Annotated in this window: 39 protein-coding genes; 21 read left to right on the top strand and 18 right to left on the bottom strand. The window is 55.0% G+C overall.

Features of this window, described 5'->3' with window-relative positions; all coding sequences use genetic code 11:
• Positions 1-219: 219 nt before the first annotated feature.
• Positions 220-660 (bottom strand): hypothetical protein, encoded by a 441-nt coding sequence (locus AC16KF_RS12245; RefSeq protein ID WP_484037608.1) that lies wholly within the window; start codon positions 658-660, stop codon positions 220-222.
• Between the two features lie 89 nt (positions 661-749).
• On the opposite strand from AC16KF_RS12245, the gene AC16KF_RS12240 reads away from it, so the two are divergent.
• Positions 750-1,211, top strand: a complete 462-nt coding sequence (locus AC16KF_RS12240; RefSeq protein WP_484037607.1) for a MarR family winged helix-turn-helix transcriptional regulator — start codon at positions 750-752, stop codon at positions 1,209-1,211.
• A gap of 64 nt (positions 1,212-1,275) precedes the next feature.
• Here AC16KF_RS12240 and AC16KF_RS12235 read toward each other — a convergent pair whose 3' ends face one another.
• The 4 genes from AC16KF_RS12235 to AC16KF_RS12220 all read right to left on the bottom strand — a co-directional run bounded on the left by AC16KF_RS12235 (position 1,276) and on the right by AC16KF_RS12220 (position 4,743).
• Positions 1,276-1,959, bottom strand: coding sequence for a lysophospholipid acyltransferase family protein (locus AC16KF_RS12235; RefSeq protein WP_484037606.1), 684 nt, complete (start codon positions 1,957-1,959; stop codon positions 1,276-1,278).
• Positions 1,940-2,620, bottom strand: coding sequence for a lysophospholipid acyltransferase family protein (locus AC16KF_RS12230; RefSeq protein ID WP_484037605.1), 681 nt, complete (start codon positions 2,618-2,620; stop codon positions 1,940-1,942). Before AC16KF_RS12230 ends, AC16KF_RS12235 begins: the two co-directional genes overlap by 20 nt.
• 454 nt (positions 2,621-3,074) lie before the next feature.
• Positions 3,075-3,461 (bottom strand): PilZ domain-containing protein, encoded by a 387-nt coding sequence (locus AC16KF_RS12225; protein ID WP_484037604.1) that lies wholly within the window; start codon positions 3,459-3,461, stop codon positions 3,075-3,077.
• A 124-nt stretch (positions 3,462-3,585) separates the two neighbouring features.
• Positions 3,586-4,743: a thiolase domain-containing protein gene (locus AC16KF_RS12220; RefSeq protein WP_484037603.1), complete on the bottom strand. Its 1,158-nt coding sequence runs from the start codon at positions 4,741-4,743 to the stop codon at positions 3,586-3,588.
• 149 nt (positions 4,744-4,892) lie between these two features.
• Here AC16KF_RS12220 and AC16KF_RS12215 point away from each other — a divergent pair, with 149 nt between their 5' ends.
• From AC16KF_RS12215 to AC16KF_RS12120, 20 genes are all read left to right on the top strand, one after another.
• The gene (locus tag AC16KF_RS12215) at positions 4,893-5,423 is read left to right on the top strand and encodes a hypothetical protein (RefSeq protein ID WP_484037602.1); all 531 of its coding nucleotides are present in this window, start codon (positions 4,893-4,895) and stop codon (positions 5,421-5,423) included.
• Positions 5,420-6,430: a uroporphyrinogen decarboxylase family protein gene (locus AC16KF_RS12210; protein ID WP_484037601.1), complete on the top strand. Its 1,011-nt coding sequence runs from the start codon at positions 5,420-5,422 to the stop codon at positions 6,428-6,430. Before AC16KF_RS12215 ends, AC16KF_RS12210 begins: the two co-directional genes overlap by 4 nt.
• A 132-nt stretch (positions 6,431-6,562) precedes the next feature.
• Complete coding sequence (locus AC16KF_RS12205) at positions 6,563-13,159, top strand: GAF domain-containing protein (RefSeq protein WP_484037600.1); 6,597 nt, start codon at positions 6,563-6,565, stop codon at positions 13,157-13,159.
• A 312-nt stretch (positions 13,160-13,471) separates the two neighbouring features.
• Positions 13,472-14,521 (top strand): hypothetical protein, encoded by a 1,050-nt coding sequence (locus AC16KF_RS12200; protein WP_484037599.1) that lies wholly within the window; start codon positions 13,472-13,474, stop codon positions 14,519-14,521.
• Positions 14,522-14,577: 56 nt separating this feature from the next.
• Positions 14,578-21,063, top strand: a complete 6,486-nt coding sequence (locus AC16KF_RS12195; RefSeq protein WP_484037598.1) for a response regulator — start codon at positions 14,578-14,580, stop codon at positions 21,061-21,063.
• A 246-nt stretch (positions 21,064-21,309) separates the two neighbouring features.
• Complete coding sequence (locus AC16KF_RS12190) at positions 21,310-21,648, top strand: Hpt domain-containing protein (RefSeq protein WP_484037597.1); 339 nt, start codon at positions 21,310-21,312, stop codon at positions 21,646-21,648.
• Positions 21,645-22,682 carry an adenylate/guanylate cyclase domain-containing protein gene (locus AC16KF_RS12185; protein ID WP_484037596.1) on the top strand — a complete coding sequence of 346 codons (1,038 nt, stop codon included), beginning with the start codon at positions 21,645-21,647 and terminating at the stop codon, positions 22,680-22,682. Before AC16KF_RS12190 ends, AC16KF_RS12185 begins: the two co-directional genes overlap by 4 nt.
• Before the next feature lie 116 nt (positions 22,683-22,798).
• Positions 22,799-23,533 carry a LysM peptidoglycan-binding domain-containing protein gene (locus tag AC16KF_RS12180; protein WP_484037595.1) on the top strand — a complete coding sequence of 245 codons (735 nt, stop codon included), beginning with the start codon at positions 22,799-22,801 and terminating at the stop codon, positions 23,531-23,533.
• 259 nt (positions 23,534-23,792) lie between these two features.
• Positions 23,793-24,323 (top strand): NUDIX hydrolase, encoded by a 531-nt coding sequence (locus AC16KF_RS12175; protein WP_484037594.1) that lies wholly within the window; start codon positions 23,793-23,795, stop codon positions 24,321-24,323.
• A 26-nt stretch (positions 24,324-24,349) separates the two neighbouring features.
• Positions 24,350-25,324: a magnetosome magnetite crystal formation protein family gene (locus AC16KF_RS12170; protein WP_484037593.1), complete on the top strand. Its 975-nt coding sequence runs from the start codon at positions 24,350-24,352 to the stop codon at positions 25,322-25,324.
• A 16-nt stretch (positions 25,325-25,340) separates the two neighbouring features.
• A complete protein-coding gene (locus tag AC16KF_RS12165) occupies positions 25,341-26,165 on the top strand; it encodes a M55 family metallopeptidase (protein ID WP_484037592.1) in 825 nt (274 codons plus the stop codon).
• Positions 26,166-26,798: 633 nt separating this feature from the next.
• Positions 26,799-27,956, top strand: coding sequence for an ABC transporter substrate-binding protein (locus tag AC16KF_RS12160; RefSeq protein WP_484037591.1), 1,158 nt, complete (start codon positions 26,799-26,801; stop codon positions 27,954-27,956).
• Positions 27,957-28,030: 74 nt separating this feature from the next.
• On the top strand, positions 28,031-29,062 hold the full coding sequence (locus tag AC16KF_RS12155; RefSeq protein WP_484037590.1) for an ABC transporter ATP-binding protein: 1,032 nt from the start codon (positions 28,031-28,033) through the stop codon (positions 29,060-29,062).
• A 1-nt stretch (position 29,063) separates the two neighbouring features.
• Complete coding sequence (locus AC16KF_RS12150; RefSeq protein ID WP_484037609.1) at positions 29,064-29,969, top strand: ABC transporter permease; 906 nt, start codon at positions 29,064-29,066, stop codon at positions 29,967-29,969.
• On the top strand, positions 29,959-30,783 hold the full coding sequence (locus tag AC16KF_RS12145; RefSeq protein WP_484037589.1) for an ABC transporter permease: 825 nt from the start codon (positions 29,959-29,961) through the stop codon (positions 30,781-30,783). The genes AC16KF_RS12150 and AC16KF_RS12145 overlap by 11 nt, the downstream gene beginning before the upstream one ends.
• A gap of 510 nt (positions 30,784-31,293) precedes the next feature.
• Positions 31,294-31,824, top strand: a complete 531-nt coding sequence (locus AC16KF_RS12140) for an SET domain-containing protein (protein ID WP_484037588.1) — start codon at positions 31,294-31,296, stop codon at positions 31,822-31,824.
• A 122-nt stretch (positions 31,825-31,946) separates the two neighbouring features.
• The gene (locus tag AC16KF_RS12135; RefSeq protein WP_484037587.1) at positions 31,947-33,422 is read left to right on the top strand and encodes a glycosyltransferase family 39 protein; all 1,476 of its coding nucleotides are present in this window, start codon (positions 31,947-31,949) and stop codon (positions 33,420-33,422) included.
• Between the two features lie 47 nt (positions 33,423-33,469).
• The gene (locus AC16KF_RS12130) at positions 33,470-34,093 is read left to right on the top strand and encodes a CPBP family glutamic-type intramembrane protease (protein ID WP_484037586.1); all 624 of its coding nucleotides are present in this window, start codon (positions 33,470-33,472) and stop codon (positions 34,091-34,093) included.
• Positions 34,094-34,113: 20 nt separating this feature from the next.
• Complete coding sequence (locus tag AC16KF_RS12125; protein WP_484037585.1) at positions 34,114-34,557, top strand: GNAT family N-acetyltransferase; 444 nt, start codon at positions 34,114-34,116, stop codon at positions 34,555-34,557.
• Between the two features lie 10 nt (positions 34,558-34,567).
• Positions 34,568-35,140, top strand: a complete 573-nt coding sequence (locus AC16KF_RS12120) for a helix-hairpin-helix domain-containing protein (protein ID WP_484037584.1) — start codon at positions 34,568-34,570, stop codon at positions 35,138-35,140.
• Positions 35,141-35,164: 24 nt separating this feature from the next.
• On the opposite strand, the gene rdgB is transcribed toward AC16KF_RS12120, so the two are convergent.
• The 13 genes from rdgB to trmD all read right to left on the bottom strand — a co-directional run bounded on the left by rdgB (position 35,165) and on the right by trmD (position 49,353).
• On the bottom strand, positions 35,165-35,773 hold the full coding sequence (gene rdgB / locus AC16KF_RS12115; protein ID WP_484037583.1) for an RdgB/HAM1 family non-canonical purine NTP pyrophosphatase: 609 nt from the start codon (positions 35,771-35,773) through the stop codon (positions 35,165-35,167).
• Positions 35,774-35,920: 147 nt separating this feature from the next.
• The gene (queG, locus tag AC16KF_RS12110) at positions 35,921-36,961 is read right to left on the bottom strand and encodes a tRNA epoxyqueuosine(34) reductase QueG (RefSeq protein ID WP_484037582.1); all 1,041 of its coding nucleotides are present in this window, start codon (positions 36,959-36,961) and stop codon (positions 35,921-35,923) included.
• Positions 36,962-36,975: 14 nt separating this feature from the next.
• On the bottom strand, positions 36,976-37,596 hold the full coding sequence (locus AC16KF_RS12105) for an NBR1-Ig-like domain-containing protein (RefSeq protein ID WP_484037581.1): 621 nt from the start codon (positions 37,594-37,596) through the stop codon (positions 36,976-36,978).
• 28 nt (positions 37,597-37,624) lie between these two features.
• Positions 37,625-38,344: an NBR1-Ig-like domain-containing protein gene (locus AC16KF_RS12100; RefSeq protein WP_484037580.1), complete on the bottom strand. Its 720-nt coding sequence runs from the start codon at positions 38,342-38,344 to the stop codon at positions 37,625-37,627.
• Between the two features lie 98 nt (positions 38,345-38,442).
• Positions 38,443-39,744, bottom strand: coding sequence for an NBR1-Ig-like domain-containing protein (locus AC16KF_RS12095; RefSeq protein WP_484037579.1), 1,302 nt, complete (start codon positions 39,742-39,744; stop codon positions 38,443-38,445).
• 102 nt (positions 39,745-39,846) lie between these two features.
• The gene (locus AC16KF_RS12090; protein WP_484037578.1) at positions 39,847-40,788 is read right to left on the bottom strand and encodes an NBR1-Ig-like domain-containing protein; all 942 of its coding nucleotides are present in this window, start codon (positions 40,786-40,788) and stop codon (positions 39,847-39,849) included.
• Between the two features lie 101 nt (positions 40,789-40,889).
• Positions 40,890-41,816, bottom strand: coding sequence for an NBR1-Ig-like domain-containing protein (locus AC16KF_RS12085; RefSeq protein ID WP_484037577.1), 927 nt, complete (start codon positions 41,814-41,816; stop codon positions 40,890-40,892).
• Positions 41,817-41,963: 147 nt separating this feature from the next.
• A complete protein-coding gene (locus AC16KF_RS12080) occupies positions 41,964-43,514 on the bottom strand; it encodes an ABC transporter ATP-binding protein (RefSeq protein WP_484037576.1) in 1,551 nt (516 codons plus the stop codon).
• Between the two features lie 11 nt (positions 43,515-43,525).
• Positions 43,526-44,641 (bottom strand): ABC transporter permease, encoded by a 1,116-nt coding sequence (locus AC16KF_RS12075; RefSeq protein WP_484037575.1) that lies wholly within the window; start codon positions 44,639-44,641, stop codon positions 43,526-43,528.
• Between the two features lie 9 nt (positions 44,642-44,650).
• A complete protein-coding gene (locus AC16KF_RS12070; protein WP_484037574.1) occupies positions 44,651-45,817 on the bottom strand; it encodes an ABC transporter permease in 1,167 nt (388 codons plus the stop codon).
• 107 nt (positions 45,818-45,924) lie between these two features.
• On the bottom strand, positions 45,925-47,058 hold the full coding sequence (locus AC16KF_RS12065; protein ID WP_484037573.1) for a BMP family ABC transporter substrate-binding protein: 1,134 nt from the start codon (positions 47,056-47,058) through the stop codon (positions 45,925-45,927).
• Positions 47,059-47,269: 211 nt separating this feature from the next.
• The gene (locus AC16KF_RS12060; protein ID WP_484037572.1) at positions 47,270-48,544 is read right to left on the bottom strand and encodes an MFS transporter; all 1,275 of its coding nucleotides are present in this window, start codon (positions 48,542-48,544) and stop codon (positions 47,270-47,272) included.
• A 38-nt stretch (positions 48,545-48,582) separates the two neighbouring features.
• A complete protein-coding gene (gene trmD / locus AC16KF_RS12055; protein ID WP_484037571.1) occupies positions 48,583-49,353 on the bottom strand; it encodes a tRNA (guanosine(37)-N1)-methyltransferase TrmD in 771 nt (256 codons plus the stop codon).
• Between the last annotated feature and the right edge of the window lie 174 nt (positions 49,354-49,527).

Genomic DNA, 49,527 nt, shown 5'->3' with positions numbered 1-49,527 from the left:
ATGCGCTTCCATAATTCATCGGGAACCTCCCAGATAGTGGGTAGTGGCGTCTTTTTCTTCATCGTTGGGTTTCCTTTGTTGGCACTGAAATTATATGCCCTCAAAGAGTTTTGAGATAGTTACTAAGTGGGTTTCGGGATCAACAAAACGCTCTGGTTACAAATAAGCCTTTTACGAAAAGAGGCAAACCTCCGGCTCGGAGCGTCCGCCCAACTGGTATTAGTTGACTGCTCTTTTCACGAGCGCGGCAATCTTCGCTTCCTCCGCAGGGGATATCTTCACCAACGCAAAACCAGCCGCCCACATATTGCCATCGTCGAGGCGCGCCGAATCGGTGAGTCCGAACGTGCAATACCGCGAGCCGAACTTACTCCCTGCCTGAAAGAAACACACCACCTTGCCCTCCGCGTTGGCATAGGCGGGCATCCCGTACCAGGTCTTTGGCGTGAGCCCGGGCGCGGCGGCTTTGACGATCTCGTGAATCTTTTTCGCCATCGAACGCTCCGCGTCGTTCATCTTGGCGAACGCCGCAAAGACAGCCTTCTCCATCTCTTCCTTGTTCGCCGCCATCTTCCGCTCTTTGAGAGTCTCCTTCATCGCCGCTATTTCTTCTGCCGATAACCCTGTGGTGGATTTTTTTACAACTTTCTTGGCGCTCATCATGATCTCCTTGTTTAACCTTGCGTCAAAACGAATTTAGTTATATAATAAAGATACTTTATAACAAAGATAATGTCAAGGGTAGCGCTATGGCAAACTCCAAAACAGAATTAAAAAAACGAGCCTTTATGGCAGTCAGGGATTATGGCGTCAACTTAAAGTTATTCCAAAATGCTGTGGATGAAAAGGCGGGTCTCAACACAACCGACACGGAATGTCTTAGGTTGCTGTTTCAAAAAGGCACTGCCACGCCCACTGAAATTGCCAAACATACAGGTCTCACCTCTGGCGCAACCACCGCCATGCTGGACAGACTTGAAAATGCAAAATTAATTGAGCGAAAACCAAACCTCGCTGACAGACGTGGAACTTTAATCACGCCTGCAAAATCAGCCGCAGAAAAAGTGGCGGCATGGTTTCAACCAGCCCGAAACGCCCTGGACGAATTAATTGCGAGTTATTCAGCAGAGGAATTAGAAATCATCTCTGGCATTTTTGAACGATTCGCAAAACTATGGGATGATGAACGCGGGAAGTTGAAAAGAGGATAACCCCCGCACCCCGTATCGCAAAGGTCACTTTGCGCTTCCTGAACCCGAAAGAATCCTCATGCGTTTATTTCTCCTCTAACATTGAACCATGAAGGATCTCCTGCGCGCGCGGATGCTTCGCGTACACGCCGCGATAGGATTCGGGCAGGAGCGCGGCGATCTGGCACATGATCTCATCTGTGGCGTTTTGTAGCGCGGCATCGCGCTCTTTGTTGGGGAGCGGGGAGATGGTGAACGGCTTGCCCCCGGTTAACGTGATGAGCGATTTTCGCAGGCGTTTGAGGTTGCCGACGACAAGTTTGTCCTCCGTGCCTGTGATTCCCACAGGCACGACTGGGAAGCCCGAACGCGCCGCCAGGTAAGCGACGCCCGGCTTGCCTGCGATCAGCGCGCCGGTAGGCGAACGCGTCCCCTCGGGGGCGATGATCAGACACTTGCCTTGCTCCATGAGGGCGATCATTTTCCGAATCGCTTTCAAGTCCGGATTGAAGCGATCTACGAAGATCATGTTCAATGGACCGCTGAGCGCGCGAATCCACCCAACCTTTTCCCATTTTTCCGCCACAGGGATGAACAAGTCCGTGCGGTTGATGGCGAAGTAGACCAATATCAGGTCGAGGAAGCCGATGTGATTCGCCGCAAGGATCATCCCGCCGGTGAGCGGAACATATTGTTTGCCGCGAATTTCAAAACGGCAGATCAGGTTGAGCGCCAGGCGGATAAGCGCTCTAAGTAGACGCAGGATCATGATGGTTCACAAGTTCAAGCAAGCGCGGATGGTTCGCATAAAAGCCGCGGTACGACTCAGGGAGCATCGCGCCGATCTGGCACATGATTTCATCGGTGGCCGCGCGCAGGGCTTGTTCGCGTCCCTTCCCTTTAGGGATTTCAATGCGGATCGGGTCGCCCACTCTGACTACGATCTTCGCGCGCCGGAAGCGCTTCAAGTTTTCCAGAACGACGCGGTCTTCTGTCCCGGTCGCCGCAACTGGCAACACAGGGAATCCGCTTTTGCTGGCGAGAAACGCCACGCCGAGTTTTGCCTCTTGCAATGCTTCGCTCTTTGAGCGCGTGCCCTCCGGCGCGATCACCAGCAAACCGCCCTTTTCCATGCGCGCCAGAATCTCGCGCAACGCGGAAAAATCGGCTTCGAAGCGGTTGAGCCAGATGGCGTTGGCGGCGCGCCCAATGAGACCGAACAACCAGTGGTTCTTGTACTTCTCAGCCACCGGCATGATGATGTCTTCGCGCTCCACCACGCATAGCAGGGCGGCGGTATCCAGCCTGCCGAGGTGGTTCGACGCGCCGATCAAGTTGCCGGGCGGCATTTTTTCCAGCCCGCGCACTTCGATATCGGCGATCAAGTTCATGATGAAACGGATGATGGAACGGATCAGTCTGAATTTCATGCGCCAATTTTACAACAAGCAGGGCAGTCTGGCGGAAAAACGGGCACTGTAAGAGTTACACCGATCGGACTCTACCCGAAGCGGGCAAAGAGACTGGTCTGCGCAGTTTAATTTTCGTAACCGCGCTTGTCCGCGAAAAAAAACCGACCAAGTTCAACTGGTCGGTTTTCATCTTGCTCGATGCAGACAAAAGAAAATCCACGAGGGACGGCGCGCTCCGTGACTGAATCGTTAAATAGATCTCTTGCGAAAGTCATTTTTGCCACAGAAAACACAGATGACCTCTTGCGAAAGTCATTTTCGCCACAGAGAACACAGAGAAAAAGAGCATTTCTCAAGGGTCTCTGTGGTCTCTCCCGAAGAACATCGGGACGATGTGTGGCTAAGCAGGAGACAGTTATGCAAGAGGTCAAATCTTGAAGATCATCACGATGGCGGAGATGAATAGGGCAGGTCATCGCCACAAATAATCGTTCGAACTTTTTTTCCGCGCTGTTTTTTCCGAGCCGTACTTTTCAAACATGCGCTGGAAGACCAGCATATCGCTCGGCGAAATATTGACGATCTCAAACCCCACGTTGAACGTGTTCGGGTCCACGTAATCGGGGCGCGTCCACTTACTGCGCGCAATGAACACCATCGTCTCTTTCTCGGAGATGTCGGGCGTCAGGTCGATCAGCATGTGAAAATCCTTGCCCGGCGGAATATTCTTCGGCGAATCAAGTTTGAACCCGCCCGAACTGATATCCGATAGATAACCGATGGTCTGCTTTGTCGATTCATCCTTAACCTGCATGTAATAGGTAAAGTCGCGGCGATCGATCTTTCTCTTATCTGACATTCTTACTCCTTCTTTCTTTGCAGTATAAATCTGCCTTGAAGTTATGTCAAAAATAAAAATGCGTTTGTAACGCAGACCAAACCATATCTGGCGGCGATGCGCGCCGCGTTCCAACCTGTGGTTGTCAATCGGCTCTCAAAATGTGCGTGACGATCGTCGCCCCCGAGCCGCCGATGTTTTGCGCCATGCCGATTTTTGCCCCATCCACTTGTGTGACGCCACACTCGCCGCGCAATTGCTGGACAACCTCCACGATCTGATAGATTCCCGTCGCGCCGACTGGATGCCCCCGCGCTTTGAGTCCCCCGCGTGTGCAGACGGGTCTTTCCCCGGTCGGGCTGATTCGCCCTTCCAAGCCGAGTCGCACCCCCTGCCCTTTTTCCGCGAACCCGCACGCCTCGAGCGACAGCGCCGCCATGATCGAAAACGCGTCGTGCAGTTCGAACACGTCAATATCCTCGGGTGAAACGTTTGCCATCTCATACGCGCGCTTCGACGATTGATACGCGGCGGATAAAAACAATGGGTCTTTGCGCGAATGTACTGCGATGGTATCTGTCGAAGAGGCGGAACCCGCAATTGTTATCTTCGGCTTTCCATTTAATGAGACCACTTTTTCCGCAGGGACGATGACCACAGCCGCCGCGCCGTCGCCGATGGGAGAGGCGTCGAGCAGATTGATCGGCGTGGCGACCATGCTCGACCTCTCGAATTTTTCGACGCTGATCTTTTCATGCAATCGCGCAAATGGGTTGTGCATGGCATTCGCGTGCGCGTTGATCGAGAACGGTGCGAAATCTTCATGCTTCCAGCCGAACTCGTGCATGTACCGCCGCATGATGAGCGCGTTCAACCCGACGAAGGAGATGCCCTGTTCCAATTCGTAGTCCGCGTCGGCGGCGGTGGCAAGCGCGGAGGTGACGTCGTGTCCCGCTTTGTCGGTCATCTTTTCGACGCCGACCACAAGGGCCGAGTCCGCGTCGTTTGCCGCGACAGCCATAAGGGCGGAACGAAGCGCCGCCGCTCCCGAAGCGCAGGCGGCTTCCACTTTCACCGCTTCCTGTTTCCACAGCCCGATCCAATCCGAAAAGAACGCGCCGAGTTGGTTCTGCCCGCTGATGGTGGAGGAGAGCATGTTGCCGACGAAGAGCGCGTCCACTTGTTCGACGCCCGCGTCTTGCATGGCGGCGAAGGCGGCTTCCCCGCCGATCTCGCGCAGGGATTTGTCCCAATGCTCGCCGATCTGTGTTTGTCCGATTCCTAGAATTGCCACTGGTCGCATGTTTGCCTCAGATGATTTATACTCGTGATGCGTGTTCTCGACGCAGTTGTACTGCGTTGAGGCTGGCGGCACATAGTTCCTGACGGCAGTGCAACTGCCGTCAGATCAGATGATTGAACCCTTGTAATTGTAATCGGAGCGACTCTCACTTGCTATCAAAAATGACGCGGGCGGCATGGAGCCAGAATTTTTTGCTGGCGCTCGAAGGATTCGGCGAGGAAGGGCAGATCGCCTCCTCGTATTTGCGGGCGCATCGAACGTACATCGGCTTTTGGAAAGTGCGGAAAAATGTCGGCGCGTTTTGGACGTTTCTTGGAACGATCCATTTCAACTCACTTTATTATTCGTTGCAAACGAATCCCGCCGACCCGCGCTTGCTGACGTTGTTGATCCATGAGGTGAAGCACCTGCAACAAGGACTCGTCACCGCGCTTTCGGTGTATGGCGAGTTGGAGGCGTGGCAGTTGCAGTTCAGGTTGTATCATCAAAAGACAAACGCAAAGATGCACCCCGTAATCGAAAAACTTTTATCGCTCCCGCTTGGTTGGGATCGTGACGTGTTACAGCAAGCGCGTGTGTTGATGCAGGAATTCGCGGGCAAAGGCTATCGCGCCGATTTGCTCCCGCTGTATCCGCTGGGGAAAGAGATTCGATTTCGTCTGTTTGGGAAGACCCCATGAGCGCGCGCGCAGATATTCTTTTGCTTCTCAATGGAAATAGACTCGCTACGCCTCCCGCGTTTAGCGGGTTGATCCATGTCACAGTGGAGGGATTGCAAAACGAGGGGCTTGCATTGCACGAAGTCCATCACGATGCAATGAAGATGGCGCGCGCGGCGGCGAGTACCTTCAAGTTGACGGGGATGCGGTCTGCAACGTTGCCGCTGGATTTATGCGCTCCTGCCGAGATGCTAGGCGCAGAACTGAATTATTTTGAGGGCGGAGAGTTGATGCTTCCGCAGGTGAGGAGGGCGATCGCTGAAAGCGCGAAAGAGATTAGAGAATTAGAGAATTGGGGATTGGAGACTGGAGATTGGGAGAATTGGAGAATTGGGAGAATTGGGTTGGTGTGTGATGCAATCCGATTAGTGAAGGAAGATGTGGGAAATGAGATCGTCGTTTCGGGGATGATCCCGGGTCCGTATACGTTGTTATTGTATTTGTGCAACCCGAAGAATTTATTTATTGAAATGAAACACGAGCCGCAAGCGGTACTCGATGCCCTCTTTCATCTTTCCTCTTTCCTTGCGAAGATCGGCAACGCGTATCGAAGCGCAGGCGCGGACTTCATCACCATCCACGAGATGGGAGGGTCGCCTGGGTTCATTGGACCGTCGAAGTTCGAGCAGTTTGTCCTGCCCGCGTTGAGGGAGTTGCACGCGAGTCTGCCGAGTCCGCGCGTGTTGTCGGTGTGCGGGAATACAAACAAGTCGGCCGCGGCGTTGGCTGAATCGGGCGCGGAGGCGGTTTCGGTGGATCAGTTGAACGATCTTGCCGCGTCGCGCGAGGTGTTGAAAGATACTCTGCTGTTCGGGAATCTCGATCCTGTTGCGACGCTGTGGAAGGGCGATGAGGCTGAGGTGGCTGAATCAACTCGAAGGGCGAAAGAGGCGGGCGTGGACGCCGTCTGGCCCGGCTGTGATCTCGTCCCATCCACGCCGATCCGAAACGTGAAGGCGATGATGTAGGAAAACGTCCCGCAGGGTGGGCTGAATGCGGTGATGCTTTCGAAAAAACCTGCGGGACGGTTTTCTCCATTGACTTGTAATTTCACGGGCTGTATCATAGATGCGTTGTCACCCAAATGAGGAGAGATGGGCATGGCGAGGAAGCCGAATTCGGCAGGCAAGGCGGCGAAACCCAAGGCTAAAAAAGTTACGAAGCGGGGTGTGTTGACGCGTCGGACAAAGGCGTCAAAAGTCAATTCGACGAAGAAATCAGCCAAAGTTTTGCGTGAATCACACACTATTGAACAGCAACTTGCACAACGCGAAGCCGAGTTGCAGATCATCAACTCCATACAGCAGGGACTCGCCGCGGAGTTGGGCTTCCAAGCGATCGTGGACTTGGTCGGCGATAAGTTGCGCGAAGTGTTCAACACACCCGATTTTGAGATTAGATGGTATGACGAAAAAACCAATTTGCTTCATTTTCTTTATGTTTATGAACATGGGAAGCGTATTGCTATATCACCAGCGAATCCGCCCCCGGGCGGCGTGTTCGATACTCTGCAAAAAACTCGTCAACCTTATGTGCTCAACACTAAGGAGGGAAGGGATAAACTGGCGGCTTATAGGATTCCTAACACAGATGAGGGGAAGTCTGTTGCCTGGATACCCATTATCAGCAGTGACCGCGTATGTGGGCTCATTGGTACTCAAAATTTTGAGCGCGAGAATGCTTTTGGTGAATCTGAAATCCGCCTGCTAACTACGATTGCCGCGTCGCTCGGAACCGCGCTCGAAAACGCCCGTCTCTTCGATGAGACCCAGCGCCTGCTCAAAGAGACCGAACAACGCAACGCCGAACTTGCCATTATTAACAGCGTCCAAACCGCGCTGGCGGCAAAACTGAATATGCAAGGGATCTACAATGTTGTTGGCGATAAGATCCGCGAGATATTCAATGTGCCAAATGTTGTTATCTTCGCCTTCGACCGTCCGTCCAACCGCATGCAAATCCCTTATGGGGGAGATGAAATCTACTCTTTCGATATCAACAAAGTAAAGGATAAGCGATTCTTTGAGTACTTTGATGAAACCAAAAAATCGCTCTTGATCGATCAAAACGTAAAAACGGAGGCGCCCAAATACGGCATTTATAGTTTTGACGACCCTGTCTTATATGACCCAGAAGCCACGTCAACTACAACCTATAGCGAAGGTTCTCTGCTTTTTGTGCCTCTTATTGTGGGAGATGAAGTCAAAGGCATTATCTCTCTCCAGAATCTTGAACGCGAAAATGCGTTCGCTCCATCCGACGTGCGCCTGCTGGAAACCCTCGCCAATTCGATGAGCGTCGCGCTCGAAAGCGCGCGTCTCTTCGACGAGACCCAGCGTCTGCTCAAGGAGACCGAATCGCGCAATGCCGAACTTGCCATTATCAACAGCGTCCAACAAGGATTGGCATCCAAACTGGAGATGCAGGCAATTTACGACCTGGTCGGCGATAAGATGCGCGAGATCTTCGACGCGCAAGGCGCGGGCATCGCGATCATTGACCGCCCTCAAAACCTGGTTCTCCTCAAGTATTTGTTCGAGGACGGGCAGATCTACCGCGACAAGACTTTCCCACTCGGGCAGGGACTGACTTCGTATGTTTTCGAAACCAAAGAGACGCTCTTGATCCAGTCGGATGATGACCGTGAAAAATATCAACACAGGTTCATCTATCCCGGATCGCAGTCCATGTCGAAGTCATGGCTTACCGTTCCGATCCTCATCGGCGGCGAGGTGATCGGCGGACTCAATGTTCAAAATTTTGAGCGCGACCACGCCTTCTCTGAATCGGATGTGCGATTGCTCCAGACGCTGGCTTCCAGTTTGGGCGTGGCTCTCGAAAACGCGCGTCTTTTTGATGAGACTCAACACCTGCTCAAGGAGACCGAATCGCGCAATGCCGAACTTGCCATCATCAACTCGGTGCAGAACGGGCTGGCTTCTGAACTGGATATTGACGCGATCATCCACTTGATCGGAGATGAGATCCGAACGATCTTTAGCGGCGCCGATGTGGAAATCTCGCTGTATAACTCCGTCACGCGCATGATTTCTTTTCCCTACTGGTGGTCTGCAAAAGATGGGATGATTCCCGAAGAGCCGCTCCCCTTGGGGCTGGGTCTGCATTCCAAGTTGATCGAATCGCAACAACCGCTTCTGCTCCGCACGTCTCAGGAAATTTCCGCTCAAGGTCCTGTGATGCCCGAAGGCGTGGCGCTGAGGAAGTCTTTCCTCGGTGTGCCGATCAATTCGGGAAAAAATGTTGTCGGCGCGCTCACCTTGCACGACGCGTTTGTCGACAACCGTTTTACCGATGCCGATATGCGGTTATTGACCACCCTTGCGAATAGCATGAGCGTCGCGCTGGAAAACGCGCGTCTTTTCGATGAAACCCAACGCCTGCTCAAAGAGACCGAACAGCGCGCCGCCGAGCTTGCCACCGTCAACACCGTAACGAACGCGCTGGCGGGCGAACTCAATCTCGAGGCGTTGATCGAACTGACTGGCGAGCAGATCCGCGCCACGTTTCGGGCAGATATTGCCTACGTGGCATTGCTGGATGAAAAGAGTCAAACGGTCAACTTCCCCTATACGTTTGGGGAGGACCTCCGCGCGCTTAACTACGGGGATGGGATCACAAGCCGCATCATTCGGACGGGGAAGCCGATTCTCATCAACGAAGAGTTGGATCGCCAGGCGAGAGAGTTGAGCGGCAGGGTGATCGGGCGGCGGTCGCTGTCTTATTTGGGCGTGCCAATTTTCGTCGGCGGGCGAAGCGTGGGCGTCGTCAGCGTGCAAAGCGCCACAGCGGAGGGGCGCTTCTCCGAAAGCGACCAGCGACTGCTAGGCACCATAGCGGCGAACATCGGCGTGGCTCTGCAAAACGCGCGGCTGTTCGACGATGCCCAGCGAAGCAACCGCGAGATCATCGAGAACCTCGAACAACAGACCGCCACCAGCGAGATTTTGCGCGTCATCGCCGAATCGCCGACGGATATTCAACCGGTCATGGAGGTGATCGCCGAAAACGCCCGCTGGCTCTGCGATTCGACGTTGTCGGCTGTCTATCGCACCGATGGGCAAATGGTCTATGAGGTGGCGATCAGCGATGTGTCAGCCGAAATGCTCGAGACCACGCAGGAAGTCTCCGGGCAATCGTACCCTGCCCGGTTAGATTGGAACAACAGCCTATCCTCCCGCGCTATTCTCAGCCGCTCGGTCCTGCATATACCGGACCTCGTCCACGAGAGTGATCTGCCTGTGATCACGCGCCGCTATGTGGAATCAAAAATTCTCAACAGCGTCTTGTTTGTCCCGATGATCCGCGAAGGCGAGGCAATTGGGTGCATTGGCGTGGGCAAACGCGACGCCATGCCCTTCACTGAAAAACAGACCGCGCTCTTGAAGACCTTTGCCTCGCAGGCGGTGATCGCCATTGAAAATGTGCGTTTATTCAACGAACTGGAACAGCGCAACCGCGAGATTACCGAAAACCTTGAACAGCAGACCGCCACCAGCGAAATCCTGCATGTGATGGCAAGTTCTCCCACCAGCATCCAACCTGTGCTCGATGCGATCACAGAGAATGCGGTGAAACTGCTGGGCGGCGATTTTGGGAACCTTTATCAAACCGATGGCAAACTCGTTTACGAGACGGCGCAATATAACTTTCCGCCGGAAGCGGTGGCAGAAGCAAAACGCTCCTATCCCGCGCCGCTCATCAGGGATCGATTGTCGTCGCGCGCCATTCTGGATCGCGCTGTTGCGCACCTCCCCGATATGCAGAACCATCCCGACCTGCCCGAAGTGACGCGGCGCTACACCAAATCGCTTAACATGCAATGCGTGGTCATGGTGCCTCTCATGCGCGAGGGAGAGGCGATCGGGAGCCTGGGTATCGGCAAACATGACCCGGCGCCGTTCACTGAAAAACAGATCGCGCTGTTGCAGACTTTTGCCTCGCAGGCGGTGATCGCCATTGAGAACGTGCGGTTGTTCAATGAACTGCAAGACCGCAACTTGAAAATCTCTGAAAACTTGAAACGCCAGACCGCCACCAGCGAAGTGTTGGGGGTGATTGCCGGGTCGCCGATGGACGATCAGCCGGTCTTTGATGCGATCATCGAGCGGGCGGTCAAACTCTGCCGCGGCAACGGCGGATATATTGCCCGCGTAGCCGATGGGATGATTCACTTTGCCGCGGGGCATAATCAAATTAAACCTGTTTCGGCGCGGGACATTCTCGACGGTTTCCCCATCAAGTTGGAAGGTCACGACGAACCCAGCACTCTGTTGAATATCATCAAGGATCGCACAACGCTTCACGTGGAGGATTTGAGGAACGACCCGCGCGTGACGCCCAAGAACCGGGAGGATGCCGCGCGTTGGGGGTTGGGCAGTACGTTGTGGGTGCCTCTCTTGAAGGACAACAAAGGTATTGGCGCGATCGTCATCGGCAGGGACGAAGTCCGCCCGTTTAGCGATGATGAAATCGCGCTCGTGAAGACCTTTGCCAGCCAGGCGGTGATTGCCATCGAGAACGTGCGCCTGTTCACGGAAACCCAGCGCCTGCTCAAAGAGACCGAACAACGCGCCGCCGAACTCGCCATCCTCAACAGTGTGGGCGACGCGATGGGGAAAACGTTCGATTTGAAATCAGTGGCGCATATCGTCGGCGAAAAAGTGCGCGGCATCTTCAGGGCAGAAGTGGTGGATATTTTGCTCTTCAACCCCGATACGCGGGTGGTTAGCCTGGTATATAGCTTTTGCGACGATGAATATTATGAGAATGAACCGCCCTGGGAACTGGGGGAGGGCTTGACGTCGAAGATCATCCTTACGCGCCAGCCGTTGTTGCTTCATACCGCCGTCGAAATGGACGAGCAGGGCGCCGCGGCATACGTCACTGCGCCGGCGGGAGAACGCGATCCCGAATCGTATATGGGAGTGCCGATCCTCGTCGGCGACAAGGTGCTGGGTGTTGTGGATGTGCAGAGTTACCGCGCAGATGCGTTCACCGAAGATAACGTGCGTTTGCTCTCCACGCTCGCATCCAACATGGGCGTGGCAATCGAGAATGCCCGTCTTTTCGATGAGGCGCAGGAAGCGCGCGCCGCCGCCGAGCAAGCCAACGAGGCAAAGAGTTCCTTCCTTGCCACCATGAGTCATGAGATTCGCACGCCAATGAACGCGGTGATCGGCATGAGCGGTCTGTTGTTGGATACAAACCTCGATCACGAACAAGAGGATTATGCCGAAACGATCCGCAACTCGGGCGATGCCTTGCTGACCATCATCAACGATATTTTGGATTTCAGCAAGATCGAAGCCGGGCGCATGGATATTGAAAGTCGTCCGTTCGACCTGCGCGAGTGCGTCGAATCCGCGCTGGATCTGGTTTCCGTTCGCGCCGTGGAGAAAGGGCTGGACATTGCCTACATGATGGAGGATGACGCGCCTGCCGCGATCTATGGCGATGAGACGCGCCTACGCCAGATCCTGCTCAACCTGTTTAGCAACGCGGTGAAATTTACCGAGAAGGGCGAAGTGGTTCTCACAGTTTCACGTGATCGAAACTTGAAACCTGACAGCCTGAAACTTGAAACACTGATTTTCACCGTCCGCGATACGGGCATCGGTCTTTCCGAAGATGGCATGAGCCGACTCTTCGAATCCTTCTCTCAAGCCGATTCCTCGACGACCCGAAAATACGGCGGCACGGGGCTGGGACTTGCCATCAGCAAACGCCTCGCCGAGATGATGGGCGGCACGATGTGGGTGGAAAGCGGGGGGGCGGGCAAAGGCTCCGCATTCTCCTTCACCATTCGCGGCGAGGCGGCAGAATTGCCCAACAATGCCGAGCGCGAATATAACGGCGTCCAACCTGAGTTGCAGGGCAAGCGCGCGCTTGTTGTGGACGATAACGAGACGAATAGAAAAATCATGCATGCGCAGACATCCAAGTGGGGGATGTCTGCGCGCGAAACCGGGTCGGCAACCGAAGCCTTGCAATGGCTCCGGGACGGCGCGGTATTCGATCTCATTATCCTGGACATGCGCATGCCCGATGTGGACGGCGTCGAACTGGCGAAGCGCATCCGCCTGACCGGCGTGAAAACTCCCATGGTGTTGTTCAGCTCGCTTGGTCGGCGTGAAGCGGGGGTGGATGAAAGTCTGTTCGCGGCATACCTGACCAAGCCGATCAAACAATCCCAGTTGTTCGATACGCTCGTCGGTATTTTTGTGGGCGCCAAACCGCGCGAGCAAAAGACGATCACCGGGCGCTTCAAACTCGACCTTGATTTTGCTTCGCGCAACCCGTTGAAGATCCTACTGGCTGAAGACAACGCCGTGAACCAAAAGCTGGCGTTGCGCCTGCTCGAGCAAATGGGCTATCGCGCCGATGTGGCGTCGAATGGGTTAGAAGCAGTAGAGTCTGTGGCGCGCCAGAAATACGATGTGATCCTGATGGATGTGCAGATGCCCGAAATGGATGGCTTGGAAGCGACGCGTCAGATCGTGACGAATTGGTCGCGCAACCATCCGCGTATCATTGGTTTAACGGCGAACGCCCTCGAAGGCGACCGCGAGATGTGCCTTGCCGCCGGTATGGCAGATTACATTTCAAAGCCCATTCGCGTGGAGGAGCTGGTTGCCGCATTGGAGAGGGCGAGGGTGGAGCACGGAGGGCGGGCTTGAGCCCGCTGGGATGAAATGCGCGTTTCAGTCCTGAAGAATACGCGGCAGTTTTTCTCTCTCTGTTCATCAGCGTGAATCAGCGTTCACGCCGCACTGGCGCTCGGCGCAAGCGTCTGCGTCCTGTTCGGAAACACATAAATTGGTTTACCGTAGTAACGACTTCAGCGTTTTTTGTAGCGAAAAGGCGACCGAAGTCGCCACTACGATCTCAGGCAATCATGGTTACTCAGAATAAAAATTATTTCCGATAGAGTCTATGGCGTACCATCACTCACATAACTTTGCGAGCTACGCACAACGAGGAGAAATGCGATGGCAGGAAAACAATCAAGCAAGCCGAAGAAAAACAGGAAGACCAACGAAGTTCAACCCGCGCCGCAGCAAGCCGCGCCCGGCGGCTGGATGACGCATCCAATCTTTGGAATAGCAAACCCCCGTTCTGAACAGCGCCGTATGCCCTGGTTCGGCTGGCTGGGGTTGGCGATCATGATCCTCGCTGAGATATTCCTCACGCCGGGCGACCATCCGCTTGCGCTGGCGTTCACGCCCATCATGTGGAGCGGCTACATCCTGTTCGTGGACGGTTGGATCTGGCAAAGACACGGCGATTCGTATTTCATCGAGCGGCGGCGCGAATTCCCCATGTTGTTTTTGATCTCGATCCTGCTATGGTCGATGTTCGAAGTGATCAACTTCAAAACAAGGACCTGGCATTACGACAATATTCCCTCCGTGGGCATGCGTGAATTCCTCGGCGCGTGGGCATATGGGACGATCATCCCCGCCTTGTTCCGCACCTGGGATTTTTTCGCCACCTTGAAGATGTTCGAGAAAGCCCCGGCTCGCCATGTCAAAGTGACGCCGTTCAAGTTGGCGTTTTCTTTTATTTTCGGGGTTGCCTGCATCAGCATCCCGTTGTTGATGTCTGATTATTGGGCGAATTTTCTCATCCCGTGCATCTGGCTGGGGTTCATCTTCCTCGTCGAACCCATCAATTATCTGCTCAATATCCCGCGCATTTCCATTTTCCGCCAGTTGGAAATGGGGAACTCCAAATCGCTTTGGCAGTTGCTTGTGGCAGGCTTGTTTTGCGGCGTGATCTGGGAATCGTTCAACGCGGAGGCTGTGCGCGCGGGCGGGCTGGTGTGGGTTTATACCCTCAATCAATTTTGGGTCGATCTGGGATTTGGGATCTACCCGATCCGGAACGATTCGATGCCGCTGATGGGTTTTGGCGGGTACCCTCCATTCATCTGGGAGAATTTTGTCATGTATGAGTTGATCAAATACGCCATGCAAGGCAACAAGATGTGGAAGACCCCCGGCCAACATCATCCAGATGATGGGTTGCCGACGGAGTAAAAAGATCAAGCGTTGTAAATCCTAACCGTTGAATACCAATGCTCACAAGGTGATCGATGGAAGAGTCCGCTGAATTTGCGATCAAAGAAACCCTGCATACCAGCGCGCGCACAAGGGTCTATCGCGCCGCGCGCCGTTCCGATGGCAAGCCGGTGGTGTTGAAGACCCTCCATGGCGCGAGGATCACGCCCGAACTTCTGGCGAGGTTTCGTCAGGAATACGAGATCAACGCCTTGCTCAACCCGGTTGCCGGGGTGAGCGAAGTCCACAAGTTCGATACCTCTGGAACCCCGACCATCGTGATGGAGGACATCGAGGGCGATACGTTGAGTCAAACAGCCAAGCCAATCCGCGACTTGACCGAGTTCCTCAAGATTGCCATCGCAGTGACAGACGCGCTCGGGCAGATCCATGCGCGCCAGATCATTCATAAAGATATCAATCCATCCAACATCATTTACAACCCGAATACGGGGAACGTCAAGATCATCGACTTCGGGCTTTCCACATTGCTACCGCGCGAAACGGTTGCGCAAGTCAATGTCAACGTGCTGGAAGGGACGATTGCCTATATTTCGCCGGAGCAAACCGGGCGCATCAATCGACCCGTAGATTACCGCGCGGATTTTTATTCCCTGGGCGCCACGTTGTACGAATTGCTGGGCGGCGTTCGTCCCTTTGAAGAAACAGACCCGCTGTCTCTCATCCACAGCCACCTGGCAAAGCAACCTGTTCCGGTCAGCGCGGTCAACCCTGCGGTCCCGTCGCCTCTATCGGATATCATCATGAAATTGCTGGCAAAGAACGCGGCCGACCGGTACCAGTCCGCCTTTGGGTTGAAGGCAGACTGGATCGAATGTCAGCGTCAATGGCAGGCTGGCGGCGCGATTCGTGAATTTCCCCTCGGGCAAAACGATGTATCAGACCGATTCCAGGTTTCGCAAACGTTGCACGGGAGGGAAGATGAACTACGCCAATTATTGAGCGCATTCGAAAACGCGCGGCGCGGTTCGGCTGAGGTGGTCTTGATCGCGGGCGAAGCGGGCATGGGGAAGACCAACCTGGTTCATGAACTACAAATTCCCATCGCCCGCCAGAATGGAATATTCATTAGCGGCAAATACGCCCATTCTCCCAACCCCACGCCTTATTCAGGGCTGGTAGACGCCCTCCGCGCGCTCATTCGACAACTTCTCTCTGAAAGCGAGGCAAGCCTGGCTTCTGCCCGCCAAAAGATCAACGAAGCCATCGGCGTAAACGGGCAGGTGATTCTCAACCTGATACCGGAGGCTGAGCATGTTCTCAGACCGCAACCGCCCCTGCAATCCCTTTCTCCCGAGGAGGAACAAAATCGATTTAACCTTACCCTGCAGAACTTTCTCGAGTCGTTTTTGAATTCCGAACGCCCGCTGATCTTGTTTTTCGACGACATTCACTGGGCAGATGTCGCCTCCAGCTCCTTCCTTCAGCGCTTTGCGGCGTCTGCCAACCTGCATCATGTGATGGTGATCGCCTCGGTTCGCAACAGCGCGATCACCTCGGATCACCCATTACACGGGCTCCTTCAAAAATTTATCGATGAAGGCAACACCGTCACGCAAATCGATCTCAACCCTCTGCGCGTCGACGAAGTGAACCGCCTGCTTGCCCAATCCCTTCACTGCCCGTTGGACAACTCGTTGGCGCTTGCCGAAGTGATACAAGCCAAGACAGGTGGCAATCCGTTTTTTATCAATGAATTCTTGCGAGGCAGTCACAGCGACGGACTGATCCGATTGAACCTGGAGCGCGGCGGCTGGGATTGGGATCTTCAAGGCATTCAAGCGCGGCAACTCACCGACAACGTCCTCGAAGTCATGGCGGAAAAAATTAATGAGTTGCCTGATGATACGCGCCGCATGTTGGAATTCGCCGCCTGTATCGGATACGAATTCGACCTCTCCACCCTAGCCGCGCTTTCGAATCAACCCCAGCCTGAAACTGCCTCTGCCCTGCGGCCTTCCCTGCGCTCCGGCCTGGTCGTCCCCCTAACCCCAAATTACCTGATCGCCGAACAGGCAGAAACCGAATCTGACGCGCGATACGCCTTTGCTCACGCGGGCATTCAGCAAGGGGTTTACGAAGCCATCCCGCAGGCGGGAAGAACATCCATCCACTGGAGGGTGGGTCAACGCCTGCTACAAAGCAGTTCCGCCACAGAACGCGAACAGACGGTCTTCGGGCTGGTGAATCAGCTGAACCTGGGGGCTGGGATGGCTGACACCCAGGAGGATTACCTGGAATTGATCCGCCTGAACTTGCTGGCAGGGCAAAAGGCGCAAGCAACCGCCGCGCATGATATTGCCTATCATTACCTGAAGACCGGCGTCGGCTTACTTGAACATATCCCAGCCCATTGGCGGGAACAATATTCGCTCGCCTTCAACGTACATGTTGCCTGCGCTGAAGCGGCATATTTGACCGGTGACCTCGAGGAAAAAAACCGTCTTGTGAGCGCCCTGCTTGCCCATGCCAACCCCGGGCTCGATCAATCCCGCGCTCACGAGATCGATATGCGCGCCTATCTTGCGCGCGATGAACGCACCTCAGCCGTGCGCGCCGGACTTGAAGCCTTGCGGTGTCTTGGGGTGATCCTTCCGTTAAAACCCAACACATTCCAGATTCTGGCGGCTTTGCTCAGGGTGCGTTTCCTGCTCTCGCGCAAATCGAAAGCCGAGTTGCTTCAACTCCCCGAATTGGACGATGAACGCGTCGAGCGAATTTTCTGGATCGTGCGTATTATCTTCTCCCCGGCGTATACGAACATTCCAACCCTCCTCCCGTTGTTATTCCTCAAAACTGTGGAACTCAGCCTCAAGCATGGCAATGGCTCCATCTCCGGGTTTGCCTTTGTGGGATATGGCTTTTTGCTCACAGTGGCATTGGGGGATATCAAAGGAGGCAGCGAGTTTGGCGCGATCGGTCTACAACTTGCCGATGCGCTGGATGTGGAGAAGGAGCGATGCGCCGCAAAAGGATTGCATGCCACCGTGCTTCAATTTTGGACGGAGCCTTTGCGAAACACTCTCAGCCTTCTTATGGATTCATACCGGGCAAGCCTGAACCTGGTGGGAGATTATGCCCAAGCCAGCAACAGCGCATTGATCTACGTTTACCATTCCTATTGGGCGGGATGCAAATTATATGAGTTGGAACAGGAAATGAGCGCGTTTAGCGGCAGAATCAAGCAGATGCGCCAATCGTCCAACCTCAATCACGTTGGGTTTCACCATCAAGTGGTCTTGAACCTCATGGGAAAATCTGCCGACCCGCGCAAGATCGTTGGCGCCGCCTACGATGCCGAGAGCCAACTGCCCGAACAGATCGCAAAGAACAATCGAAGCATCGTCATGAACATTTATATGTATACGATGTATCTGAATTTTTTGTTCGGGGACTATCAATCTGCCCTTGGATATTCAGCCTCTTGCAAAGAGTTTTTGGATGGCGGCGCGGGCGCGTATACATCGTTTATGTATCCGTTCTTTGATTCTCTCGCGCGTCTCGCTTTGTGGAACGACGCCACGCCTGCTGAAAAGGAACACTGGCTGAAGATCATAACCGCCAATCAAAAAAATTCTAAGAAGTGGGCGGCATTTGCCCCCGAAAATCACCAGCATAAATATTTGTTGGTCGAGGCGGAACTGGCGCGCGCGCGCGGCGACACCGGCAAGGCGCGCGAACTGTACGATGAGTCGATTGCGCTGGCAAAACAGAATTTATTTTTGAATGAAGAGGCGCTGGCGCGCGAGTTGGCGGGCAAATTCCATCTTGAGCGCGGTTTGCATGAACTGGCTGGTCATTACCTCGGTCAGGCGGTTCGCGCCTACCACGAGTGGGGCGCCTTCGCCAAAGTGAAGCATCTCGAAGAAGCGTATCCGCAATTTTTTTCAAGAGCGGAGGCTGGCGCTGGGCTCTCCTCTTCAGTGATTACATCGTCGACAAACACCGACGGCGCGGCCGCCATCGATTTCGCCAGCCTGATGAAGGCGACGCAGGCGCTTTCCAGCGAGATCGTGCTGGAAAAATTGTTCGCTTCCCTGTTGGAAGCCGCGATCGAAAACGCCGGGGCAGAGAAGGGCTGGCTACTGCGAGAACAAGCCGCAATGTGGATGATCGAGGCGCAAGGGGTGCGAGGCAACGTCCGCGTGCTGGCCGAGTCGCCCGCGCATCCGCAAGACTTGCCCGTTTCCATCCTCAGCTACGTTGCCCGCACGCAAGAAACCGTGGTGCTCGATGATGCCGCGCGGAGCGGTCAGTTCGCGCGAGACCCTTATCTCATTGCGCACAAACCCAAGTCGATCTTGTGCGTGCCGATGTTGAATCAGGGAAAATTATCGGGCTTGCTGTATCTTGAAAATAACCTGACGACGAACGCGTTCACCCCGGAACGCCTGGAGGTGATCCGCGTGCTTGCCTCGCAAGCCGCGATCTCGTTCGATAACGCGCGGTTGTACGGCGACCTCAGGCGGAACGAGGAGAAATATCGCGCGTTGTTCGAGAATTCGCGCGACGCCATTTTTGTGATCACGGCGAATGCCGACATCGTGGATGTCAACCAGGCAACGCTCGACCTGTTCGGGTATACGCGCGACGAACTGCTGAAACTTGGGATGGCGGAGATCGGCGTGACCGAGGAACAGTTTGCCGGGTTCCAAGACCTGATCGGCGCGCAGGGTTCGGTGCGCGACTTTGAGGTAAACCTGACGCGCAAAGACGGTGTCGTGATGGAATGCCTGCTGACCGCCACACTCCGCCGCGACGATGATGGCGCGCCCAACTCGTATCAAGGTATTTTGCGCGACATCACCGAACGCAAACGAGCGGCGCGTATGCTTGAAGCATACAGTCACAACCTTGAGCAAATGGTCGAGGAGCGCACAACCGAAGCGCGCCGCGCCCGCCAGGACGCAGAAGCCGCCAACGCGGCGAAATCCATCTTCCTCGCCAGCATGAGTCATGAGATCCGCACGCCGATGAACGGCATCATCGGCATGACCGGGCTGTTGCTCGGCACCGAACTTACCAACCAACAGCGCGATTTTGCCGAGGTGATTCGCGCCAGCGGCGAAACCCTGCTGACCATCATCAACGACATCCTCGATTTTAGCAAGATCGAATCGGGCAAAATGGAACTCGAGAACCAGCCGTTCAACCTGCGCGAATGTATCGACAGCGCGCTCGACCTCGTCGTCACCCGCGCGGCGGAACATCACCTCGACCTTGCCTGCATCCTCGAAGAGGATGTGCCGCCGGCGGTCTTCGGCGACGTGACGCGCCTGCGACAGGTGTTGTTGAACTTGCTGGGCAACGCGGTGAAGTTTACCGAGAGCGGGGAGGTGGTGGTGACCGTGAAGGTGGACAAAGCGATAAGCCAACAGAACGACTCGGAGCGTATCTCGCCTGTTTCCGCGTCTACGGTTGCGCTCCAATTCACTGTCCGCGATACGGGCATCGGCATTCCCCAAGACCGCATGAGCCGTTTATTCGAATCGTTCACGCAGGTGGATGCGTCGACCACGCGCAAATATGGCGGCACCGGGCTGGGGTTGGCGATCAGCCAGCGGCTGGTCGAATTGATGGGCGGAAGCGTGTGGGTCGAGAGTGAGGGCATTCCCGGCCAAGGTTCGTCCTTTCACTTCGCCATCCACGTCGAGCCGGCGGAGAGGGTTCGCACCGCGGCAAACCCGCGCGAGGATCGGCATCTTCTGGAGGGGAAACGCGCGCTCATTGTGGATGATAACCTCACGAACCGACGCATCCTGAAATTGCAGTTCGAAAAATGGGGCATGCTCGCGCAAGACACCGAATTCCCGCGCGATGCGCTTGCCATCCTCGAACGCGGCGAACCGTTCGACCTGATCGTGCTCGATATGTTCATGCCCGAGATGGACGGCGCCATGCTGGCCGGTGAAATTCGCAAACACAACGTGTCCATCCCGCTGCTTCTTTTTTCATCGATGGCGCAAAGCGAACTGGGGGAATACAGGACTTTGTTCAACGCCTTCCTCGCCAAACCGATCAAGCCCTCGCTTCTTTTCGACGTGCTGGCTGGTCTCTTTGACCCCAGCCGACTCGCCCCGGTCAGCGCCCCCAAAACCTCCGCCTTCGACATGGAAATGGCGTCCCGTCATCCATTGCGCATCCTCATCGCGGAGGATAATGCCGTCAATCAAAAACTCGCCATCCGCATGTTGGAGCAGATGGGCTATCGCGCCGACCTCGCCTCGAATGGACTCGAAGCCATCGAAGCGATTACGCGCCAGCCCTACGACGTGATTCTCATGGATGTGCAAATGCCCGAAATGGACGGACTCGACGCCACGCGAAAGATCCGTATGATCCAAACGGTTGCCCAACCTCGCATCGTTGCCATGACCGCCAATGCCATGCAAGGCGATCGTGAATTATGCCTCGCCGCCGGCATGGACGATTACATCTCCAAACCGATCCGCGCGAATGAACTTGTTGAGTCGTTGATGAGGGCGGGGAGCCATGCGTAGCCCGGTGGGCATGGGGATGCGTGAACATATTCATCCCTGTGTGCATGCTCACTTGCTCGCTTGCTCATTTGCTCACTTGCCCACTTGCTCACTTGCCCACTTGCTCATTTGCTCATTTGCTCACTTGCCCACTTGCTCATTTGCCCACTTGCTCACTTGCCCACTTGCTCACTTGCTCATTTGCTCCCCTGTACACCCGTTTCCCTGTATACTTGCGCGCAGGCACTTAACCAAAGGAAACCAATCATGCCCGTCATTGACCGCACAACCTTCGACGAACTCAAGCAAATCTCCGGCGCGGAATTTATCAACGAATTGATCGACACGTTTCTAGACGATGCGCCGCGCTTGTTCGATGAGTTGAAATCTGGACTGGCAGAGGGGAATGCCGATTCGTTCCGTCGCGCGGCGCACTCGTTGAAGTCGAATGCGGCGACGTTTGGAGCAAATCGACTGGCGGAGTTGGCGAACGTGTTGGAGGGGATCGGGCGGGAGAACCGGCTGGGGGAAACGGGAGACAGGCTGAACGTCCTGAATGAAGCGTTGGGATCCGCCTGCGATGAATTGCGAGGGCTAAAGTCATGAGCGCCACGCACGAGCCCGGTCGCATGTTGATCGTGGACGATAACCGCGTTAACCGGCTATTGCTCACTCATGCGCTGGAACAGAATGGGCATCACGTATACACAGCCGAGAACGGCAAGATCGCCATGGAGATGTTGCGCGAGAAGTTGTACGATGTGATCCTGTTGGATATCGATATGCCCGTGATGAATGGCTTCGAAGTGTTGGAAGCCCTGTTAAGCGACAACGAACTGCGCGACCTGCCGGTGGTGATGACCTCGGCATCGGATGAGCTTGACCGCGTGGTGAAGTGCATCGAAATGGGCGCGGAGGATTATCTCGTCAAGCCGTTAAACCCGATCCTTCTGCGGGCGCGCGTCAACGCCAGCCTTGAGAAGAAGCGACTGCGCGACCAACAGCGAAAACTGTTTCGCACGTTTGCCACACCCGAGGTGGCGGAGCAACTCTTGCGCGAAGGGTTTTCACTCGGCGGAAAATATGTGACGGCTTCGGTGATGTTCGCCGATATCCGTTCGTTCACCTCTCTCAGCGAAAAACAGGAACCGACCGAGACCATCGAACTGCTCAACAATTATTTTGCGTTGATGTTCGACGCGATCACCAGTCACCATGGGACGGTGAACCAAATGGAAGGCGACGGGATGATGGCGATCTTCGGCGCCCCGGTCTTTCATGAGCGTCACCACGACCACGCGGTGCGCGCCGCGCTCGAAATGATCGACCTGCTGAATGTGTTCAACGAGCAACGCGCCGCGCAGGGCAGAGGGCAGATCAAGATCGGCATCGGCATTGCCACCGGGCGAGTCATTGCGGGGTACACCGGCACACAACATCGCGCCACCTACACGTGCGTCGGCGATACGGTCAACATTGCGGCGCGTATTGAAAAGCACACGAAAGCCGCCCAGCGCCCGATCTTGATCGATCGCGCCACGCGCGACGGTTTGAGCGAAGATTTCAAGACTGAGGATCTTGGTGATGTGATGTTTGCGGGCAAGGAACAAGCCATCAAGATTTTTTCCGTGAGCGCGTGATTTGTTCTTAGGCAACGACTTCGCACAGCCATGGAAATCACCACCCCGTAACTTGACGCGCCCTCTTGGATGTGCTACCATCCCCGAAACTTTGTTCTGTGTTTCAGGAGAAGATTATGTTGAGAATGAAGCGAGGCGCGATGATCGCCTCCATAACAGTGATCGGCGCGATGTTGCTCACGGCGTGTCGACAACCGTTTTCCACGCCGGTGTCTGTCACCAGCACGGCGATTGATACGAGTAATTTATTCGAAACCCTCGGCACTCCGGTTGCCAGCCCCACCGGGCTGGGAGGCGTTCAGCAGGCAACCACACAAACCGCGCAAAGTATCGACCCGAATTTGTTGAACACTGCCACACCGGGCGGCGTCGCAGAAACCGCCACATTGACTCCATTCGTGCAGTTGCCATCCAACCCCACTGCGACACCCACAACGACTCTCGCCCTCCCCAGCGGGCCGACCAGCACGCCTCAACCGCAGGTTCCGCCCGGTTCGCATCCTTCCACGTATGCCCTCAAAAGCGAGGAATTCCCATTCTGCATCGCGCGCCGCTACGGGATCGATCCCGCGGCGTTGCTGGCGGCAAGCAACCTCTCCAGCCCGGATATTTATTACGCGGGCTTGGTCTTGACCATCCCATCGGGTCCGGCTTGGTCCGAAGCCGATTTGGGCCCGCGTTCGTTGCGCGCGCATCCCGGTTCCTATGTGGTGACCGGCAATGCCGATACAACCGTGTTTGGAGTGGCGTGTAAATTCGGCGATGTAACGCCGGACGCCATCGTCGCCGCCAATGGCGGGCTTACCCTCAATTCTACGCTGGCGGCTGGTCAGAGTTTGAGCATTCCATAATTCAACGCTTTAAGTAAAATACGATTAACCTCAGGACTTACGCAGTTGGCGGGCAGTTCGATTTGCCAGGCAAATCGTGCCGCCGCCGCAGTGCAACTACGGCGCAACAGGTTCAACTGCGTAAGTCCTAATCCTTTAAAACGCTGATTGACGCTGAGAGAGTAGCATCAGCGTTTTCTGCATGAATCAGGGTCTTATTCATTTTCAAGCGAGTCGTATTTCTTTTATAATGCGATCATCACGATCTGAGGAAACTTACATGACCTTTGAACTCATCAAATCGGAAACTTTATTGCAAGGGCGCGTCTTCCGCATCCGCCGCGACACACTCAAAACTCCCGATGGACGCGAAACCAAATTCGAGATCATCGAACATGGCGGTTCGGTGGTCGTCATCCCGGTGGATGAACATGGAGACATGTATTTCGTGCGGCAATATCGTCACGCCGCGGGGATGGATCTGCTCGAACTCCCGGCTGGCACGCGCGATGGTGACGAACCATACGAAGAATGCGCCGCCCGCGAGATCCGCGAAGAGACCGGCATGGAAGCGGGGAAATTGCAAAAGGTGGGGGAGTTCTTCCTTGCCCCCGGCTATTCCTCCGAATTTATGGAAGTGTATCTAGCCACCGACTTAAAGCACAACCCGCTGGAGGCTGATGAAGATGAATTCCTGTCGGTCGAGAAATATCCGGTGCGACAAGCCATCGAAATGGCGGAGCGCGGCGAAATGCCCGATGCCAAGTCGCTGGCGGCGCTGTTGATGGCTAAACCCTATTTGAATTTGTAGATTCATCCCTCTGATACAATCGCATCATGAAGCCAATTTCATCCACTGAAGAACGCGTCTGGGCTGTGCTGGCGCATCTTTCCGCGCTGGTGATGGGCATGGGACTCATCCTGCCGATCATCGGCTGGGCGGAGCAAAGGCGGAAATCAAAATTTATCGCGTATCAGTGTTTGCAGGCATTGGGGTATCAGACGCTTGGGTATACGATCTGGCTTCTAGGCTATTTGCTGTTCATTACCGTCATCATTGTTTTAATGATGATCGTTGCGATGGTCAGCCCGAAAGACGGAGATGCGTTTGCGGCGTCACTCGTCGGCTTCAATATCTTCTTTTTCGTTTTTGTCATTGGCTCTCTCGGAGTTTATCTTCTCCTGCCGATCATCGCCGCTGTTGCGTGCGGCATGGGAAAAGATTTTCGATACCCGATCATGGGCAAGCGGCTGGCGAAGTATCTTGAATACAATGCCGAAAGCGAGAACGGGCTGAACGAAGATCACGAAGACCGCTGGGTCGCCGCGGCGGGACATTTCAGCGTGATCCTCGCGTTTTGGGGATTGCTCGCCCCAATCACCGCGTGGATTCTGCAAGGCAAACGAAGCGCGTGGCTGAAGTTCCAATCCGCGCAGGCGATTGCGCTTCATGCGTCTGTGCTTATTCTTGGAATTATTGCCGGTATGTTTTACATGGTTGGCATGGTCGCCTTCATCGCGCTCACTGGCTTCGACCCAGAGTCAGTCGCGAATTCATCTGCGGGACTCATGGGCTTGGTGGTCATGTTCGGTTCGATGATTGTCGCGCTGTTGATCGCGCTTCTCGTTCCGCTATTTCACATTGCAGGGCAGTGGGCTGGCTATCGCGTGTTGAAAGGCGATGATTATTGGTATCCGATTATCGGGAAACTGATTGCGCGCGTCATCCCCCCGAAAGAACATTGGGACGATGTGAGTGGAGCGAAGAATCTCCCAGCCCGCGAGGAAGACCCTTCGCTACGCTCAGGGTGACATTCCGAGGAGAGTTATGAAAATTCTTATCGCAACAGACATGGAAGGGATCACCGGCGTCACCACGTGGGATCAGGTCACGCCGGGACATGCAGAGTATGCGCGTTTTCGCAGACTCATGACACAAGATGTGAATGCCGCCATCCGCGGCGCGTTCGATGCCGGCGCGGATGAAGTCATCGTTGCCGATGGGCATTGGAATGGCTCGAATATCCTCATCGAGGAACTCGACCCGCGCGCGAAATTGAACACCGGTTCGCCGAGTCCGCTTTCGATGATGCAGGGCATTGATGAAAGTGTGGACGGTGTTTTCTTCGTCGGCTATCACGGGCGCAACGGTTTGCAAAACGCGGTGCTTGATCACACGTGGTCATCGAAGACCGTTGCGAATCTTTGGCTCAATGAAATCCTCACCGGCGAATATGGTTTGAATGCCGCGCTCGCCGGTCACTTTGGCGTGCCGGTCATCATGGTTTCTGGCGACCAGACTGCCTGCGCCGAAGTGGAAAACTTGCTCGGCGATGTGGAACGCGCTGTTGTCAAACAGGCGACGGGGCGATATGCGGCGGAATGTTTGCCCGCGCAAGCGACTCACGATCTCATCTTTATGTCTGCCGCGCGGGCGGTGACGCGGCTGGCGGAGGGCGACTCGCCTGACCCGTTCGTGTTGGATTCTCCGATTCGCGCCACAGTGGAATTTTTCACCTCCGACATGGCGGATCGCGCCGCGCTTATGCCTGCCACACAACGCGAAGAGACTCGCGTCTCGTTGACCGGGCAGGATATGGTCACGGTCTATCGCGGTTTCCGCGCGATGGTGACGCTGGCACTGTCTAGTTAACTGATGCTGAGCAGTTGAAGTTGATTTGTCTGGTAATGCGATATTTTGCCTATTAACCAATACATCTAACAATAAACAAGATATGGATTCTTGCCATAAAGCCAATCCCGAAGGGATGGTAGGATTCTAAAAACGGCAAATGGGTCTCCAAATCCCGAAGGCGTCGCGTGGCGCCGTGGCGACAGATGACATAAATTTTCCTCTTCTGGCACCCCTTCGGGGTTGAATGAGATGCATCCTTCAATACTATAATCATTTGACCCCTTCGGGGTCTGTGGGAAAGTGCCGTATTGCTCGGTTTTATTGTTAACCTGCAACATGTCGCTCTTGTGCAAGAACAGCCTGAAAAGTGAGACGCTTCGTAGTCTCGATCTACGGGTTAACTGCGTAAGGTGGGTAGCTAAGGCTGACGCGGGCGAACCAGTTTGCCCGTCGGGGCGAAGCGGGTTGTTCATCCGAATTCGGAAAATTTGCATTGACGTATCGCTGAAAGCCTCCATATAATTGGATATGGCATATCCAAAAAGCGAAGCGGGTGTTGTATTGCTATCTCACGAAAGGAGGTGGCTTTTCGGGGTGAATTTCGAGGATGGTTCGTTTCTTTTCAAACCCAACCAAACTTAAGGAGAGAGAATGAAATCAAAATCGTTTTTGTTGATCAGCGTGCTCGCGCTCGTCAGCGTGGTACTTTCCGCTTGCGGAGGAGGCGGCGGAGGCAATATGATCACGAAACTTGGCGAGGGCGAGGGTCAAGTGGATATCATTGCCTGGGCGGGATACATCGAGAATGGTTCAACCGACGCGGCATACGATTGGGTGACCGAATTCACCAAAGCGACCGGTTGCGTGGTGAACGTGAAAGTCGCGGCGACATCCGATGAGATGGTCTCGTTGATGAATCAAGGCGGCGTGGATCTGGTGACCGCGTCGGGCGACGCGTCGAATCGTCTCATCGCGGGCGGCACTGTCCAGCCGATCAACATTGAATTGATTCCCTCGTACAGCACGGTGGATGAACGTTTGCAAAATGCCGCGTGGCATACGGTGGACGGAGTCCACTACGGCACGCCGTATCAATGGGGCGCGAACGTGTTGATGTATAACACCGAGGTCTTCCCCGAAGCGCCCACTTCGTGGGATGTGGTGTTCGAGGAAATGGACCTGCCGGATGGACAGAGCAACAAAGGCCGCGTGCAAGCCTACGATGGCGCGATCTATATCGCGGATGCCGCGTTGTACCTCAAGGCGCATAATCCCGAATTAGGCATTGGCGATCCGTATGAACTCACACAAGAACAGTTCGATGCCGCGGTCGCGTTGCTGAAAACGCAGCGCGCTTTGGTGAGCCGCTACTGGCACGACGTTGTGGTTCAAATGGAAGACTTCACCAACGAAGGCACGGTGGCTTCCTCCTCATGGCCCTATCAGGTGAATCTGCTTCAATTCGACGGCAAACCGATTGCCTCGGTGGTCCCCTCCGAAGGCGCGACGGGCTGGGCGGATACGACTATGATGCACGTCAACGCTCCGCATCCGAATTGCGCGTATATGTGGATGGAACATTCGCTCGACCCCAAAGTGCAAGGCGACGTGGCGGCGTGGTTCGGGTCGGTGCCGGCAGTCCCTGCCGCTTGCTCGGCAAGCGAATTGCTGACCGATACCGGCTGCGCAACGAACGGTTTCGACAACTTCGATAAGATCCAATTCTGGAAGACGCCAACCTGCGGGGACGGGAAATGCGTTCCGTACAGCAAGTGGGTCGAAGCATACAATGAGATCAAGGGACAATAACTGTTCCAGATAAACACAACCGCGTTGAGTCGCAAGACTCAACGCGGTTGAAATTTTTAGAGCAACGAAATTTCATGGATAAACCCTCCGCAATTATTTTTTCCAATGTGTCGCGTTACTTTAACGAAGTTCACGCAGTGGACAACGTTTCGATGGAGATTCGAGATGGGGAATTCTTTTCGATGCTCGGTCCCTCCGGCTCCGGCAAGACCACGTGCCTGCGGCTGATCGCGGGCTTCGAGCGTCCCGATTCTGGGGCGATCCAAGTCTATGGCGAGGATGTTTCTGTCCTGCCGCCGTATGACCGCCCCGTGAACACGGTCTTTCAAGATTACGCCTTGTTCCCTCACATGACCATCGAGGACAATATCGCGTATGGGCTGATGATCAAGAAAGTTCCGAAAGCCGAGCGCATCAAGCAAGTGAATGATATGCTGGATTTGGTGCAACTCGCCGGCTTTGGGCGACGCAAACCCTCGCAACTTTCTGGGGGACAGCGGCAACGCGTCGCTCTCGCGCGAGCCTTGATCAACCGCCCCAAGGTTCTTCTGCTCGATGAGCCGCTCGGCGCGCTCGACCTCAAATTACGGCAACAAATGCAAGTGGAGTTGAAATCGATTCAACAGCGCGTGGGGATCACATTCGTCTTCGTCACTCACGATCAAGAAGAAGCGTTGACCATGAGCGACCGCATCGCGGTGTTCAACTTAGGGAAGGTCGAACAGATCGGGACGCCCTCGGAAATTTATGAACATCCCGCCTCGCCGTTCGTGGCGGGATTTGTCGGCGTGTCAAACATCGTGGAGGGTGAACTTGCAAAACGCATCACCGGGTCAACGCAAAAGTTTTCCATCCGCCCGGAGAAGATTCATCTGCTGTCAACAAGCGAAACTCCCGAGCCTGACACGTATTCAGCCGACGGCGTTGTGCGCGATGTGGTGTATCTGGGTTTATACACGCGCTATCTCGTTGAGTTGAGCGACGGCGGAGACTTGGTGGTGGTGGCGCAAAATCTCAAGACCACTTCGATGGACGCGCTCAAAGTGAAGGGCGCGTCGGCGCGGCTGGTTTGGAAGCGTGAACACGTCCGCCCGCTGGGCAATTGACATGATGCGCCGATTTTCCACTTATCTGTATTACCGACCGAAACTCATCCTTGCATTGTTGCTTGGTCCGCCGATGTTATACATGGTGGTGGTGTATTTGGGGTCGTTGTTCGGTCTGCTCTTGAATAGTTTCTTTTATTTGGACGATTTCAGCGGGAAGGTGATCCATTCGTTCACGCTGTCAACCTATGCCACGTTGTTCAGGCGCTCTAATCTGCTGATCATCAACCGCACTTTGCTGATGGCGTTATCGGTGACGTTGGCTGACGCGTTGATCGCTTTTCCGCTGAGTTATTACATGGCGAAGTTCGCCTCGCCGCGCATGAAATCTTTCATGTACCTTGCTGTGCTGGTCCCGCTCTGGTCAAGTTATCTCGTCCGCGTCTATGCGTGGAGGTTGATCCTCGCCAAAGAGGGCATCATCAGTTGGTTCGTCAGCCACATGGGGTTGCAGGGACTCCTCGACTGGGCGCTCAGTTCCGAATCCATCGGCGGACCCTCGCTTGGGTTATCCATGCTCGGCATGTTCATCACGTTTGTGTATATTTGGCTTCCATATATGATCCTGCCGATTCAAACCGCGCTCGAACGCGTGCCTCGGTCGCTCGAAGACGCCTCCAGCGACTTGGGAGCGAAACCGCTGCAAACGTTCCGCAATGTGATTCTGCCGCTGGCGTTCCCCGGCGTGGTGGCTGGCTCGATCTTCACATTTTCGCTGACGCTCGGCGATTATATTGTTCCACAAGTGCTTGGGAATTCAAAGGTGGTCATCGGCATGGCGGTCTATTCGCATCAAGGCACGGCGGGGAATATTCCGCTCGCCGCCGCTTTTATGATGGGACCGATCGCGATCATGATCGTGTATCTTTTGATCGCGCGGAGATTAGGAGCCTTCGATGCGCTCTAACTCATCATCCAACCGAAAGCGCGCGCCATTTTTGTTGTCCATTTCGGCGTGGGCGGCATTGTTGTTCCTTCATTTCCCGGTGTGGATCATCTTCCTGTACGCGTTCACCACCGATGAGTCGACCTATTCGTTCCCGCCGCCGGGTCTGACCACGCGCTGGCTGGAGGTCGCATTCCAACGAAACGATATGTGGGAAGCGATGCTTCTCTCGGTGGGCGTTGCATTGATCTCAACCGCCATCGCGATTGTGTTAGGCACGCTTGCGGCGGCGGCAGTCTATCGGACGGAGTTCTTTGGCAAGAATGCTGTCTCGCTTTTGCTAGTGCTTCCGATTGCATTGCCCGGTATTGCGACAGGCATTGCGTTGCGCACATCCATTGGGGCGGTGGGCTTGCCGTTTTCATTTTGGACGATCGTGATCGGTCATGCCACGTTTTGTATCGTGACCGTGTACAACAATGTGATCGCGCGTTTCCGCCGCACGGGGAATTCGATGATCGAAGCTTCGATGGACCTCGGCGCGGATTCATGGCAGACTTTTCGATACGTTGTGTTGCCGAATATCGCAACGGCGTTACTCGCAGGCGGGATGCTGTCCTTCGCGCTTTCGTTCGATGAGATCATCGTGACCACATTTACTGCGGGTCAGCAGGAAACCCTTCCCATCTGGATATTCACGCAGTTGGCGCGTCCGCGCAACCGACCGGTGACGAACGTGGTCGCCATGTTGACATTCCTCATCACGTTGATTCCTATTATCCTGGCGGAACGAATCACTTCGAGGAGCGGAGATACCGAAGGCGAGACGAAGTAGCCGCGGGCGAATCAGGCATCCCGTCGGCGCGAAGCGGTTTTGAATCCAGCAAAATTCCTCCCTCAAAAATATTGACAGCACGTCAAACCCCATTACAATTGCGATCATTATTCTATAAAGGAGCGTTGATATTCTAACGACTCGCACGAGTGTGAATGAGCAAATGCTTGTGCCCTTCATCTAAATTACGCCACGAATAAAATCTGGCTTCCGCCGCCCTCCAACTGATGCTTGGTGAGGCGGCGGGACTGCTTAAGGTCTATGCAGTCAACACAGTGGTTAAGAGCTGTTGTTTTGGCTGTTTTTGATTCTCTGCTATGTCATTCTGAGCCGCGCTCTTGCCCTTTGCGGCGAAGAATCTTCCTCAAGGCGAAGAGACCCTTCGCTATCGCTCACATCGTCCCGATGCTCTTCGGGAGAGTGACATATTGAAAATGGTTTCACCTTTGGCATACATTGCCAAAGTATCTTTTTGGGCGAAATGCCCTCCTCAAAAAACGAAAGGAAAGAATGACCGGTCAATTTACATCCCATTTGAATCCGAAATGTAGTTCGGGCGCGTTCGAAGAGAAAGGCGGATGCGGCGTGTTTGCCCGCGAGCCGATCAAGAAAGGCGAACTGCTCGCGCTGTTTGGAGGGCAGATTGCGGCGAGAGACGAACTCGACCCCAACATGCCGCACTTCACCCAGCGCGTGCTTCAGATCGAAGATGATTATTATTTGATCACTCCCGATCCGTTGGAGCCTTCTGATTGTTTCAATCATTCCTGCGAACCCAATGCGGGTTTTACAGGACAGGTTGGCGTGGTGGCGATGCGCGACATCAAAGCGGGGGAGGAGATCAACTTCGATTACGCCATGTGCGACGGTTCGATCTACGACGAGTTTGAATGTCATTGCGGCACTCCCAACTGCCGAGGTCAGGTCAAAGGCTCCGATTGGACGAAGCCCGACCTGTGGGAAAAATATGACGGTTATTACATGCCGTATCTCGCGCGGCGCATTGAAAAGCTCAAAGCCGCATTGCCCGTCCCTGCATAAGACAAACGGATTGCACGGTACAATGGTGCAATCCGTTTTATGTTTAAGTTATCAAAACGTCCCGCAGGTTTCCTCGATCAACATTGTTTTTCACGCCAACCTGCGGGACGGTGACTCTCATTATGTTCAAATCCTTCGCCTTCAAAATTTATCTCGTCGCACTGATCCTCCGATTGATTCCCATCCTCGCCGCGCGCGGACTTAGCATCGGACTCGACGACATGTTTCAATACGACATGCTCGCGCGCAGTCTCGCTCAAGGACATGGATTCCGCTGGTACGCCGAATCGGATTTAAACCAACTCGCCTCTTTCGTGGACTTCGACCTGTCTACCGCTAGGGAGTATGATCCACGCCTCGGCATTCCCACCTCGTTCCGCGCGCCGCTGTACCCAGCCTTTCTCGCCATCGTCTATTTTTTCAACGGGATAGATTTCTCCCGCTTCTTCGCCGCGCGGCTGGCGCAAGCAATCTTTTTGGGAGCGCCGCTTGCGCCGCTCACGTATTGGGTGGCGAAGAAATTCTTCACTTTCCACTTTCCATCATCCACCGAAATAGAAAGTGGAAAGTGGAAAGAAAGTGGTTCTCGTACCTCTGCATGGATTATCGCCGCCTATCCCATGCTTCTCGTCTACCCTCTCGGTCTCGGAACTGAAAATCCATTCTTCGCCCTCCTCCTCGCCTCTTTCCTCTTTCTTCTTTCCTCCATCGAAAAACCAACAACTTCAAACTTTTTACTCTCTGGAATCTTCCTCGCCCTCACCGCCCTCACGCGCTCAGTCATTCTCGTATTTGCCCTCGCCGCATTCTGCCTTCTCTTTTATTTGCACGGCAAGCGGACAATTCTCTCCATCCTCGCTTTTGTCCTTGTCATTGCGCCGTGGATCATTCGTAATTCCCTCTTACACGGCAAACTCACGGGTATCGAAACTTCGATGGGCTACAACTTGTACCTCGGCTATCATCCGCAGGGAAACGGCTCCTTCGTGTTCGGTCCCTCGCTGGATCTACTTCCCATCCTCGACGATGCCGAGCGTGACAAAATTGGGACAGAGAAAGCAATTGAATTTATCAAAGCGCAACCTGAACGATTCGTTCCGCTGGCGATCAACCGCCTCGGCTTCTTCTTTGGGTTGGAAAAGCGCGTGCTGATGTACTTTTATGGCAACGATCTGCTCGGCTTTATCCCTCTTCCGCTTTTGCTAACGATTTCCGCCATTCTGCTTTTGCCGTTTGTCATCATTTCCACCTCTGCCGCGCTGGGACTATCTCTCCTCCGCTGGAATCCGCAAACTTGCTTATTGGCTCTTTTGCTGTTTTGTTACACCATCCCTCACGTGTTCATCCTCGCCGAAGACCGCTTTCATCTCGCGCTCGTGCCTTACTTTGCCATCCTTGCCGCATGGTTTTGGGTGAACGGATTCAAAGCATTGTCCCTCCGCTGGCAAGAATCGCAATCGGGAAAAATTCTCCTAATCCTCTCAATTCTCTCTGTAATTCTCCTCGTAACCAACTGGGGACTCGAACTCGTCCGCGACTGGGATAAAATTGCGCAACTCCTCGGTCCCAGCGGAAACCAATCCTACTTCCCCTACTGATCACTGATAACTGATAACTGATCACTGATCACTGCTCACTGATAACCATGACCTACCTCCTCGGCGAACGCCTAAAATTTGACTGGAAGATCGTAACGATCACAATCGTATCCACATTACTATTCATGGTGGATTTCTATCATCGCAAACTTCTCTTTGAGAATTTCGGATATTCGTTTCGAGTCGTTTTGTATCTTGTTATCCCTCTTCTAGTTATTCTTGTTCTTTTCCGCGAAAACCCGAAAGAATATGGTTTTGGGCTTGGCGATTGGAAAGCGGGTCTCATCATCACGATCATAGGAATAATCGTCATGGCTCCAGTGATCTATTTCCTCGGCAAGGACAATGCGTCCATGCAGAAGTATTATCAGCCCTACGTGAACGGACTCCCGTGGTCAACCTTCCTCGACCTCATCGGCTGGGAGTTCATCTTCCGCGGCTGGATCCTGTTCGGCTACGTCCGCAAATTCGGACCCGAAGCGCTGTGGGTGCAAGCCGTCCCGTTTGCGTTGATGCACAACGGCAAACCCGAAGTGGAGACTCTCTCCACGATCTTCGGCGGCTTTGCCTTCGGCTGGGTGGCGTGGAGAACAAAATCCTTTCTCTATCCGTTCCTGATCCATTGGTTCATCGCGACGTTCATTATCATCGTCGCGGCAGGGCTATCCTGACTAACGGACTACGCAACTGCATGACTACATTCACTCTCCGCCCCGCGCGCGAATCGGAATCCCGCCAGATCAAGGAGCTGATTCGCCTGGTGGGCATCAACCCGATGGGCTTGGATTGGAAGCGGTTTATCGTCGCTGTGGATGCGGACGAGCGCGTCATTGGCACGGGACAGTTGAAACCGCATGGCGCGGACATCCTCGAATTGTCGTCCATTGCGGTTGCGCCGGCGCATCGCGGCGAGGGAATCGCGCGCGCCATCATCGAACATTTTCTGAAGGAAGGTCCGCGCCCGTTGTATCTGACTTGTGTATCGACGATGGGTCTGCTGTATGAAAAATTCGGGTTTGTCAGTCTTGAGTATAAAAACATGCCCCGTTATTTTCAGCGTTTGAGCAAGGTGGCAAATGTGATGTTGAATTTCACGCGGGAAGGCGAATTCCTGCTGGTGATGAAGTTACAGTAAAATATCTGCGATGCAAACGATCAAATCAATCCTGTATATGACTTCTGGCGTATTATTTGGCTTGTTTATTGCTGTGGTGGTGTGGGTGGTGGCGCGCAACCCAAGCGGGCAGGCGGTGACTCTGCGCCCCGCGCCCACAGACGCGCCTATTGTGGTTCACATCACTGGCGCGGTGCCGCGACCGGGCGTGTACGCCCTGCCACAGGGCGCGCGCGCGCAGGATGCCATTTCTGCCGCGGGCGGTTTTTTGGCAGATGCCGATAAAACAGGCATCAATCTTGCGAGACTTCTTGAAGACGGCGAGAAGTTGGATATTCCCTTTGTGGAGGGTTCTTCGCTGGTGGTGGAGCCGGTCTCGGCTCCGACAGCGTCGGCGGCTTCCACAGAATTGATCGACATCAACACTGCCTCGCAAGCCGAGTTGGAGACGCTTCCCGGCATCGGTCCGACCACCGCGCAGAAGATCATCGATTACCGTGAGGAGAACGGTCCGTTTCAAACGACGGAAGACCTCATGAACGTATCGGGGATTGGTCCCGGCACGTATGAACGCATCAAGGATTTGATCACGGTGGGGGAGTGATACGCGCAATCGTGAGTCCCCCGGTCACTCATGGAATAAGAATTTCAAAATCTCTTTGGCTTTGATCGCCGCCTTTGCCCGATGGCTGAGGCGGTTTTTTTCGTCCATGCCAAGTTCTGACATGGTTTTACCCAACTCTGGAAAAAGAAAGATCGGGTCATATCCAAATCCGCCTGTGCCGCGTTCTTCGGGGATGATCTCGCCTTCGCAGACACCCTCGGTAAGTTGTAATTGGTGACTGGTGTCTGCGATTGCAATCGTGGCTTTGAAGCGCGCGGTCCATGGGCGGGGATGGTTTTGCAGTTTGCTCAACAAGTATTTTCTTCGTTCGCCATCGGAAAGTTTTTTACCGTCTGTTGAACCGTAACGCGCGGAGTATAAGCCTGGCTCGCCGTTGAGCGCGTTCACTTCCAAGCCTGAATCGTCGGCGAGGGAAATGAGTCCGCTGGCTTGGGCGAAGGCGGTGGCTTTCTTTGCTGCGTTCTCGGCATAAGTCAATCCATCTTCGATGACGTCGAGTTCGAGGTTAATGCCCGCTGGCGTGAGGAGTTGAAGGTTCAAGTCCTTGAGCAGGTCTTGTAGTTCGATGATCTTGTCTTTGTTGTTGGTGGCGAGGAGGATGGGGGATGCCATAGTGGATGAGAGAGGAAAAGAGAATTGGGAGAACTAGAGAATTGGGGGGCTAGAGATCGGAGACTAGAGATTAGAGACTTTGCTCATTTGCCTATTTGCTCATTTGCCTATTTGCTCACTTGCTCATTTGCCCTCTTGCTCATTTGCTCACTTGCCCACTTGCTCACTTGCTCTCTTGTTGATCTGCTCTATCGCCCATTGCGTGTGTGTTCGGATCATGGGTTCGTCGTCGTTGAGGGCGTTTTGCAGGACAGGGAGGGCGTGTGTGTCGGCGGTGTTGCCGAGGGCGACGGCGACGTTTCGCAGGTAGCCGCGTCGTTTGGCGCGGGAGATGGGAGTCCGCTTGAAGCGTTGATTAAAGGCTTGGGGAGTGAGAGTCAGTTCGCCCGTCGGAGAGGGAAGCGGCTCGCCATCTGAAAAAGCGGAATCACCTTCCGGCGCGAATCGATTCCATGGGCAGACCATTTGGCAGATGTCGCATCCAAAAACCCAATTGCCGATTTTTTCGCGCAGTTCAACGGGGATGTCATCTTTGAGTTCGATGGTGAGATACGAGATACAGCGCGTCGCGTCGAGGGTGCGGTTTGGCAAAATGCAATCGGTGGGACAGGCGCTGATGCAACGCGCGCATGTGCCGCAGTGATCGGTGACGAATGGCGAATCGGGTTCGAGTTCGAGGTCGAGGAAAATTTCGGAGATGAAAAAATATGAGCCTTGTTTTGGATTGATGAGGCAGGAGTTCTTTCCGATCCAGCCGATGCCGGCGCGTTGGGCGAGGTCGCGTTCGAGGATGGGACCCGTGTCTGTGTAATAGCGGTTCTTGATCGGACGGGCAACCTGCTCCTCGATGAAGCGAACAAGTTCCGCCATTCGAGCGGGGAGGATGTTGTGATAGTCTTCGCCGCGGGCGTAGGAGGCAACCTGGATTTCACCCTCACCCTGCCCTCTCCCTGAGGGAGAGGGGTATGCAGTAGCCAGAACTAAAATGGATTTACATTCGGGAAGAATTTCGCGCGGGTCGGCGCGGCAGATGCGGGCGCGTTCGGTGGCGAGGTAATTCATACTGCCATGAAGCCCTTGCGCGAGCCAGTGTTCAAATGTGGAGTAATGAGGGGGTGGGTCAGGGAGAGTCACGCCAGCCAGGGAAAACCCCAGCTGGCGCGCTTTGTCTTTGATGCGTTGTTTCAAGCCGGACACAATATTTATTGCACGATAACCTTGACGAAGATTCTTTCCGGGAAGAAGACGCCCGCCGCGTTTCGCATCGACCACGCGCTGACGTAAATGCCAGCCTGCGCAGGAGCCTTGAACTGGACGGAGACTTCCACTTCCTGCCCCGCTTGCACAACTTCGGTGAGGGCAATGAACTGCCCGTCCATGTCGTCATCGTAGCCGGCGTAAGCGAGCACATATCCCGCGCCCCATGGGCATGAGCCGGTGTTTTTCACGCGCCAGGTTTTGATAAACTCCTGTCCCGGCGCCATGATGGTGTTATCCGGCACATTCACATCCACGGTGACTGGGTCGTAGTTGAGCAGGTCGCACGGGATCTGTGTGCCGGGTGTGGATGCCGACGTTTCTTGCGCGACGGTTTCTGGTGTGGCAGTGGCGGCATCTTCCACGACCGGGGGTTCGGTCGCCGGGGCAGAGACCGTTGGTGTAAAGACTGCCGCGGTTAGGGTGAATTGAGAGACAACCGTGCTGGCGGCGGAAGTCCGCACGGCGGCAACATCCGGCGTCGGTTCGGAGGGGGTGGCTTGCCCGCCGCACGCGGCGAGGAGAACGATAACCAGCAGAGAGATAAAAACTATTTTACGTTTCATAGCGCCTCGTATCGAAATCATTTCAGGATCATTTCTTTACCGTAAAGTAGACGGAAAGAATCGTTCCAAAGTAGTAGCCTCTGTCGTTGCGCAGTCGCCAATGCCCTTGATAATCCCCTGGGGTAAGCGGCGCAGTCAACCGGATGCCGATGTTGATCGATTCGCCCGGGCTGACAAAATCTTCCGGTTTCTTGAAGGAGAAGTCATACGGGTCGATTGACCGGTCGCCTCCAATGAAGACGAGCGTGAATCCTTCATCCCAGGCGCAGTTGCCTGTATTTTTGATCGCCCATTGTTTTACGAAATCTTGACCGGGTTTAAGGACCGTGCCATCGGGAATGGTCACATCGCCCTCGAATGCGCTATTACTGCATTCGTCACCCAGCGCGGCGGTTGCCCCGGCTTGAGTGGGGGAAGGCAGGGCTGTGAAACCGGGCAGGGGCGTGCTATTGAAGGAAATGGTGGGAGGCGTTCCAACCGTTGGAGATGCGCCTTCGACGGTAACGATACCCGTAGTAGGGGATGGCTCAAGGGTATTTGTCGGCTGAACGGTCGGGGATGGATTGGCAAGCGCAGTTTGGGTGAATTGCAAAGCGAGTTGCGCAACGGTTGTGCCGGCAATGGAAGTAATGGCGGCGTTCACATCCATTGTTGGCGCGGGCGTGGCGCCAAAATTACACCCTGCAAGAATGAGCGTAATCATCAAAACAACTGGCATGACCCGCCGTGCGGGTTGTCGAGCAGGCATGTTTGTTCCTCCGTGAGACTGGTTCAAAACAATGATACTGGAAGGATTGTTTGTTTTTGCGCCTTCCAGCATCATTATATCGCAATTGTTTTGAGGGCTTATGGCGTAGGTGTGGGCGTTTCGGTCGAAGTAGGCGTGGTTGTTGGGGTTAAAGTCGATGTGGCTGTGACTGTGACAGTCGGAGTGGAAGTAACGGTCGGGGTCAATGTGATGGTGGGTGTTTGTGTGATGGTGGGAGTCATAGTCACTGTGGCCGTGGCAGGGTCGGCGCTTTGGCGTGTGATGCGAGGGGCAACCCAGAGGGCAAAATCATCGTGCGATGTTCCATTGGCAAGCACGGTTAGGATGAATTTGACCTTTTCACCGGCCAGGGCGCTCAGATCGACGCTCAGGGAATTGTATTGTCCTTCGTACACTTCCTGCCATTGCCCGAGTGTTTTCACATCTCCGTTCCCGATCTGGTATTGCAAGCGGAAGACGACATTACACTCTGTGGCTTGATATTGACAGCCGATCAGCGCCTGGAAACGGTCGCCCTTTTTTACAGTGAAGCTCGGGAATTTCCCGGTGATCGATCCGCTTCCAGATTTATTGGGGTAGGTGAGCAAGGCGTCGCCGCGCGCGGTTCCATCCTCCATTTTGGGGGAGGTTAACGCCCGGGTGAATCCCCGGTCGTCGCCTTGTGATCCCGGACAATTCAGGTTTTTTGTTTCGCTTTTCCAGGCGGCATCGCAATAGTTGGCAACAAAATCATACGCGCCCAGGGTATATCCGTTGACGCTGACATCCACGTAAAAACTTGAATCCGCCGCGTTGCCTATCCCAAATAAGACCCCGGCCGCATTTCGTAGAATCCAATAGCCCCGGTATCTGCCGTTCTGGCTTGGAGCGACGAGGTTGAGCGTGATATCCACAGTTTGGCCGGGTCCCACATTGCCCGGCATGGAAACCGAGTTTGGCGCGCCAAATTTTTCCCCGCTGACGTACACAATGGCGTACGAAGTTGTCCATGCGCAGGCGCCGACGTTTTTCAACCGCCAGATTTTTGTGAAGTTGCTTCCGCGTCCGACCGCGGCGCCGTCGGCATACGTCACATCGCTGACAAAGGCGGCGGCGTCGCATCTTGTCAGCGTTGCGACCGGCGGCGCGTTGGTCGATGTGTTGAGTGGCGTGGGGCTCGAATTGCCAAATAACAAGGTGCTTGTTGCCGTAGGTTGAGGGGTTGGGGTAAACGCCACCTGTGTGGAGAGTGCGTCCAACGTCTGCGCGGCGGATGTGTACAAGGCGTTCAACGTTTCTGCAGGCTGGGGAGAGGGATCGGGAGAAAAGAGTCCACAAGCCAAAATGGTGGAAAGAGCGAGCGTCCAAAGTAGAAATTTTGTAAAGCGGGCGGAAATCATAATGCCTCCGAGGGTATCGTCACATGTATAAACGCAATTTGCCTCCGCCGGGTTCCCAAAGAAAATCGCCGAAGCGGTTCGGCTCCGGCGATTTTGAAGCGTTTATGGGCAGTTATTGGGCCACGTCGCTTTTGGAAATTCTGTGTACTCGGGCATCAAGACGATGATCTGCATCCAGCGTTCATTGGGGCTGTCTCCCCTGCCGACCATCCAGCTGCGTGAGACGGTCTTCGAGCCTGCGGCGGCGAAGGAAAGTTCTTTCACCGCGCTTTCATTTCCGTCTTTTTGCTCCCAGTAATAACTGAGATCCAATGGTCCACTCGTGGTGATCGTGGCGTATACCGTATACAGCACATTGACGGGACAACCCTCGGCGGGTTCGCGGACAATTTGGTATTCTAAGTCCACAATCCCATACTCCCGTTGTGGGCGTTTATCCACCACAATGTTTGCATAAAACGCCTGGCTGTACTGACCCACGCCAAAGACGGCGTTCCATGGGGTCTGTAAGCGCCAGTAGCCGGTATAGGTTCCCTCGGCAGAGGGGGCTTTGAGATTGATCGTGATCGGAATATCGTCGCCGGGCGCGACGATCTCCGGCAGGTTATAGTACGTGGCGCCGCCCAGTGCGTCGCCGCTCCAGAAGATTAATCGATAGGTGGAGTCCCATGTGCAAGTGCCTTCGTTTTTGATCGTCCAGGTCTTTGTAAAATCTGTGTCCGGTTTGTAGACCGTGCCATCGGGCGGGTATTCGCCGACCAGGTTGGCATGAATGCAGTTCGGGTCTGATGGCGCGGAGGAGAGAGTCGACTCTGCCGTTGGGGTAAACCCCGGCGTGAGCGTGGGTAGCAAGGTGGGAAGGCTCGGCTCGGGCGTGTTTGTTTGAAGCACCGGCAATGGCGCGGAGGACGCGCCCGCTTCCACTGTTTGCGCCACTGCGGTTGCGATGGCTGCTTCGTTTTGCGAATTTGCGCCGCAAGCCGTAAGGAACAAAGACAGACTGACCGCCCATGCCAAGATGTTGTGCGTGCGAATTTGGAACATGCAAACTTCCTTTCTAAAACGAGGTGTGTCGAAAAGATTATACCTGTGATGAAAAACGCCCGACCAGTTCCGCCGGGCGTTCTCACTTTTCATTTATCTGCTTATGGGCAACTAAAGTTTGCCCGCCCGAACTGCTGATGATTTGGAGCGTCGATGTAAATTTCCATCCAGAACGATTGCCCGGGCGCCGACACAGACCAGGTTGTATTGACCGATTGCGTGCCCGCGGCGGCAAATACGATCGGGGCATGCGCGGCATTATCGGTAGCGCCATCGCTCCTCATCCACTTATACGTTACGTTGCCCGGCCCATTGGCGGTAATATTTGCCGTAATGGTAAAGCCGCCGCACGAGCCGGAAACCGAGAACGTGACCCCGGTGACAGCGAAGGGACCTCCACTACCCCCGCCTACCTTAATCTCAACAAAGAACGATTTGCCTTGTTGCGCGCCGCCCTGCACGGGAATTAACACGCCGCTGGCATTGCGAATCCGCCAATACCCGCGATACGTTCCGTTGGACGCGGGCGCTTTGAGGCTCACAGAAACATCCACTTCCTGCCCCGGGTTCACAGCGCCGATCGCCACCGGTGAAACACCGCTCATCGCGTCGCCGCTGTCGAAGACCAGCGCATATCCGTTCCACACGCAGGAACCCGCGTTCCTCAGCCGCCATGTTTTCGTGAAGGTATCGTTCGCGTTAAAACTAGAGCCGTCGGGCACGGTCACATCTTTGACGAATTGCGCCATATCGCAAGTCTGGGTGGATGTGGAGATCGGGGCGGTTGTGGAGGTGGGAATGGCAAGCGTCGGCGGGGCGGCAATCGTATTCGTCGGCGCGGGAGGAGGTGGCAGGGTCGGCGTGCTAAACGGCGTCGCCTGGTTCAGCAGGGCTTGCACCGTGAGCGCGGCGTTAGTCGAAACCGCATTGGGGTCTTCAGTGGGCGGCTTGTTCGATGGCAGGTTGCAGGCGGATAAGATAAGAACCACAACCGTTGCGATCAGGGTAAGGCGGTGAAAATTTCTCATTCTCTATTCTCTTTCTTCGATGGTAGTTTTCGATATTCTACACCAGTCCAGACGGAGAAAAATTGCCCTTTGTTCCTAAAAAAACCATCCCTCTCGATTTTTCAAGAGGGATGGTTGTGGATGAAAAACGCGCGTCAAACCGACGGGTCAGGCTGGTTCATGCACCCCAGCCATCAACAAGCCCAACTGTTCGCGCGAGGCGTCTTTGCTATCCACTGTGGAGATGATCTCGCCGCGATAGATCACCGCGATCCGATCCGAGAGCGACAGGATCTCGTCTAATTCTGCCGAAACGAGCAGGACCGCCACACCGCGATCGCGCATGGCAATGATCTGCTTGTGGATGTATTCGATCGAGCCCACATCCAAGCCGCGCGTGGGTTGCGACGCAAGCACCAGTTTTACCGGGCGGCTGAGTTCGCGCGCCACAATCACCTTTTGTTGGTTTCCGCCGGACAGTTTGCCAGCCGCAGTATATGGGGAGGGCGTGCGCACATCGTAATTTTCGATCAGTTTTCGCGCATTCGCATCCACTTGATTCTGCTGAATGACGATCCCTTTTGAGAATGGCGCATGGTAGTAGTCGCAGAGCGCCATGTTATCTGCGATGGTGTAGCCAAGCACCAGCCCATGCCGTTGACGGTCTTCGGGAATATTTGCCAAACCGGCCTCGGTGATCTGGCGCGGCGGCTTCCCGGTCAGTTCGCGCCCGCCAATCGAGAAATGACCTCCTTCACTGGCGCGCAGACCGCTCAGCGCCTCCGCCAGTTCGGTCTGCCCGTTGCCTTGCACGCCCGCCAAGCCCAACACTTCGCCGGCGCGAACGTTGAACGAAACGCCACGCACCGCTTCAAGCCCGCGCACATCTTTGACGCGCAGGTTGTTGACGATGAGAACGTCCTCTTTGGGTTCGGCGGGTTTCTTTTGCACGGTGAGAATCACTTCGCGCCCCACCATCATCGAGGCAAGTTGTTGCTCATTGCTTTCTTTTGGGTTGGCGCTTCCCACAACGCGCCCCGCGCGCATGACGGTGATGCGGTCGGCAACTTTCAATACCTCTTTGAGTTTATGGGTGATGAACACGATCGATACGCCCTTGTCGGTCAACTCGTGCATAATGCGGAAGAGATCATCCGCTTCTTGCGGGGTTAACACGGCGGTCGGTTCGTCGAGGATGAGGATGTTTGCCTTACGGTAGAGCGCCTTGACGATCTCGACGCGCTGTTGAACGCCCACAGGCAGGTTCCCCACAACCGCCTCGGGATCAACTTCAAGCCCGTATTGATGCGAGAGGTCTCTCACTTTTTGCGCCACCTCCGCGCGATCCAATTTCACCAACGGCATTTCGTTCGGCGCGGCGCGATGGTCGGTTTCGGCTCCGAGCATGATATTTTCGGTGACGGTGAACACCGGGATGAGCATGAAGTGCTGGTGCACCATACCGATGCCGTGTTGGATCGCATCGCGCGACGAGTTGAGCGCCATTGGGTTTCCAGCCACGGTCACTGTTCCAGAATCTGGTTTGTATAACCCGTAGAGAACGTTCATCAAGGTCGATTTGCCCGCGCCGTTTTCGCCGAGCAAAGCATGGATCTCGCCCTTGTGCAGGTCGAAATTGACATTGTCGTTTGCCAGCACGCCGGGGAATTTCTTGGTAATGCCTTTGGCTTCGAGAATGATGGGGGTGATGTCAGTCATGGCTCATTCTCCTATTTCTCATACGGCACGCCATCGGCGGCGGGCGGGGTGGTCTTTCCGATGATGCCGGTCAGGATCACCATGGTGAGGATGTAGGGAACCAACCCCACGATGTACGATTGTTGCAGGAATGCCAGTTGCGGAGGAATGACCGCGCGGAAAATCTGCATGTTGATCTGTAACGCCGACGATGCGCCAAAGACCAGCGCCGCCGCCCATGCGCCGATGGGCGTCCAGTTGCCGAAGATCATGGCGGCAAGCGAAATGAAGCCGCGCCCGTTCGTCAGCAAGGGTTCAAAAGACGGCACAGATTCGATGGTGAAGTATGCGCCTGCCAACCCAGCTAATGCGCCGCCGATCAGCACATTGGCGTAACGCATCTTGATCACGTTGATGCCCACCGTGTCTGCCGCTTTGGGGTGCTCGCCCACAGCGCGCGTGCGCAACCCCCAGCGGGTGTTGAATAACACATAATGGGCAACGAACACCAGGAGGATGGCGCTCAGCGCGATCGGCTTCTGGTCGAACACGCGGTTGATCGCCGTGATATTTTGAATACAGAGCGGCGAATTTGCCCCGCAGAGCGGCGACAACATCTCAATGATAGGGATGTGTATGGCAGGCAGGATGCCGGGAGAATTAGGAATGCTCCCCTCAAAGACACTGCCTTTTCCGAAGAACATCTGGCGGTTGAGGAACCCGGTCAAGCCCACGGCAAGAATATTGATCACGGTCCCGCCGATGATCTGGTCCACCTTGAATGTGATCGAAAGCACGGCGTGCAATAAGCCCATCAACATGCCGGTGATGACGGCGAACAACGCGCCGACCGTAATGCTGATCCCGGTTGGATAGTCGAATACATGGAACATGTAAATGGCGGCGAGCCAGCCGAAAAAAGCGGACGAAAGCATCATACCCTCGATGCCGATGTTCACAACGCCGGCGCGTTCGCAAAAGACGCCGGATAAGGCGCCCAGGGTGAGCGGCGTTGCCACAGCGATGGTGGTTGCAAGCATGCTCGTGACGATCAACAGCGGGCGTTGTTGCACCTGCCCGATGGCAACTACACCGCCGAAGAGAATGACGATAATGATGGCGATAAAGCCGAAGCGTTTCCAGTCCATGAGATTGTCCTAGCCTCCCCATCCTCGGGTGAGCACAACGCGCTCGCCCTTCGATTTGATGCGAAAGATAAAACGCACGATGGCGTCTGCCGCGACAAAAAGCAGAATGAATGCCTGGATCATGGAGATCAGATCCACCGGCATTTGTGTGAGGAATTGCATGCGGGTCGCTCCGTTTCGCATGGCGGCAAATAGAATCGAAGCAAGCACCACGCCGATCGGATGCGACTTCCCCAATAACGCGATGGCGATGGCGTCAAAACCGTATCCCTGTGAAAACCCAAGTTCGTGGCGATAGTTCAACCCCGTCACTTCAATGGCGCCCGCCATCCCAGCCAGCGCTCCCGAGAGGAACATGGTCAGGATGATCGCGCGCTTCACGTTGACCCCCGCATAATGAGCCGCGTCGGGGTTCGCGCCCACCGTGCGGATCTCAAACCCAAGCGTGGTCTTATTCAATAACCACCAGATAAAAACGGCGGTCAATAATGCCAACACAAATCCCCAATGGACGCGCAATCCCTCGAAGATCGGGGCAAAGCGCGCGCTTTCCGCGATCAGCGGTGTGCGGGCGATGACGTTTGTGGGGCTGGGGTCTTTCATCACACCGTTCAGCAAAAAAGATGTGGAGTTGAGCGCGATATAGTTCATCATGATGGTGTTGATCACCTCATGGCCGCCGGTATAGGCTTTGAGCGCGCCCACAATTCCCGCCCAAATCCCGCCCATCACCAAGCCTCCCAAAATTGCCAGGGGCAAGTGAATGATCGTCGGCAGATCCACGCCAAGCCAGCCGGGCAGGGCGTAACCGATCAGCGATGAAAAAACAGCGCCGAGGGCAAGTTGACCCTCCGCGCCGATATTGAACAAACCGCCTTTGAACGCCAGCGCCACAGCCAACCCCGCAAAAATGTAGGGCGTAGCCCAAACAGCGGTTTCACTGATAGCGCGTTGTGATTTTACCGGACCGAGTTCGGCGGAACCGAACGAGCCTTCCAGCAGACCCTTATACGCCAGGAGGGGATCGCCGCCAACAGATTTGATGATGATGCCGCCCACGATCATGGAGGTCAGGATGGCGAGCAGGGGAACCAGGATCGGATCGATCCACTCAATAAACCGCGTCAATGACGATGTAAATTTCGATAGCGAAGTTGTTTTCGTTTCTGATGGCATCCATCGCTCCAGTACACATTGAATTTAGTTTGATTATATCAACCCGCCATCAAAACAAAAAGGGAAAGAGGCTCAGCCTCTTTCCCTTTCTTTTGAGCGTTTTTAACTTACGGCTTGACCGGCGGAACTTCGGTCTTAACCGAACCGTCGAGCAGCGCGGCGTTGAGTGTTTCCATCATCGCGGAAACTTCGGCGGGAACTTCGCCTGCCACATCGTGGAACGGAGCGTAACCCGCGTCACCGAACACGTTGCCGTAGGTGAGCGAACCATCCTTGGCGGCGGCGATCAATTCAGCCACGCCCGGGGTGATGAGCTTCATCGCGCTGGAGAGCATGCGAGGAGCCGCTTCGGGCAGGGTGAGGTACTGATCGGTATCCACGCCGATGGCGTAAGCGCCAGCCTGGGCGGCGGCGGTGATGGCGCCGTTACCGGTAATGCCGCCACAACCGAAGATCGCATCCGCGCCGTTGTCCATCATGGACGTGGCGGTCTGCGCGCCCCACTCGGGGTCGGTGAAGGTCTTATCGAAGCCCACATCGCTGTGATACACAACGAATACTTCGGTGGTGGTGCCGTTCATGCCATCGGCATACGCGGCGCCGGCTTTGTAGCCTTCGCCAAAGCGCCAAACGGGAGGAACCACATCGGTGCCGCACACGGCGCCGATCTTGTGGCTCTTGCTCATCGAAGCGGCAAGCGCGCCGACGAGGAAGCCAGCCTGATCTTCAGGGAAGTTCAGACCCGCCACGCCGTCTGTTTCCGCAGCCTGGAACTGATCCACACCGATGAAATTCACATCGGGGTAGGTTGCCGCGGCGGCAACAGTCGCTTCACCGAGCGCGAAACCGACGGTCACGATCACATCGAAGCCGGCATCGCCGAACGTGCCGATGTTCTTGGCGTAATCTTTCGCATCGGTCGTTTCGATGTATTGGACAATGTCAGCCACACCATCGGTCTGGGATTGCAAAACGCCTTCCCAGGCAGATTGGTTGAACGACTTGTCGTTGATCTTGCCCACATCGGTCACGAGACCCACGCAGAACACTTCTGCCTTGGGGCAGTCAGCGGCGGTCGGTTCGACAACCGGCGGCTCGGTCGGAGCCGCTGTCGGCGCTTCGGTGGGCGCTTCGGTGGGCGCAGGCGCTTGCGTGGGCGCTTCTGTTGCCGCAGGGGTGCAGGCGGCCAGAACCACGGAAGCGATGACCAACAAAGCAATCATCATATTCAACTTCTTCATTGTTTCTTCTCCTCTTTCAGGGTATTGATTGGTAGGGTTTACACAAACCCTTTTCGGCGGCAAGTATACAATCACTTGAAACATTCGACAAGCGTGCTTTCCATCATGTTATGGGCTTTGCAAAGTCGCCTGACAAACTGAAACTGTAGACCACCACGCCGGCTCGCGGACGACAAAGCGAGTCACTCGCGGAGTGACTCTGCTCCTAACCCTACGCCTGCGCCTCCCCCCGGCGGACTCCCAGCATCAGCCATAACGCGATCGCCATGAACACCGGCGAGATGATCATGATGATGTTGTAGTTGTTGTTCGCCAACTGCACCGCCCATCCATTGAGATTAGGACCTGCGATTGCCGATAACGTGGAAAATAAATAATACAACCCGGTGAACGTGCCGATGCGCGCCGCGCCGGTCAAGTCCACCACCATCGGCAGGGAATTGATATTGACGAACGCCCAGCCGATTCCGCCGAAGATCAACAGAACGCCCGCCAGCGTCAACATCCGCGCGCCGCCCTCCACAAGTGGAATCCCTACAAGCGGCAGGGGCGCGATCCCCGTCAACAACGCCTCAACCGGTGTGATGTAGATCAGAATCAACATAATGATCAGCATGATCAAACCGATGGCGATCGTCACCCGGCGACCGATGCGGCTTCCCAAAAAGCCGGCGGGAATGGCAGACAGCACAAAGAAAAGCGGCAGAACCGATAACAATGTCGCGCCGTCTCCCACCTCCAAACCGAGGCGGTTCCTGGCGTATAACGTGAAGAAGGTTTCAACCGCGGAATAACCGACGAACCAGAAGAAGATGGCAAGCAAGAGGCGCAGTCCGCTTTTCTCTTCATCGGCAAATACTTCTTTCAGACTCGCCAGCAAGCCCGGTTGTTGTTCCGCTTGTTCATACTCCTTCGGCTCTTCAATGAACAGATACACCACCAACGCCGCCAGCAACACCAATGCGGAACCCATCCAAAATGGGAAATTGGGACTCATCTTGTACAACAAACCGCCGGTCTGCAATGCGATGATGGAGCCGAGTCCGCCCATGAAGTTGATGACCCCATTCGCTTGTGAGCGGAATGCGGAGGGGGTGATGTCTGGCATTAACGCCACGACCGGGGTCCGCCACAACGCCGCGCTGAGCAATGTTGTGCTGGTGCAAGCCACAAACAGAGGAATGATCGACGCAACGGGAATTAATCCAAACGCCAGCGCGGTGAGCGGCGCGCCGATGATGATGAACGGAATCCGCCGACCCAGCGGAGTTCGCAAGCGATCGGACCATGCGCCGACCGGCGGCTGGATGAACAACGCCGCGATGTTATCCAACGTCATGAAGAAGCCGATGAGCGCGGGAGCAACGTCAAATTTTTCGGAGAGAAAGATGGGGACGAACGCGTTGTATACCCCCCAGATGACACTCACCCCAAAAAAACCGAAACCGAGCAGGAAGGTCTTGCCGTAGTTCAATCGTGTTGACATATCTCCTCCAGGTTGATTCAATGGTCAAAAGTCGAAGGTCAAACATCCTGCTTTCGACTTTCGACTTTCGACGATAAGCTTGCCGCCAACTTTCGATCTTCGTCGGATAACTCCGCCTTCTCCAGCATATCCGGTCGTTTATTCAATGTGCGGAGCAGAGATTGCTCCCTGCGCCATTTGTCGATCATTGCATGATTGCCGCTTTGCAACACTTCGGGAACCTTCCAGCCGCGAAATTCCGCCGGCTTGGTGTAATGCGGATATTCGAGCAAGCCCATCGAGTGCGAGTCATCTTCCGCGCCGGTGGGGTCGCCCAACACGCCGGGGATGAGACGCGAGACGGCGTCGATCAAAATCAGCGCGGGGAGTTCGCCGCCGGTCAACACATAATCGCCGATGGAAATTTCATCGGTGACGAGGCGCTCGCGGATGCGTTCGTCCACGCCTTCGTAGCGTCCGCAGATCATTGCGATGCGTTCGTGTTGCGACAATTCTTCGGCAATGCGCTGGGTGAAAACGCGTCCCTGCGGGGTAAGCAGAATGATTGGAACAGGCTGACCCGAAGGTTGAAGCGGAGCGTGTCCCAGAACCGATTCAACCGCTTCAAAGACCGGCTCAGGTTTCATCACCATCCCGCCGCCTCCGCCGTAGGGCGTATCGTCGGTGACGTGATGTTTGTCGTGTGTGTAGTCGCGGATGTTGTGCAAGCCCACGCTGATGAGTCCCCGCTCGTTCGCGCGTTTGAGAATACTGGATGCCAAATAGGGGGAAAATACTTCGGGGAGAAGCGTGAAGACCTCGAACTTCATGCGGCGATTTTATCATCCTCTTCCACTTTCCACTTTCTACTTTCCACTTAGGGCAATCGCATCTAAATCGGTGAGGCGAGGACTTTGAGGAGGTAATCCTGGTTCCAAGCGGCTTGGAGTTGCTTGGCATGCATACCGCCTTTGGCGGTTTTCTCCTGTTTGAGCAGATTGAGC

Source organism: Candidatus Defluviilinea gracilis, from assembly GCF_057138825.1.
This window is presented reverse-complemented; position numbering and strand designations above follow the sequence as displayed.

Coding starts and splice junctions, on each gene's coding strand:
- AC16KF_RS12245 (WP_484037608.1), bottom strand. CDS start 660: ATGAGCGCCAAGAAAGTTGTAAAAAAATCCACCACAGGGTTATCGGCA.
- AC16KF_RS12240 (WP_484037607.1), top strand. CDS start 750: ATGGCAAACTCCAAAACAGAATTAAAAAAACGAGCCTTTATGGCAGTC.
- AC16KF_RS12235 (WP_484037606.1), bottom strand. CDS start 1,959: ATGATCCTGCGTCTACTTAGAGCGCTTATCCGCCTGGCGCTCAACCTG.
- AC16KF_RS12230 (WP_484037605.1), bottom strand. CDS start 2,620: ATGAAATTCAGACTGATCCGTTCCATCATCCGTTTCATCATGAACTTG.
- AC16KF_RS12225 (WP_484037604.1), bottom strand. CDS start 3,461: ATGTCAGATAAGAGAAAGATCGATCGCCGCGACTTTACCTATTACATG.
- AC16KF_RS12220 (WP_484037603.1), bottom strand. CDS start 4,743: ATGCGACCAGTGGCAATTCTAGGAATCGGACAAACACAGATCGGCGAG.
- AC16KF_RS12210 (WP_484037601.1), top strand. CDS start 5,420: ATGAGCGCGCGCGCAGATATTCTTTTGCTTCTCAATGGAAATAGACTC.
- AC16KF_RS12205 (WP_484037600.1), top strand. CDS start 6,563: ATGGCGAGGAAGCCGAATTCGGCAGGCAAGGCGGCGAAACCCAAGGCT.
- AC16KF_RS12200 (WP_484037599.1), top strand. CDS start 13,472: ATGGCAGGAAAACAATCAAGCAAGCCGAAGAAAAACAGGAAGACCAAC.
- AC16KF_RS12195 (WP_484037598.1), top strand. CDS start 14,578: ATGGAAGAGTCCGCTGAATTTGCGATCAAAGAAACCCTGCATACCAGC.
- AC16KF_RS12190 (WP_484037597.1), top strand. CDS start 21,310: ATGCCCGTCATTGACCGCACAACCTTCGACGAACTCAAGCAAATCTCC.
- AC16KF_RS12185 (WP_484037596.1), top strand. CDS start 21,645: ATGAGCGCCACGCACGAGCCCGGTCGCATGTTGATCGTGGACGATAAC.
- AC16KF_RS12180 (WP_484037595.1), top strand. CDS start 22,799: ATGTTGAGAATGAAGCGAGGCGCGATGATCGCCTCCATAACAGTGATC.
- AC16KF_RS12175 (WP_484037594.1), top strand. CDS start 23,793: ATGACCTTTGAACTCATCAAATCGGAAACTTTATTGCAAGGGCGCGTC.
- AC16KF_RS12170 (WP_484037593.1), top strand. CDS start 24,350: ATGAAGCCAATTTCATCCACTGAAGAACGCGTCTGGGCTGTGCTGGCG.
- AC16KF_RS12165 (WP_484037592.1), top strand. CDS start 25,341: ATGAAAATTCTTATCGCAACAGACATGGAAGGGATCACCGGCGTCACC.
- AC16KF_RS12160 (WP_484037591.1), top strand. CDS start 26,799: ATGAAATCAAAATCGTTTTTGTTGATCAGCGTGCTCGCGCTCGTCAGC.
- AC16KF_RS12155 (WP_484037590.1), top strand. CDS start 28,031: ATGGATAAACCCTCCGCAATTATTTTTTCCAATGTGTCGCGTTACTTT.
- AC16KF_RS12150 (WP_484037609.1), top strand. CDS start 29,064: ATGATGCGCCGATTTTCCACTTATCTGTATTACCGACCGAAACTCATC.
- AC16KF_RS12145 (WP_484037589.1), top strand. CDS start 29,959: ATGCGCTCTAACTCATCATCCAACCGAAAGCGCGCGCCATTTTTGTTG.
- AC16KF_RS12140 (WP_484037588.1), top strand. CDS start 31,294: ATGACCGGTCAATTTACATCCCATTTGAATCCGAAATGTAGTTCGGGC.
- AC16KF_RS12135 (WP_484037587.1), top strand. CDS start 31,947: ATGTTCAAATCCTTCGCCTTCAAAATTTATCTCGTCGCACTGATCCTC.
- AC16KF_RS12130 (WP_484037586.1), top strand. CDS start 33,470: ATGACCTACCTCCTCGGCGAACGCCTAAAATTTGACTGGAAGATCGTA.
- AC16KF_RS12125 (WP_484037585.1), top strand. CDS start 34,114: ATGACTACATTCACTCTCCGCCCCGCGCGCGAATCGGAATCCCGCCAG.
- AC16KF_RS12120 (WP_484037584.1), top strand. CDS start 34,568: ATGCAAACGATCAAATCAATCCTGTATATGACTTCTGGCGTATTATTT.
- rdgB (WP_484037583.1), bottom strand. CDS start 35,773: ATGGCATCCCCCATCCTCCTCGCCACCAACAACAAAGACAAGATCATC.
- AC16KF_RS12105 (WP_484037581.1), bottom strand. CDS start 37,596: ATGAAACGTAAAATAGTTTTTATCTCTCTGCTGGTTATCGTTCTCCTC.
- AC16KF_RS12100 (WP_484037580.1), bottom strand. CDS start 38,344: ATGCCTGCTCGACAACCCGCACGGCGGGTCATGCCAGTTGTTTTGATG.
- AC16KF_RS12095 (WP_484037579.1), bottom strand. CDS start 39,744: ATGATTTCCGCCCGCTTTACAAAATTTCTACTTTGGACGCTCGCTCTT.
- AC16KF_RS12090 (WP_484037578.1), bottom strand. CDS start 40,788: ATGTTCCAAATTCGCACGCACAACATCTTGGCATGGGCGGTCAGTCTG.
- AC16KF_RS12085 (WP_484037577.1), bottom strand. CDS start 41,816: ATGAGAAATTTTCACCGCCTTACCCTGATCGCAACGGTTGTGGTTCTT.
- AC16KF_RS12080 (WP_484037576.1), bottom strand. CDS start 43,514: ATGACTGACATCACCCCCATCATTCTCGAAGCCAAAGGCATTACCAAG.
- AC16KF_RS12075 (WP_484037575.1), bottom strand. CDS start 44,641: ATGGACTGGAAACGCTTCGGCTTTATCGCCATCATTATCGTCATTCTC.
- AC16KF_RS12070 (WP_484037574.1), bottom strand. CDS start 45,817: ATGCCATCAGAAACGAAAACAACTTCGCTATCGAAATTTACATCGTCA.
- AC16KF_RS12065 (WP_484037573.1), bottom strand. CDS start 47,058: ATGAAGAAGTTGAATATGATGATTGCTTTGTTGGTCATCGCTTCCGTG.
- AC16KF_RS12060 (WP_484037572.1), bottom strand. CDS start 48,544: ATGTCAACACGATTGAACTACGGCAAGACCTTCCTGCTCGGTTTCGGT.
- trmD (WP_484037571.1), bottom strand. CDS start 49,353: ATGAAGTTCGAGGTCTTCACGCTTCTCCCCGAAGTATTTTCCCCCTAT.